The 55957-nt window shown below is 68.0% G+C and carries 51 protein-coding genes (2 of these 51 cut by a window edge); 23 read left to right on the forward strand and 28 right to left on the reverse strand.

What is annotated here, in order from left to right:
• The 5 genes from AC3WLC_RS13695 to AC3WLC_RS13715 form a co-directional block, all read right to left on the reverse strand.
• Positions 1-180, reverse strand: the 5' end (the start) of a protein-coding gene (locus tag AC3WLC_RS13695; RefSeq protein ID WP_493684444.1) for a Bug family tripartite tricarboxylate transporter substrate binding protein. It extends 795 nt beyond the left edge of the window; 180 of the gene's 975 nt are visible here — the first part of the coding sequence; it begins with the start codon at positions 178-180; its stop codon lies beyond the left edge, outside the window.
• 48 nt (positions 181-228) lie between these two features.
• Positions 229-1620: a hypothetical protein gene (locus AC3WLC_RS13700; RefSeq protein WP_493684445.1), complete on the reverse strand. Its 1392-nt coding sequence runs from the start codon at positions 1618-1620 to the stop codon at positions 229-231.
• Positions 1617-2336 (reverse strand): GntR family transcriptional regulator, encoded by a 720-nt coding sequence (locus tag AC3WLC_RS13705; protein WP_493684446.1) that lies wholly within the window; start codon positions 2334-2336, stop codon positions 1617-1619. The genes AC3WLC_RS13700 and AC3WLC_RS13705 overlap by 4 nt, the downstream gene beginning before the upstream one ends.
• Positions 2337-2451: 115 nt before the next feature.
• Positions 2452-3360: a LysR family transcriptional regulator gene (locus AC3WLC_RS13710; RefSeq protein ID WP_493684447.1), complete on the reverse strand. Its 909-nt coding sequence runs from the start codon at positions 3358-3360 to the stop codon at positions 2452-2454.
• A gap of 80 nt (positions 3361-3440) precedes the next feature.
• A complete protein-coding gene (locus tag AC3WLC_RS13715; RefSeq protein WP_493684448.1) occupies positions 3441-4415 on the reverse strand; it encodes an L-threonylcarbamoyladenylate synthase in 975 nt (324 codons plus the stop codon).
• A 215-nt stretch (positions 4416-4630) separates the two neighbouring features.
• Here AC3WLC_RS13715 and AC3WLC_RS13720 point away from each other — a divergent pair, with 215 nt between their 5' ends.
• The gene (locus tag AC3WLC_RS13720) at positions 4631-6406 is read left to right on the forward strand and encodes an acyl-CoA dehydrogenase family protein (RefSeq protein WP_493684449.1); all 1776 of its coding nucleotides are present in this window, start codon (positions 4631-4633) and stop codon (positions 6404-6406) included.
• 20 nt (positions 6407-6426) lie between these two features.
• On the opposite strand, the gene AC3WLC_RS13725 is transcribed toward AC3WLC_RS13720, so the two are convergent.
• On the reverse strand, positions 6427-7218 hold the full coding sequence (locus AC3WLC_RS13725; protein WP_493684450.1) for a class I SAM-dependent methyltransferase: 792 nt from the start codon (positions 7216-7218) through the stop codon (positions 6427-6429).
• A 79-nt stretch (positions 7219-7297) separates the two neighbouring features.
• On the opposite strand from AC3WLC_RS13725, the gene AC3WLC_RS13730 reads away from it, so the two are divergent.
• Positions 7298-8155, forward strand: a complete 858-nt coding sequence (locus tag AC3WLC_RS13730) for an SDR family NAD(P)-dependent oxidoreductase (RefSeq protein WP_493684451.1) — start codon at positions 7298-7300, stop codon at positions 8153-8155.
• A 14-nt stretch (positions 8156-8169) separates the two neighbouring features.
• A complete protein-coding gene (locus AC3WLC_RS13735; protein ID WP_493684452.1) occupies positions 8170-9030 on the forward strand; it encodes an SDR family oxidoreductase in 861 nt (286 codons plus the stop codon).
• A gap of 10 nt (positions 9031-9040) precedes the next feature.
• Here AC3WLC_RS13735 and AC3WLC_RS13740 read toward each other — a convergent pair whose 3' ends face one another.
• The gene (locus AC3WLC_RS13740; RefSeq protein ID WP_493684453.1) at positions 9041-11533 is read right to left on the reverse strand and encodes a methyl-accepting chemotaxis protein; all 2493 of its coding nucleotides are present in this window, start codon (positions 11531-11533) and stop codon (positions 9041-9043) included.
• A 219-nt stretch (positions 11534-11752) separates the two neighbouring features.
• On the opposite strand from AC3WLC_RS13740, the gene AC3WLC_RS13745 reads away from it, so the two are divergent.
• The 3 genes from AC3WLC_RS13745 to AC3WLC_RS13755 all read left to right on the forward strand — a co-directional run bounded on the left by AC3WLC_RS13745 (position 11753) and on the right by AC3WLC_RS13755 (position 16116).
• Entirely contained in the window at positions 11753-12742 is a 990-nt protein-coding gene (locus AC3WLC_RS13745; protein WP_493684454.1) for a magnesium transporter CorA family protein, read from the forward strand.
• A gap of 39 nt (positions 12743-12781) precedes the next feature.
• Entirely contained in the window at positions 12782-14560 is a 1779-nt protein-coding gene (locus AC3WLC_RS13750; protein ID WP_493684455.1) for an SLC13 family permease, read from the forward strand.
• A gap of 188 nt (positions 14561-14748) precedes the next feature.
• On the forward strand, positions 14749-16116 hold the full coding sequence (locus tag AC3WLC_RS13755) for a dicarboxylate/amino acid:cation symporter (RefSeq protein ID WP_493684456.1): 1368 nt from the start codon (positions 14749-14751) through the stop codon (positions 16114-16116).
• A 9-nt stretch (positions 16117-16125) separates the two neighbouring features.
• Here AC3WLC_RS13755 and AC3WLC_RS13760 read toward each other — a convergent pair whose 3' ends face one another.
• Positions 16126-16632, reverse strand: coding sequence for an MOSC domain-containing protein (locus AC3WLC_RS13760; protein WP_493684457.1), 507 nt, complete (start codon positions 16630-16632; stop codon positions 16126-16128).
• A 4-nt stretch (positions 16633-16636) separates the two neighbouring features.
• A complete protein-coding gene (locus AC3WLC_RS13765; RefSeq protein WP_493684458.1) occupies positions 16637-17680 on the reverse strand; it encodes a cysteine synthase A in 1044 nt (347 codons plus the stop codon).
• 79 nt (positions 17681-17759) lie between these two features.
• Between AC3WLC_RS13765 and AC3WLC_RS13770 the strand changes: the two genes are divergently transcribed.
• Genes AC3WLC_RS13770 through AC3WLC_RS13780 form a run of 3 tightly spaced genes read left to right on the forward strand, consistent with a single transcriptional unit; the run spans position 17760 to position 21078 of the window.
• Positions 17760-19016, forward strand: a complete 1257-nt coding sequence (locus AC3WLC_RS13770; protein ID WP_493684459.1) for a class I SAM-dependent RNA methyltransferase — start codon at positions 17760-17762, stop codon at positions 19014-19016.
• Between the two features lie 19 nt (positions 19017-19035).
• The gene (locus tag AC3WLC_RS13775; RefSeq protein WP_493684460.1) at positions 19036-20442 is read left to right on the forward strand and encodes an FAD-binding oxidoreductase; all 1407 of its coding nucleotides are present in this window, start codon (positions 19036-19038) and stop codon (positions 20440-20442) included.
• A 3-nt stretch (positions 20443-20445) separates the two neighbouring features.
• Positions 20446-21078, forward strand: coding sequence for a DUF4166 domain-containing protein (locus tag AC3WLC_RS13780; protein ID WP_493684461.1), 633 nt, complete (start codon positions 20446-20448; stop codon positions 21076-21078).
• Here the strand turns inward: AC3WLC_RS13780 and AC3WLC_RS13785 are convergent.
• From AC3WLC_RS13785 to AC3WLC_RS13795, 3 genes are all read right to left on the reverse strand, one after another.
• Positions 21075-22217 carry an AGE family epimerase/isomerase gene (locus AC3WLC_RS13785; RefSeq protein ID WP_493684462.1) on the reverse strand — a complete coding sequence of 381 codons (1143 nt, stop codon included), beginning with the start codon at positions 22215-22217 and terminating at the stop codon, positions 21075-21077. The two genes, AC3WLC_RS13780 and AC3WLC_RS13785, sit on opposite strands and share 4 nt — an antisense overlap.
• Positions 22218-22274: 57 nt before the next feature.
• Positions 22275-23882 (reverse strand): gamma-glutamyltransferase family protein, encoded by a 1608-nt coding sequence (locus AC3WLC_RS13790; RefSeq protein ID WP_493684463.1) that lies wholly within the window; start codon positions 23880-23882, stop codon positions 22275-22277.
• Positions 23883-23944: 62 nt separating this feature from the next.
• Positions 23945-24703, reverse strand: a complete 759-nt coding sequence (locus AC3WLC_RS13795; protein ID WP_493684464.1) for an SOS response-associated peptidase — start codon at positions 24701-24703, stop codon at positions 23945-23947.
• An 86-nt stretch (positions 24704-24789) separates the two neighbouring features.
• Between AC3WLC_RS13795 and AC3WLC_RS13800 the strand changes: the two genes are divergently transcribed.
• Entirely contained in the window at positions 24790-25275 is a 486-nt protein-coding gene (locus AC3WLC_RS13800; protein WP_493684465.1) for a hypothetical protein, read from the forward strand.
• Here the strand turns inward: AC3WLC_RS13800 and AC3WLC_RS13805 are convergent.
• The gene (locus tag AC3WLC_RS13805) at positions 25272-26018 is read right to left on the reverse strand and encodes a TlyA family RNA methyltransferase (protein WP_493684466.1); all 747 of its coding nucleotides are present in this window, start codon (positions 26016-26018) and stop codon (positions 25272-25274) included. The genes AC3WLC_RS13800 and AC3WLC_RS13805 overlap by 4 nt on opposite strands.
• 3 nt (positions 26019-26021) lie before the next feature.
• Positions 26022-27932 (reverse strand): 1-deoxy-D-xylulose-5-phosphate synthase, encoded by a 1911-nt coding sequence (gene dxs, locus AC3WLC_RS13810; RefSeq protein ID WP_493684467.1) that lies wholly within the window; start codon positions 27930-27932, stop codon positions 26022-26024.
• Positions 27933-28111: 179 nt separating this feature from the next.
• On the opposite strand from dxs, the gene AC3WLC_RS13815 reads away from it, so the two are divergent.
• Positions 28112-29341, forward strand: coding sequence for an MFS transporter (locus AC3WLC_RS13815; RefSeq protein ID WP_493684468.1), 1230 nt, complete (start codon positions 28112-28114; stop codon positions 29339-29341).
• Positions 29342-29350: 9 nt separating this feature from the next.
• Here the strand turns inward: AC3WLC_RS13815 and AC3WLC_RS13820 are convergent, their stop codons facing one another.
• Together AC3WLC_RS13820 and AC3WLC_RS13825 are read right to left on the reverse strand one after the other, a co-directional pair.
• On the reverse strand, positions 29351-30295 hold the full coding sequence (locus AC3WLC_RS13820; protein ID WP_493684469.1) for a DMT family transporter: 945 nt from the start codon (positions 30293-30295) through the stop codon (positions 29351-29353).
• 10 nt (positions 30296-30305) lie between these two features.
• Positions 30306-31226, reverse strand: a complete 921-nt coding sequence (locus AC3WLC_RS13825; protein WP_493684470.1) for a pirin family protein — start codon at positions 31224-31226, stop codon at positions 30306-30308.
• A gap of 111 nt (positions 31227-31337) precedes the next feature.
• On the opposite strand from AC3WLC_RS13825, the gene AC3WLC_RS13830 reads away from it, so the two are divergent.
• Positions 31338-32006 carry a GntR family transcriptional regulator gene (locus AC3WLC_RS13830; protein WP_493684471.1) on the forward strand — a complete coding sequence of 223 codons (669 nt, stop codon included), beginning with the start codon at positions 31338-31340 and terminating at the stop codon, positions 32004-32006.
• Between the two features lie 165 nt (positions 32007-32171).
• Positions 32172-32762: a biotin transporter BioY gene (locus AC3WLC_RS13835; RefSeq protein WP_493684472.1), complete on the forward strand. Its 591-nt coding sequence runs from the start codon at positions 32172-32174 to the stop codon at positions 32760-32762.
• Between the two features lie 21 nt (positions 32763-32783).
• Here the strand turns inward: AC3WLC_RS13835 and AC3WLC_RS13840 are convergent, their stop codons facing one another.
• From AC3WLC_RS13840 to AC3WLC_RS13855, 4 genes are all read right to left on the reverse strand, one after another.
• Positions 32784-33353 carry a hypothetical protein gene (locus AC3WLC_RS13840; protein WP_493684473.1) on the reverse strand — a complete coding sequence of 190 codons (570 nt, stop codon included), beginning with the start codon at positions 33351-33353 and terminating at the stop codon, positions 32784-32786.
• On the reverse strand, positions 33350-34603 hold the full coding sequence (locus tag AC3WLC_RS13845) for a YcxB family protein (RefSeq protein ID WP_493684474.1): 1254 nt from the start codon (positions 34601-34603) through the stop codon (positions 33350-33352). The genes AC3WLC_RS13840 and AC3WLC_RS13845 overlap by 4 nt, the downstream gene beginning before the upstream one ends.
• Before the next feature lie 23 nt (positions 34604-34626).
• On the reverse strand, positions 34627-34884 hold the full coding sequence (locus AC3WLC_RS13850; protein ID WP_057187566.1) for an exodeoxyribonuclease VII small subunit: 258 nt from the start codon (positions 34882-34884) through the stop codon (positions 34627-34629).
• Between the two features lie 74 nt (positions 34885-34958).
• Positions 34959-35423: an Lrp/AsnC family transcriptional regulator gene (locus tag AC3WLC_RS13855; RefSeq protein ID WP_291677675.1), complete on the reverse strand. Its 465-nt coding sequence runs from the start codon at positions 35421-35423 to the stop codon at positions 34959-34961.
• 291 nt (positions 35424-35714) lie between these two features.
• Between AC3WLC_RS13855 and AC3WLC_RS13860 the strand changes: the two genes are divergently transcribed.
• Entirely contained in the window at positions 35715-36290 is a 576-nt protein-coding gene (locus AC3WLC_RS13860) for a thioesterase family protein (protein ID WP_493684475.1), read from the forward strand.
• Between the two features lie 121 nt (positions 36291-36411).
• On the opposite strand, the gene AC3WLC_RS13865 is transcribed toward AC3WLC_RS13860, so the two are convergent.
• Positions 36412-39987, reverse strand: a complete 3576-nt coding sequence (locus tag AC3WLC_RS13865; RefSeq protein ID WP_493684476.1) for a PAS domain-containing hybrid sensor histidine kinase/response regulator — start codon at positions 39985-39987, stop codon at positions 36412-36414.
• Positions 39988-40065: 78 nt separating this feature from the next.
• Positions 40066-40422, reverse strand: coding sequence for a winged helix-turn-helix transcriptional regulator (locus AC3WLC_RS13870; protein WP_346363346.1), 357 nt, complete (start codon positions 40420-40422; stop codon positions 40066-40068).
• A 96-nt stretch (positions 40423-40518) separates the two neighbouring features.
• Between AC3WLC_RS13870 and AC3WLC_RS13875 the strand changes: the two genes are divergently transcribed.
• The 5 genes from AC3WLC_RS13875 to AC3WLC_RS13895 all read left to right on the forward strand — a co-directional run bounded on the left by AC3WLC_RS13875 (position 40519) and on the right by AC3WLC_RS13895 (position 45854).
• Positions 40519-41532, forward strand: coding sequence for a zinc-binding alcohol dehydrogenase family protein (locus AC3WLC_RS13875; RefSeq protein ID WP_493684477.1), 1014 nt, complete (start codon positions 40519-40521; stop codon positions 41530-41532).
• Positions 41533-41555: 23 nt separating this feature from the next.
• The gene (locus AC3WLC_RS13880; RefSeq protein WP_493684478.1) at positions 41556-42689 is read left to right on the forward strand and encodes an L-dopachrome tautomerase-related protein; all 1134 of its coding nucleotides are present in this window, start codon (positions 41556-41558) and stop codon (positions 42687-42689) included.
• A gap of 231 nt (positions 42690-42920) precedes the next feature.
• Positions 42921-43340 (forward strand): large conductance mechanosensitive channel protein MscL, encoded by a 420-nt coding sequence (mscL, locus tag AC3WLC_RS13885; RefSeq protein ID WP_493684557.1) that lies wholly within the window; start codon positions 42921-42923, stop codon positions 43338-43340.
• 153 nt (positions 43341-43493) lie between these two features.
• A complete protein-coding gene (locus AC3WLC_RS13890) occupies positions 43494-44684 on the forward strand; it encodes a pyridoxal phosphate-dependent aminotransferase (RefSeq protein ID WP_493684479.1) in 1191 nt (396 codons plus the stop codon).
• 102 nt (positions 44685-44786) lie between these two features.
• Positions 44787-45854 carry an AbrB family transcriptional regulator gene (locus AC3WLC_RS13895; protein ID WP_493684480.1) on the forward strand — a complete coding sequence of 356 codons (1068 nt, stop codon included), beginning with the start codon at positions 44787-44789 and terminating at the stop codon, positions 45852-45854.
• Positions 45855-45857: 3 nt separating this feature from the next.
• Here AC3WLC_RS13895 and AC3WLC_RS13900 read toward each other — a convergent pair whose 3' ends face one another.
• The 6 genes from AC3WLC_RS13900 to AC3WLC_RS13925 form a co-directional block, all read right to left on the reverse strand.
• Positions 45858-46787 carry an SMP-30/gluconolactonase/LRE family protein gene (locus tag AC3WLC_RS13900; RefSeq protein ID WP_493684481.1) on the reverse strand — a complete coding sequence of 310 codons (930 nt, stop codon included), beginning with the start codon at positions 46785-46787 and terminating at the stop codon, positions 45858-45860.
• A gap of 121 nt (positions 46788-46908) precedes the next feature.
• A complete protein-coding gene (gene glcF, locus AC3WLC_RS13905; protein WP_493684482.1) occupies positions 46909-48276 on the reverse strand; it encodes a glycolate oxidase subunit GlcF in 1368 nt (455 codons plus the stop codon).
• 3 nt (positions 48277-48279) lie between these two features.
• A complete protein-coding gene (locus AC3WLC_RS13910; RefSeq protein ID WP_493684483.1) occupies positions 48280-48915 on the reverse strand; it encodes a DUF2585 domain-containing protein in 636 nt (211 codons plus the stop codon).
• Positions 48915-50102 (reverse strand): FAD-binding protein, encoded by a 1188-nt coding sequence (locus AC3WLC_RS13915; RefSeq protein ID WP_493684558.1) that lies wholly within the window; start codon positions 50100-50102, stop codon positions 48915-48917. Before AC3WLC_RS13915 ends, AC3WLC_RS13910 begins: the two co-directional genes overlap by 1 nt.
• A gap of 69 nt (positions 50103-50171) precedes the next feature.
• Positions 50172-50456: a GIY-YIG nuclease family protein gene (locus tag AC3WLC_RS13920; RefSeq protein WP_493684484.1), complete on the reverse strand. Its 285-nt coding sequence runs from the start codon at positions 50454-50456 to the stop codon at positions 50172-50174.
• A 58-nt stretch (positions 50457-50514) separates the two neighbouring features.
• Positions 50515-51951 carry an FAD-binding oxidoreductase gene (locus AC3WLC_RS13925; protein WP_493684485.1) on the reverse strand — a complete coding sequence of 479 codons (1437 nt, stop codon included), beginning with the start codon at positions 51949-51951 and terminating at the stop codon, positions 50515-50517.
• 113 nt (positions 51952-52064) lie between these two features.
• Between AC3WLC_RS13925 and AC3WLC_RS13930 the strand changes: the two genes are divergently transcribed.
• The 4 genes from AC3WLC_RS13930 to AC3WLC_RS13945 all read left to right on the forward strand — a co-directional run.
• Positions 52065-52970 carry a LysR family transcriptional regulator gene (locus AC3WLC_RS13930; protein WP_493684486.1) on the forward strand — a complete coding sequence of 302 codons (906 nt, stop codon included), beginning with the start codon at positions 52065-52067 and terminating at the stop codon, positions 52968-52970.
• Between the two features lie 107 nt (positions 52971-53077).
• Positions 53078-54646, forward strand: a complete 1569-nt coding sequence (hisS, locus tag AC3WLC_RS13935; RefSeq protein WP_493684487.1) for a histidine--tRNA ligase — start codon at positions 53078-53080, stop codon at positions 54644-54646.
• Positions 54647-54705: 59 nt separating this feature from the next.
• Entirely contained in the window at positions 54706-55020 is a 315-nt protein-coding gene (locus AC3WLC_RS13940) for a GIY-YIG nuclease family protein (RefSeq protein WP_493684488.1), read from the forward strand.
• A gap of 142 nt (positions 55021-55162) precedes the next feature.
• Positions 55163-55957 carry the 5' portion of an ATP phosphoribosyltransferase regulatory subunit gene (locus AC3WLC_RS13945; protein WP_493684489.1) on the forward strand. The gene runs 312 nt beyond the window's last position, so 795 of the gene's 1107 nt are visible here — the first part of the coding sequence; the start codon lies at positions 55163-55165; its stop codon lies beyond the right edge, outside the window.

Genomic DNA, 55957 nt, shown 5'->3' on the forward strand with positions numbered 1-55957 from the left:
CTGTCCCCACAACGCCTGCAGGCGCTCGGCGACGGTGCGCGCGACGAGATCGGACGCGCCGCCGGCGGCGAAGGGCACGATGATCCTGACCGGGGCGTTCGGGTAGGGCGCCTGCGCGGCGGCCGCGACGCTGGATGCGAGCAGGGCGATGGCGGCGAACGCTGCCTTGAACGGCTTCATGATGTCCTCCCTCTGTCGCGCCGGTCTCCCGAAGCCGGCGCGCGATCGTCAGGCATGCTCCCGCCAGACCGCGCCGAGCCGGGCGATCTTCACGTTCGAGAGGTAGCCGTAGCGGTTGATGTGCAGGTGCCGGCAGGGCGCTTCGAGCACGGCTCGGAAGCGGCGCTCGACATCGCCGGTTGGCCCGTAGCCATGTGCGATCACCGAGAGGCGCGAGCGATTGATCTGGCTGGCGGCGGTCTCGACCGTTCGGCGCAAGGCGTCGTCATCGGCCGGGTGCGGCTCGTGCGGCTCGGGATAGCGCAGCGCCTCAAGCGTCGGTGCACCGCCATTGAGGCCGAGCCAGCGATGGACGGCGGCGAAGGCTGTGTCGGCGTCCATGCCGGTCACGGCGGCCAGCCGCTCGACATAGCCGCGTTCGATCATCGGCCAGTGCATGGTGTAGTGCTTGACCGCGATCTCGTCGGCGACGCCGTCCACGGCGCTGAAGTCGAGGCCGGAGAGCAGGTTGAGCGGCGGCGGGAAGGCCTGCATCACCACGCCGACCCGGCCGTAGGAGGCTTCCTTCACGATCGTCGTCAGGGCGCCGACATAGTCGGAGACGATGGCGCTGCGGAAGGCGAGGAGGTCGGTCGCCCAGCCGCCCTGCTGCAGCAGGGCGGCGATGGCGACGACCTCGCCGGCCATGTCCTTTCGTGCCTTGCGAAGCCCTTCCAACGTCCGGGCCCGGATCGCCTCGACATCATGGCCGAGCTCCTGCCCGCGCTTCACCGCCGGCGGGCTGAAATCGAAGAGCAGGCTATCCAGTGCATAGGGCGGATATTCCGGCCAGTCGAAGCGCAGCGCGTCGCAATCCGGATAGTTCGCGAGGAGGTCGGCTACGAGGCCGCGCATATAGGCGCGCAAAGCTTCGCTGGCGAGACTGACATTGGCGTCGACGCGGCCGCGCACGGGCGTGCCGAACACGGTCAGCGGCTCGTCGGCGCGGGCATCGGGACGCTGCTGCACGCGCAAGGCCGGCGGCGCCGCGGCCATCACCTGGAGCTGGGGCGTGAGGCCGGCGCGCTTGGCCTTGGCCAGCATGTCGGCGACGATGTGGCCCTCGCGCCGGGTCAGCGCATCCGGTTCCGGCGGGGCATAGGGCGTGTCGCGATAGAAGCGCGGGTTCGGCACGAAGCTCGGCGCTGTCCGCATCCACAAAGCGGTGTCGCCCCAGAGCGGTCGGTCGAGCGTGCGGGCAAGGCCGGCGCCGGCATCGGCGGGCGGCTCGCGGACGCCGAGATGCTCGGCACAGCGCTCGGCTACCGATGGCATCGTGCAGATCACGTCGCAGCCCAGCCGCTCGACGATGTTCTCCATGACGGCGTCGACGCCCTCGGACTGGGCGTAGTCGGGCATGACGGTGATGCCCAGCGAGCGCTTGGCGGCAGGCGCCGTCATGGCGTGCGTACGAAGGGGTGGGCGTGACCGGCGAGCCGGTCGAGGAAGACGCCGTTGGCCTCGATATGGACGTGCATCGCGGCATGCGCCGCGAACGCGTCCCCCCGCTCGATCGCCGAGAGGATGGCGCGGTGCTTGGCGAGCGCCTCGCCGAGCGCGCCGCGCTGGGCGACCATCAGGTGGTGCACGCGTTCGAGCTGGGCCCTTGCCCGGTCGACGCTCGCCCACATCTGCTCGAGCCCCTGATGGGCGAAGAGGGCGTGGTGGAAGCGCTCGTCGCACTGATAGGCGCGGGCGGCGTCGCCGGCTGCGACCGCCTCGGCATGGTCGGCCAGCGCTTGGCTCATCGCGGCGATCAGAGCGGGATCGCGATTGGCGGCCGCCTGCGAGACGGCTTCGCCTTCGAGCAGACGGCGGATCAGGATCGCTTCGCCGATCAGCCTGGGGTCGATCAATGAGACGAAGGTGCCGAGATTGGGGAAGACGTCGAGCAGCTTCTCCTCGGCCAGCCGGGCGAAGGCCTCGCGCACCGGCGTGCGGCTGACCGCATAGGCCGCGCCGACCTCGCCCTCCGACAGGGCGCTACCGGGCGGAATGGCGAGCGAGATGATCGCGGTGCGCAGGACGCGATAGACCTGCTCCGGCGCGCGCATCGTCCGGTCGATGGCGGCGGCTGGAAGAGGCGTCGGCTGGTGGTCGCGGGCAAGGCGGGGCATGGCGCTTTCCTAACCGGGGTACCGGTATACAGGTTTTTGAAAGGACGCAAGCGCGGCCAATTCAATCAAGGGGTGGCGCAAGGGCGACTACCGATGTGGCGCGGTATGCTGCAGCTCAGCCGGCGCCTTCAAGCAGCGCTTTTCGCTTCGCCAGCTCACCGCCGACGAAATCCATGAAGGCGCGCACCCGCGGCGCATGCCTGATGTCGGGATGGGTCAGGATCCACAGGCCGGTGGAGAAATCCGGATCCGGCGGCAGCAGGCGCACAAGGCCCGGTCGCTGATCGGCGATGAAACAGGGCAGGGGACCGATGCCCATGCCCTGCTCAACCGCCTCCGTCAGCCCGAGCACGGCCGAGGAGCGCAGTGCGATGCGCTCGGCCGGGACATGGTCGCGGACATAGCGGGCCGCCTTGACGTAGCCGAGCGGGTCGCCGAGCGCGACCCAGTCGCGCTTGAACAGCAGCTTCGGCTCATGAGCCTCGGCCTCGGTCGTCGGGGCGTCGGCGCGGGCGTAGACGGCCCAGTTGAGGTTGGCGAGGCGCCGGCCGACCAGCGTCTCGCCCGGTGAATCGCTGGCGCGGATTGCAACGTCGGCGTCGCGGCGCGAGAGGTTGAGCGTCTGGCTTGCCATGACGACGTCGAGCCGGATCAGCGGATGCGCCGCCCGGAATGCTGCGAAGATCGGCAGCAGCACATGCAGATAGAGCGTGTCGGTGGTCGTCACGCGCAAATCGCCCGACGGTGCGAGATCGCGCCCCGCCAGCCTGCGCCCGAAGGCCGTGACGTCGTCGTCGATACGCGAGGCCAGCGTCGTCATCTCCTCGCCGGCCGAGGTCGCGACATAGCCTGTCTTGCGCCGCTCGAAGAGGGCATGACCGAGCTGCTCCTCGATCTGGCCGAGCCGGCGGAAAACCGTCGAATGATTGACGTTGAGCGCCGCGGCCGCTCCGGTCAGCCCGCCGGCATCGGCGATCGCCTTGATCAGGCGGAAATCATCCCAGGCGAGCTTCGACGTCGACAATGGCCACTCTCCGGCAACTCCGCGCGCAGCATTGCCAGATCTTGCGGAATTGCAAGCGGGCCTAAGCGATGTCGCCGGCGTCAGCGCGGAGCCGCGGCGCGCCGCAAACGGTCGTTGATCGCTTCGCCGAGGCCGTGCATCGGGATCGGCGCCACCGCGATCGTCGCCGGGCGCTGGTCGTCGAGCCGGCGCATCGCGGCGAAGAGATTGGCCGCGGCCTCGGTCAGGTCGCCCGTTAGGCTGAGGTTGAAGGCAAGCGCAGGCAGGGCGCCGTTTGGCTCCGGTCCGAAGCCGAGCCAGGCCTCGCCCGGTCGCGGCGCTTCTGCGTCGAGCCGGACGGCGGCGCGCGGCGCATAATGCGAGGCGAGCAATCCCGGAGCGATCGGCGCGGCGCCGCCTTCCTCGACGATGACGAGGGGCTGCCCGATTGCCGCTTCCAGTGCGGCGCGCGGCACACCACCCGGCCGCAGCAGTCGCGGGGCGCCGCCAAGGCAGGCGACGATGCTCGATTCGACGCCGACCGCCGTCGGCCCGGCATCGAGCACGGCATCGATGCGGCCGTCGAGGTCGACGAGGACATGCTCGGCCTGGGTCGGGCTGACCCGGCCAGAACGATTGGCGGAGGGGGCGGCGATCGGCCTATCGGCCGCTTGCAGCACGGCGCGCGCCACCGGGTGCGACGGTACCCGCAGCGCGACACTGTCGAGCCCGGCGCGGGCGAGGCTGCAGACGATGCACGAGCTCGAAGCTGGCACGACCAGCGTCAGCGGGCCCGGCCAGAAGGCTTTCGCCAGCGCCAGCGCCGGCGCGTCGAACAGGCCCTGGCGCCTGGCGGCATCGACATCCGGTAGATGCGAGATCAGCGGGTTGAAGCTCGGGCGCTCCTTGGCGGCATAGATCGAGGCGACGGCGCGGTCGTCGCTGGCATCGGCGGCGAGCCCGTAGACCGTCTCGGTCGGCAGCGCGACCAGCTTGCCGGCGCGCAGCAGCTCCGCGGCGGCGGCGATGCCGGCCTCATCGGCGGAAAGGCGCTGGGTCTGGCGAGATGCTGTCACGGTCGCTCTTGAAAGTTCATATGTAAACTATAACAATGCCGGGATGGCATGTGCGAGACCGCACGGCATAGAGCACGCTCCGATCGGCTTGCAATGCAATCTGGTCGGATCCGGCTCTAGCGCGTGGGCAAGCGCATAGTTCGCGGCTAGCATCGCCGTCAACGCAACGAGACGAATGCCCAGCCATGCTGCGCGGGCGCCGAGGGAGGTAAGCGATGTCGTACCGTGCTCCGGTCGAGGATATCCTGGCGACGATGCGCCATGTCGCCGGGCTCGACGCCCTGATCAGCGAAGGGCTGGCACCGGAACTCGCGGATGGCGTCACCGAGGCGGTGCTGGAGGAAGCGGCGAAGTTCGCCGGCGATGTCCTCGCGCCCCTGAACATCGTCGGCGATCGTGTAGGCTCCAAGCTCAAGGACGGCACGGTCGTCACCCCGCCGGGCTGGAAGGAGGCCTATCACGCCTGGGCGCAGGGCGGCTGGAACGCGCTGCCCGGACCGGAGGCCTATGGCGGCCAGGCCCTGCCGACCTTGGTGCAGTCGGCCTGCACCGAGATGTGGAACTCGGCCGCCTTCGCCTTCGCGCTCGGCCCGTTGCTGACGGTCGGCGCGATCGAGGCGCTGCACGCCCATGGCTCCGACTATCTGAAGGAGACTTATCTCGCCAAGCTCGTCTCCGGCGAGTGGATGGGCACGATGAACCTGACCGAGCCGCAGGCCGGCTCCGACCTCAACGCCCTGCGTTCCAAGGCCGAGCGCGCCGGCGACGGCACCTACCGCATCAGCGGCCAGAAGATCTTCATCACCTATGGCGATCACGAGATGACGGACAATATCGTCCATCTCGTCCTCGCCCGCCTGCCCGATGCTCCTGCCGGCACGCGCGGCATCTCGCTCTTCCTCGTGCCGAAATTCCTGGTCAATGCCGACGGCTCGCTCGGCAAGCGCAACGATGTCCGCTGCACCGGCGTCGAGCACAAGCTCGGTATCCATGCCTCGCCGACCTGCGCGATGAGCTATGGCGACGAGGGCGGCGCGATCGGCTGGCTGATCGGCGAGGAGAATCGCGGCCTCGCCTGCATGTTCACGATGATGAACAATGCCCGCCTCAATGTCGCGGTGCAGGGCGTCGCCATCGCCGAGCGCGCCTATCAGCAGGCGCTTTCCTTCGCCCAGGAGCGCAAGCAGGGCACGGCGCTCGATGCGCCCAAGGGCGCGCCGATGAGCCCGATCATCGTCCACCCCGACATCCGCCGCATGCTGATGGAGATGCGCGCCAAGACGCAGGCCGCGCGCTCGCTCTCGCTGCTGCTGGCTGCCTTGCTCGACCGCTCGCATCGCGAGGCCGATGAGGGCAAGCGCAAGGCCGCGGCCGAGCGCGCTGCGATCATCACGCCGGTCGCCAAGGCCTATGCCACCGATATCGGCGTCGAAGTCGCCTCTACCGGCGTCCAGATCCATGGCGGCATGGGCTATGTCGAGGAGACCGGCGCGGCCCAGCATCTGCGCGATGCCCGCATCGCCACGATCTATGAGGGCACCAACGGCATCCAGGCGATCGACCTCGTGCTGCGCAAGCTGCCGCTCTCCAATGGCGATGCGGTCAAGGCGCTGATCGGCGAGATGCGCGGCGTCGTCGCACAGGTACGCGAGGCCAATACGCCAGGCTTCGGCCACAGCGCGGCGCGGCTCGGCGCGGCCGTCGACTCGTTGGAGCGGGCAACCGAATGGATGCTGGCGACGATGGGTATCGACCAGGCGAGCGCGCTTGCGGGGGCGACGCCCTATCTCAAGCTGTTCGCGCTCGCCCAGGGCGGCACGGGCCTGGCGAAGAAGGCGTTGGCGCTGCAGGGTGAGGATCAGGGCGCCGCGGCGCTCGCCACAGCCCGCTTCTATGCCGAGCACCATGTCGGCGAGGCCACTGCGCTGGAGCTTGCCGTGACCGAGGGCGCTGGCGCGGTCGAGGATTCGGCTGCGGTCTTCGCGGCGTGATGCTGTCCGCCGCGCCTGACTTATCGCACCGGCTTCCGCACGCGCATGTGCAGGAAGAGCGGCGCGATATAGGTGTCGGCGAGATAGGGCACGGCCTTGGCCGTCTGCGCATCGACGCCCGGCTCGTGCATGTGCTCGATCCGGAAGCCGGTGGCGACCAGCAGGTTGATCCAGTCGCTGAGCGTGCGGTGGAAGCGCGGCACCCGGAACGGCTCGACCTTGGTCTTCTCCTCGTCCGGCGCGGCGCCGAAGCGCCAGCTCTCGATCTCGCCGTCGCTGACGCGGAAATACTCGCGGACCTCGATGCCGAGCACGGTGCCGGCCTCGTCGCGCATCACTTTGCGGCCGGGCGTGGCGAAGCAGGGATGCAGGATCGAGAACTGCAGGAAGCCGCTCGGCTTCAGCACCCGCTTGGCTTCGGCGAGCACGCGGTCCTGGTGCGGCATGTCCATCAGCGACATGAAGGCGGTGGCGAAATCGAAGGAGGCGTCGGCGAAGGGCAGGGCCATGCCGTCGGCGACGTGATAGGTGATCCCGAGCGGGTTGGCGGCCTCAGCCTCCTGCGCATGGCGGATGAAGGTCGGGGCGATGTCGATCGCGGTAATGCTCGCACCGGCCTCAGCGAGCTTGCGCGTGTTCGAACCTTCGCCGCAGCCGATGTCGAGGCCGTCCAGCCCGTCGATATCGGGCAGGTTGGCGAAGAAGGCAGGGGTGTTCTGGGCGTCCCGGTAGAGATCGTAGCCGGCGCGCGCCTGCCGGGTCCAGGTTTCGGCGTTGGCCTCCCAGCAGGCCGCGACTTCACTCGCTTCCATGATCGTCCTCGCCGTTCGGGGGAGGGGCTTCTAGCGGAGCCGCTCGCATTGCGCCAGCCTGTTCGCGAGGCTTGTCGCAATGAACGATGACAGCCCGCTGAAGCCGCTCGCCGGCAAGGTCTGCCTCGTCGCCGGCGCCTCGCGCGGGCTCGGGCGCGGCATCGCCCGGGCGCTCGGCCAGGCCGGCGCCACCGTGATCGTCACCGGCCGCTCTAGCGAGGCAGGCCCACGCACCGACCAGCGCTCGGAGACCTTCGAGGACACGGCCCGCGAGGTCGAGGCGGCCGGAGGGCGCGGCGAGCCCTATCGCTGCGACCATACGAACGAGCGCGAGGTCGACCAGCTCGTCGCCTGGTCCCTGCGCCGCTTCGGCCGGCTCGACTGCGTCGTCGACGCGGTCTGGGGCGGCAATGAAGGCTATGACGGCGAGCGCTACCCGGATGGTTCGGCCTTCGGTGCGCCGTTCTGGCGCCGCCCGGTCGCGCGGCTCGGCCAGAGCTTCGAAAGCGGCGTCTATGCGCAGCTACTGTTGGCGCGTGCCGTCGCGCCCGCCATGGTGCAGATGCGCCAGGGCCTGATCGTCACGGTGAGCTTCGACACGAGCAGCGGCTATCTCGGCGACGTCTTCTACGACCTGTCCAAGGCGGCGATGAACCGGCTGACGCTGGCGATGGCGCAGGAGCTGAAGCCCTACGGCGTCACCGCGCTGGCCTTGTCCCCAGGCCATGTCCTGACCGAACGCGTGCGCGATGCCGGCATGGCCGACGAGACCACCGAGACACCGCTTTATGCCGGCCGTGCGGTCGCGGCGTTGGCGGCCGATCCGGATGTCGCCCGCCATGCCGGGCAGGCGCTGCACGTCGCTGACCTGGCGCGCGCCTATGGCTTCACCGATGCGGACGGCAGCCAGCCGGACCGGTTCAGCTTGCAGAGTTAACGAGGGAGGACACCATGTCGCTCAAGGGCAAGACGCTCTTCATCACCGGTGGATCGCGCGGCATCGGCCTCGCCATCGCCATCAAGGCGGCCCGTGACGGCGCCAATGTCACCATCGCCGCCAAGACGGCCGAGCCGCATCCGAAGCTCGAAGGGACGATCTATACCGCCGCCGCCGAGATCGAGGCGGCCGGTGGCAAGTGCCTGCCATTGATGGTCGATGTCCGCGACGAGCAGAGCGTCGCCGAGGCGATCGCGAAGACGGCAGAGACCTTCGGCGGCCTCGACATCGTCGTGAACAATGCCAGCGCGATCTCGCTGACCAACACCCAGATGACCGACATGAAGCGCTACGATCTGATGCACCAGATCAACACGCGCGGCACCTTCATGGTCTCGAAATACGCGATTCCGCATCTGGAGAAGGCGGAGAACCCGCATATCCTGATGCTGTCGCCGCCGCTCGACATGAAGATGCGCTGGTTCGCGCCGCACCTCGCCTACACCATTGCGAAATACGGCATGAGCCTGTGCGTGCTCGGCCTCGCCGGAGAGCTTGCGCCGAAGGGCATCGCGGTCAACGCGCTCTGGCCGCGCACCACGGTCGCGACCGCGGCTGTGAAGAACCTGCTCGGCGGCGACAAGATGGTGCAGGCGAGCCGCACGCCGGAGATGCTGGCCGACGCGGCCTACATGGTCTTCAACAAGCCTTCGCGCAGCTTCTCGGGCAATTTCCTGATCGACGACAACTTCATGGCCGGCGAGGGCGTCACCGACTTCACGCCCTACCGGGTCGATCCGTCGGTGCCGCTGATGCCGGACTTCTTCGTGCCCGAGGAGATCAAGCCGCCTGAGGGCGTGAAGGGCGGCGTCTGAGCCCGAAGGCTCAGAACTCCTCCCATTCGCGGTCCCGCGCTCCGCCGCCCGCAACCTTGCGGGCGAGCATCGGAGCTGCGGGGGTGGGTTGTGCCTTCCGGGCCGGCGCGCGCGGAGCCGGGCGGGTTTCCGACATGGCGGCGGCGGCGAGGTTGCGCAGTCGTTCCGGCTCGTTGGTCGCACGCGCGCTTCCGGCGATGCGGAAGGCCGCGACGAGCTGATCCAGGCTGTGGATCTGGTCGGCGAGCGAGGCGGCCGAGGCTGCGCTCTCCTCGGCGAGCGCGGCATTCGCCTGGGTCATCTCGTCCATATGCGCGACGGTCTGGCTCATTTCGTCGATGCCGTTGGCCTGTTCGCCCGCCGCGGCCGAGATCTCGACCACGGTCGCGGCGACCTGACGGGAGGCGGAGACGATCTGATCGAGCACCGCGCCGGCCGAGCGGACGAGTTTGACGCCCTCCTCGATCTCGCTGGTCGAGGACTGGATCAGAGTGGTGATGTCCTTCGAAGCCTCGCCCGAGCGCTGGGCGAGCGTGCGGACCTCCGAGGCGACGACGGCGAAGCCCTTGCCGGCATCGCCGGCCCTGGCCGCCTCGACCGCCGCGTTGAGCGCCAGCAGATTGGTCTGGAAGGCGATGCCGTCGATCACCGAGGTGATGTCGGTGATCTTGCGCGAGGCGGCCTCGATCCGCTCCATCGCAGCGACCGCATCCTGCACGATCATGCCGCCGCGCTGTGCGACGCTCATGGCCTCGTCGGAGGCCGAAGCCGCCGACTTGGAGGAACCGGCGCTCGCCTTGACCGAGGCCGCTAGCTCCTCGGTCGTGGCGGCAGTCTCTTCCAGCGAGGCAGCCTGCTCCTCCGTGCGCTTGGCGAGATCGTCGGCGCCGGCCTTGATCTCGCGGGCCGAGGCCGAGACCTGGGAGGTCGTCGCCTGGATGCCGCCGATCGTCTCCGAAAGCCGCTCGACCGTCTCGTTGACCGAGTGCTTCAGCTCGGCGAAGCGGCCCTGATAGCTGGTCGCGACCCGGCGGGTCAGGTCACCTTGCGAGACCGATGCCAGGATGTCGGCGAACTCGGTCGTCGCGCCGTCGACCACGGCGTTGATCTGGTTGATGCCGTCGACCAGCTGCTGCATCTGCGCGTCGGCGCTTTCCAGGCGCAGGCGCGCGCTGAAGTCGCCGGCAGCTGCGGCCGCGACGACGGTCCCGACATCGCTGACCACGGCGACCATGGCCTCGGTCCGCGCCGCCCGCTCGGCCGCGGCGGCGCGCTCCTGCGCCTCCAGGGCCTGGACGCGCAAACCGTTCTCCTTGAACACCCGGACGGCGGCCGCCATGCCGCCGATCTCGTCATTGCGGCCATTGTCCATGACCTCGGCGGTGAAGTCGCCTTGCGCCAGCTGCTTCATCGAGGCGGTCAGCGCGGTGATCGGGCGGGTCACGCGGCTCTGCACCAGCCAGAGGCCGATGAGCGCCAGCGCCAGCGCGGCCATGAGGAGGAGGCCATAGGCGACGAGCGAGCGCATCGCCGCATCGGCCTTGGCGTCGGCCACGTCGGACACGACGTCGATGGCGCGGCTCGCCACCGCGCCGAGGGTCTCGGATGCCGCGACGATCTGGTCGCGCCACTGATCGGGATTGATCGAGGGCTTGCGCCCGCCGGTCACGTTGGCGACGAGGTCGGCCCGCGTCGCCTTGAAGGAGCCGCCGAAATAGGTGTTCTCGGCGGTGGCGAGCGCGTCCTTGAGCGCTTGCGGGGTGCTGGCCTGGCCGATGAGCTGCCTCACCACGCCCCAGGCGAACTCCATGCGCGCATCGTTGACGAGGACGGCATTGCTCTCCTTGGCGTCGAGCGGTCGGTCCTGGGCGACGGCGTTGTTGAGGATGATGGTCGACGAGCCGCTGAGCGAACGCGCCGCCCAGGCCATCGAACGGACGGAGGTCAGGTTGGCGAAGCTGGCGTCGAGCGCGAGGATGCGTTCCTCCAGCGTCGCCGAGGCGGCCTCGAGCGCGGTCAGGAACTTGCCGGTCTGGGCCATGCTGGCCCCGGCCAGCTCCTTCTCCCGCGCCTCCAACGGCAGCTTCCAGTTGGCGTCGACCTTCGCCCGCAAGGGCTTCAGCGCCGCGACATGGCTGTCGATCTCGGTCGAGACGGTCTTGGCGACCTCGTAGCCGTTGTCCCGGACGATCGCCTGCGCCGTGGCGATGGCGTCGTCCAGGCGCTTGCGCCGCGTCAGCACGTCCTCGATCATCCCGCCGTTCTTGTCGGTCGGCATGGTCAGCGCGCTCGCGCCATTGCCGCGCTCGTAGCGCAGGTTCTGGAGTGCCGTGAAATAGGCCTTGTTCAGGTCGGCTAGAGCGGACACCTCGACGGCCGTGCTGTGGCGCGTCCAGGCCTGCCAAAGCGCCTGCGAGGAGAGCGCGACGATCGCCGCGCTGGCAAGGCCGAGCACGGCCAGGAGCATGGTCTTGATGCTGAGATTCTTCGCGGCGTCGAACATGGCGTACTCTGAAGGGAAACCGATCTGCCCGGTATCCCATACGGCGATTGATTTTATGCTAACCACGCCGCCGCTCCCGGGAACGCCCTCGCCAGAGCAGGCCAACCTTGCCGGATCGGCTATCGCCTGGAGTGCGTCATCGGTTTGACACTGCAGGGCGTTTGGAGTTGGTGCAGTGCAAATCCTCGCCTCGTGGCGCCCGATTCCGGATGACCGGCCATGCTCCTGATCCACGGCATCTGCCAGACGAGCGGCGACAAGCTCGCGCATCGGACGCTCGTCGCCGATGAGGAGATTCCGCCGGGCTCTATCTGGATCGACCTGCTCAATCCGACGCCGGCCGAGGATGCCAAGGTCGAGCAGCACCTCGGCATCTCGATCCCGACCAAGGAGGAGATGCACGATCTCGAGCCGTCCGAGATCATCTATGCCGAGGACGGGGCGCACTACATGACGGCCCGGGTCATCTGCCAGTCCGAGACCAACGTTCCCAAGCTCGCGGACATCACCTTCATCCTGACCGAGAAGGCGCTCGTGACGGTGCGCTATGATGAGCCGGGCGCCTTCAACATCTTCCTGAACCGTGTCACCAAGCCCGGCGGCTGCGAGCTCGAGCCGGCCGGCGTGATCGAGGGGCTGATCGAGGCGATCGTCGACCGCGCCGCCGAGGTGCTGCGCGGCGTCGGCGACCGCATCGATCTGCGCTCGCGCCAGATCTTCGATGGCGACAGCGCCCATGTCGAACATGGGCGCGCCTATCAGGCGGTCGTGCGCAAGATCGGCCAGTACGAGCACATCATCTCGAATGTGCGTGAGAGCATGGTCTCGGTCGAGCGCGTGCTGCTCTACCTGTCGGCCAATTTCAAGCGCACCAAGAAGGCGGCGGGCGGCTTCAATCCGGAGTGGCGCTCGGCCTTGCGCGACGTGCAGGCAATCGAGGAGCACGCCACCTCCCTGTCGAACAAGCTGCAATTCATGCTCGACGCGACGCTCGGCCTCGTCAGCATCGAGCAGAACAAGATCATCAAGCTGTTCTCGGTCGTTTCGGTCGCGCTGATGCCGCCAACGCTGATCGCCTCGATCTATGGAATGAACTTCAAGACGATGCCGGAGTTGGAGTGGCAGCTCGGCTACCCCATGGCAGTCGGCATGATGGTTCTCTTCGCCGTGCTGCCCTACATGTTCTTCCGCTGGAAAAAATGGCTTTGACCGTGCCGGGGCGGCGCGCCTTCGGATAGCTTGCCGTACATGACGCTGCCTCAGATTCTGTCTTGTTCGCTGGTCGCCGCGATGATGGCGGCCTTTGTCTGGGGCAAATTGCGCTATGACGTGGTCGCGCTCCTGGCGCTGCTCGCCGGCGTTGCGCTCGGCGTCGTGCCGGCGAAAGAGGCGTTCAAGGGCTTTTCCGACGACATCGTCATCATTGTCGCCAGCGCTTTGATCGTCAGTGCTGCGGTGGCGCGTTCGGGACTGGTCGAGACCGCGCTGGCGCGTATCTCCCCGGCCTTGCGCACGACGCAGACGCAGGTCGCCGTGCTCGTCTTCGTCGTCGCCGCGATGTCGGCGATCATCAAGAACATCGGCGCGCTCGCGATGATGCTGCCAATCGCCTATCAGCTCGCCCGCAAGGACGGGAAGTCGCCCTCGGTCTTCCTGATGCCGATGGCCTTCGCCTCGCTGCTCGGCGGCATCGTCACCCTTGTCGGCACCTCGCCCAACGTCATCGTCTCGCGCGTGCGCCAGGAACTCGGCGGCGAACCCTTCGCCATGTTCGACTTCACCCCGGTCGGCATCGGCATCGCGCTCGCCGGCTGCGCCTTCCTCAGCGTCGCTTATCGGCTGCTGCCGAAGGATCGCCAAGGCTCGCGCTCGCTCGACCAGGCCGTGGACATAAAGGACTACCTGACCGAGGCACGCCTGCCGGAGAAGGGGCCGCTCGCCGGCAAGACCGTCGCCGATCTCCGGAAACCCGGCGATGGCGAGGTCGAGGTCGTCGCGATCCTGCGCGACGGCGAGCGCCGCCGGGCGCCGCTGCCCGATGCCAGCCTGCGGGCCGGCGACATCCTGCTGTTGCGCGGCGAGCCCAAGGCATTGGAGCGCGTCGTCGCCGAGGGCGGGCTGGAGCTCGTCGGCCAGCATCGCTCGACGCAGCGCGAGGGCTCGCTCGATCCCGCCCGCACCGGCGAGGCGATCGTCACGCAAGGCTCGCTGCTGGAAGGGCTGAGCGCCGCCGAGATCGATCTGCACGCCCGCTTCCACATCAACCTGCTCGGCATCAGCCGGGCCGGCGAGCGCTTCACCGAGCGCCTGCGCGACATCCGCCTGCGCGCCGGCGACGTCGTGCTGCTGCAGGGCGACGAGGACCTGTTGCCCGAGCGCCTGCGCGAACTCGGCCTGTTGCCGTTGGCGGCGCGTAGCCTCGCGCTTGGCAGCACGCGCCGCCGCTTCGTCACCGGATCGATCGTCGCCGCGACGGTCATCATCGTGGCGCTCGGCCTGCTGCCGGTGGCGATCGCCTTCTTCGCCGCCGCCGTGGCGCTGCTGGCATTGCGGGCACTGACCCTGCGCGATGCCTATGAGTCGGTCGAAGCGCCGATCCTGGTGATGCTGGCGGCGCTGATCCCGGTCAGCGACAGCCTGCGCGTCACCGGCGCGACCGATGTCTTCGCCGGCTTGCTGGCGCAGGTCGGCGCCGGCCTGCCCGGCTGGGGCGCGGTCGGGCTGATGCTGATCGCGGCCATGGCGGTGACGCCCTTCCTCAACAACGCCGCGACCGTGCTGGTGATGGCGCCGATCGGAGCCGGCTTCGCCAAGACGCTCGGCTACAATCCCGACGCCTTCCTGATGGCGGTCGCGATCGGCGCGGCCTGCGACTTCCTCACCCCGATCGGCCACCAGTGCAACACGCTGGTGATGGGGCCGGGCGGCTATCGCTTCGGCGACTATGCCAGGCTCGGCGCGCCGCTCTCGGCCCTGGTGATCCTGCTCGCCGTGCCGCTGATCCTGTTCTTCTGGCCGCTGCGCTGAACGGAGGCATTCGCGGATATCGAAACGGGCCAGGAGAAAATAATTCTCCTCGGAGTGTTTCCATGGAGAACAGTCATGCTGCGCTGGTGGCGCAATATGGACGTGTTTGGCTTCCCGCAAGTTGCCGCGGTGCTTATATAAGTGGCAGATATGTTCAGCCGCACTCCGGCGATTGACGAGTTTCCATCATGACCACAGTGACGTCCCGAGCCGGCGCGGCCACCGCCGGCGCCAAGCCATTCTATGCGAATTTCGGCTTCCAGGTCCTGGCGGCCATGGTGATCGGGCTCGTGCTCGGCTGGATAGCCCGCAATATCGGCCCGGATGCGGCCGGCCAGCCGAACGCATTGACGACGACGCTGGCCACAACCGGCTCGATCTTCGTGCAATTGCTGCAGGCGCTGGTGCCGCCGCTGATCTTCACCGCGATCGTCGCCTCGATCAGCAATCTCCGCCAGCTCTCCAATGCAGCGGCGCTGGTCTGGCAGACCCTGCTCTGGTTCGCGCTCACCGCTTTCATCGCCGTCCTGATCGGCATCGCGCTCGGCCTGATCATCCAGCCCGGCATCAATTCCGGCGTGCTTGCCGCCAGCGCCAAGGCGCCGGGCTCGGTCGGTTCCTGGCTCGACTTCCTCAAGGGCCTCGTCCCCGCCAACATGCTCGGCCTGCAGGCATCGACCCGGATCGATGGCGGTGCGGCGACGACCCGGCTCGGCTTCAACGTCCTGCAGCTGCTGGTGATCTCGATCGTCGTCGGCGTCGCGGCTTTGAAGGTCGGCGAGCGCGCCAATGCCTTCCTGTCCTTCAACGAATCGCTGCTGGCGATCACCCGCAAGATCTTGTGGTGGGTGATCCGCCTGACCCCGATCGGCACCATCGGCCTGCTCGGCAATGCCGTGGCGCAATATGGCTGGCAGACCCTGCAGCAGCTCTCCTGGTACGCCTTCGCGATCTATCTCGGCCTCGCGATCGTGCTGCTGATCGTCTACCCGGTCCTGCTCGTCCTGCACGGGCTCTCGCCGCTGCGCTTCTTCGCCGGCGCCTGGCCGGCGATCCAGCTCGCCTTCGTCTCGCGCTCCTCGGTCGGCACCTTGCCGGTGACCGAGGCCGTGACCGAGAAGAGCCTCGGCGTGCCCCGCGAATACGCCGCCTTCGCCGTGCCGCTCGGCGCGACCACCAAGATGGACGGCTGCGCTGCGATCTACCCGGCGATCTCGGCGATCTTCGTCGCGCAGTTCTACGGCGTCCCGCTCGGCATCCAGGAATATGTGCTGATCGCCTTCGTCTCGGTGATCGGCTCGGCCGCGACCGCGGGCCTGACCGGCGCGACGGTAATGCTGACGCTGACCCTGTCGACGCTCGGCCTGCCGCTCGCGGGCGTCGGCCTGCTGCTGGCGATCGACCCGATCCTCGACATGGGCCGCACGGCGGTGAACGTCGCCGGGCAGGCGCTGGTGCCGACCATCGTCGCCAAGCGGCAGGGCATGCTCGACCAAGCGCAGTACGACCGCGCCGGCGATATCGAGGCGATCGAGGCCGGCGCGCAGACGGCTTGACGTCGCCCGTTACAGGCTGGTTGCGGGGAGCCGCTCCAGCCTGTCGCCGACCGCGATGGTTCCGCTTTCGATGACCCGCGCCGTGATGCCGCCATGGCCGCGCACGGCGTTGTAGCCGCCCTGGCCGAGAACCTCCTCCATCCGTGAGCAGGGATGGCATTCGCCGGTCCAGGCGAGGACGGCCGTGCCGAGGCGGAAGCAATGATCCTTCAAGGCCGCGAGGTTGATGCCGTCGACGACGATGTTGCGGCGAAGCTGCTCAGGCACGACGTGGTCCAGCCCGAGATGGCTGGCGATCGCGGCAAGATGTTCGCGTTGGATCAGCGTGACCTGCCGCGAACCACTTCGACCGCTATAGCGATCGCCGACGAGGCCTTCCGCAGCACTGGCCACGGCCACCTCGACGCTGGTCATCGCCGCGCGCCGTGCCGGTCGCAGCCCGAGCCAGACGACGCGCCCGGGCCGGATCGGTGAGTTCAGCAACGCGGCGAGGAGCGACCCGGCCTGCGGCTGCATGGCGTCAGGCCATTACCTTCGCCAGCACGTCCTCCAGCCCGCCATCGCGCTCCAGCCAGCCGGGCACCGGCAGGTTCTTCGAGCGCAGGAACTCCGGGTTGAACAGCTTCGACTGATAGCGCGTGCCGTAGTCGCAGAGGATGGTCACGATGGTGTGGCCGGGGCCCATCTCCTTCGCCAGCCGGATCGCGCCGGCGATGTTGATGCCCGACGACCCGCCGAGGCAGAGGCCTTCCTCCTCCAGCAGCTGGAAGCAGAGCGGGATCGCCTCCTCGTCCGGGATCTGGAAGGCGACATCGATCGGCGCGCCCTCGATATTCTTGGTGATCCGGCCCTGGCCGATGCCCTCGGTGATCGAGGAGCCTTCGGCCTTCAGTTCGCCGGTGGTGTAGTAAGCGTAGAGCGCTGCGCCCATCGGATCGGCAAGGGCGATGCGGATTTTCGGGTTGAAGTTCTTGAGCGCGATCGCGACGCCGGCGAGCGTGCCGCCGGTACCGACGGCGCTGACGAAGCCGTCGACCTTGCCGTCGGTCTGCTGCCAGATTTCCGGGCCGGTCGTCTCGATATGGCCCTGGCGATTGGCGACGTTGTCGAACTGGTTGGCCCAGATCGCGCCATTCGGTTCGGTCTTCGCCAGCTCCTCGGCAAGGCGGCCGGAGACCTTCACGTAGTTGTTCGGGTTGACGTAGCCGACGGCCGGTACCTCGACCAGGGTCGCGCCGGCGAGCCGCAGCATGTCCTTCTTTTCCTGGCTCTGCGTCTCCGGAATGACGATCACCGAGCGATAACCCAGCGCATTGCCGACCAGCGCCAGGCCGATGCCGGTATTGCCGGCCGTGCCCTCGACGATGACGCCGCCGGGGCGCAACGCCCCGCTCTTCTCGGCGTCGCGGATGATGGCGAGCGCGGCGCGATCCTTGACCGACTGGCCGGGGTTCATGAACTCGGCCTTGCCGAGGATTTCGCAGCCGGTTTCCTGCGAGGCTCGCTTCAATTTGATCAGGGGGGTGTTGCCGATCGCTTCGACGACGCCGTTGCGGATAGTCATGTCAGGCAACTCCAGCCATTTCCCTGTCGCTCGGCACCTGATAGGCCAAACCCGCAATCACGTCACGATCCGGAAGCACATGTCCGCCCTCGCCATGAATGAAACGCTCGCGATCGCGCGGCTCGGCCAGCGCGGCGACGGCGTTGCCGAGACCGCGGACGGCCAGGTCTTCGTGCCATTCGCCCTGCCGGGTGAGACCGTACGAGCGGTGCGCGACGGCGACCGGGCGCAACTCGTCGAGATCCTGACGCCCTCCGCCTCGCGCATCGCCGCGATCTGCCCGCTCTTCACCCGCTGCGGCGGCTGCGCCGCGCAGCATATGGGGGAGGGGCTCTATGCCGAGTGGAAGCGCCAGCAGGTGGTGACGGCGCTCGCCCATGCCCGGTTGGAAACCGAAGTCGCGCCGCTGGTCGATGCCCATGGCATCGGTCGACGTCGTGTGACCTTCCATGCTCGCCGCGGCGAGGACGACATGCGCGTCGGCTTCATGGCGGCGAGGAGCCACGATCTGATCGAGGTCGAGGCTTGCCCGGTGCTGGCTCCTGGCCTGGTGCGGGCGCCGGCCGTGGCGCAGCTTCTCGCCAACCGCCTGCGCGCCTCGAACAAGCCGCTCGATATCCAATTGACCGCTTCTGAAGCTGGCCTCGACGTCGACATTCGCGGCCATGGCCCGGCCGGCGACAGCCTGCGCCGGCAGCTCACCGAGGCGGCCGAGCGGCTCGACCTCGCCCGGCTCTCCATGCATGGCGAGGTCATCGTCGAGCGGCGCGCGCCCTTCCAGTTGATGGGCAAGGCGGCGGTGACGCCGGCGCCCGGCGGCTTCCTGCAGGCGACGGCCGAGGGCGAGGCGACCCTGTCGCGCCTCGTGCTCGAGGCGATCCCGAAGGCGAAGCGTGTCGCCGATCTCTTCGCCGGCTGCGGCCCGTTCAGCGTCCGGCTCGCCGAGAAGGCGCAGGTCTCCGCCTTCGAGAGCGACAAGGCGGCGATCCAGGCGCTGAGCCGCGCCGCCAACCATACGCAAGGGCTGAAGCCGGTCACGGCCGAGGCGCGCGATCTCTTCCGCCGGCCGCTGCTGGAGCATGAGCTCAATGTGTTCGATGCCGTGGTGCTCGATCCGCCGCGGGCTGGCGCGGAGGCGCAGGTCAAGCGCCTCGCTGCCTCGAAGGTGCCTGTTGTCGCCTATGTCTCCTGCGATGCTGGCAGTTTCGCCCGCGACGCGGCGCTTCTGGTCGCGGGCGGCTATGCGCTGGAGCGCGTGACGCCGGTCGACCAGTTCCGCTATTCCGCCCATATCGAACTCGTCGGCGTCTTCCGCAAGGCCGCCGGCCGCAAGTGATCATGTCTCCGGAGGCAGGATGAGCGCGTCCGTTATCGAAGCTCTGGCCGGCATCGTCGGCGCCAGGAACATCATCACCGACTCTGAGGCGATGGTGCCTTACCTCAAGGAGCCGCGCGGTCTGTTCCACGGCAAGGCGCAGGCGGTGGTCCGGCCGGGTTCCGTCGCCGAGGTTTCGGCGGTGATGACATGGGCGAGCGAGACCGGCGCGGCAGTCGTGCCGCAAGGCGGCAATACCGGCATGGTTGGCGGTCAGGTCCCGGTCGCCGACGGCCGGGAGATCATCCTGTCGCTGCAACGGCTCGACAGGATCCGTTCGGTCGATGTCGACGGCGACACCATGATCGTCGAGGCCGGAGTCATTCTGCAGAAGGCGCAGGAGGCGGCCGAGGCCGCCGGGCGGCTCTTCCCGCTCTCGCTCGCCTCGGAAGGCTCCTGTACGGTCGGCGGCAATCTCTCGTCCAATGCCGGCGGCACAGCGGTGATCGCCTATGGCAACGCCCGCGAGCTCTGCCTCGGCCTCGAAGTGGTTCTAGCCGACGGCCGAATCTGGAACGGCCTGCGCCAATTGCGCAAGGACAACACCGGCTACGACCTCAAGAACCTCTTCATCGGCTCGGAAGGCACGCTCGGCATCATCACCGCCGCGGTGCTGAAGCTCTTCCCCTTGCCGTCGGCGCGCGCCACCGCCTTCCTCGCCGTGCCTGATCCGGAAGCGGCGCTCGCCTTGCTCAACAAGGCCAAGGCTAGCGCCGGCGGCACGCTCACCACCTTCGAGATCATGCCGCGCATCGGCCTCGATTTCGTCGTCCGCCATGCCAGCGGCGCCCGTGATCCGCTGTCGGAACCGTCGCCCTGGTATGTGCTGATGGAGGTCTGCGCCCAGGCCGAGACCGGGCTCAGCGAGGCGGTCGAGGCCTTCCTCGGCGAAGCCCTGGAGGACGGGCTCGTCACCGACGCCGTGCTCGCCGGCTCGCTCGGCCAGCGCGCGGATCTCTGGAAGCTGCGCGAGATGCTCTCGGAGGTGCAGACCCATGAGGGCGGCTCGATCAAGCACGACGTCTCCGTGCCGATCCATGCGACGCCGGAGTTCCTGAAGCGCGCCATCGCCACGGTCGAGGCACTGGTGCCGGGCTGCAGGCCGGTGCCCTTCGGCCATCTCGGCGACGGCAACATCCACTTCAACGTCAGCCAGCCGGTCGGCGCCGACAAGGCCGCCTATCTCGCCGGCTGGGGCGCGATGAACGAGGCGGTGCACGCCATCGTCACCGAGCTGAAAGGCTCGATCTCGGCCGAGCACGGCATCGGCCGCCTGAAGCGCTCGCTACTGCCGGGCGTCAAGGACCCGGTCGAGCTCGACCTGATGCGGACGGTGAAGGCGGCGCTCGATCCGAAGGGCGTGCTCAATCCCGGGTCCACGCTGTAGCGCATGAGCGAGCACCGGCCAGTCTTCCAGGAGGTGCTTGGCGAGGGCTGGCACCAACTCGGCGAGGTCATCCGGCGCCACTATTTCCTGCGCCCGTTCAGCGACGACTTCACCTGCGTCAAAGGGACGATGCAGGAGGTCGAGCACAGCGCCTTCGCCAAGGTGTTGTTGCCCTTCGCCCGGATCGTTGGAGCGCTGGTGCCCTATCGTGGCCGCGACGTGCCGATCGAAGTGCACTACACCGCGCGGCCCAATGACCGCACGCTGCACTGGAACCGCGTGTTCCATTTTGCCGGTCGCAGTCCGTTCCACTTCCGCTCGCACATGCAGCAGGTGGGCCCCAATCAGGTCATCGAGTTCGTCCGCTTCGGCGTCGGCATGCGCCTCAAGGTGACGGCCGAGGAGGGCGCGCTGGTCTTCCGTGACGAGGGCTATGTCTGGCGGCTCTTCGGCTACGATCTGCCGCTGCCCGTCGGCCTGCTCCTCGGCACGGGCTATATCGAGGAGCGGCCGATAGACGTGCGCAGCTTCAGCATGCGGATGACACTGCAGCACCCGCTGTTCGGCGAGCTGTTCCGCTATAGCGGTGTCTTTGCGCTGCCGGACGAGGACGTGACCCTGGGCGGGAGTGCCTAGGAGGCAGAGCCGCGCTTGGTACCGCGGCAGACTTCGGCGAGCGCCAGCACGAGGTGATAGAGCACCCGGACCGGCACCCGCTCACTGATCGGCCGCCCCTTGTCGTCGAGCTGGTTGACCCAGATTCCGCTCTTGGCGTCGACGAAGTGCCGGAACATCAGGCGCAGATGCTGTTCGAGCCGTGCCGCAGCGTCGGCGTCGCCTTCGAACTCGATCCGGGCGACGAGCGCCTTCAGATATTCGGTCTGCGGCCAGAGCAGGGCGGCGCCGTTCAGGACACATCCGGCCGGGTCGACCTCGTTCACGACGAGCCGCGATGAGTTGGCGGGAGCGTCGACCTGACGCTGCCCGAACGCATGGAGCTTGCGGGCCGTTTCGCGAGCCTCGCTCGAAGCGGTCAGCCGCTCGTGGTGATAGAGCAGCCACGTCCACTCGAAATGATGACCAGGCTCCCGGATCAGCCCGCGCGGGCCCGGGAAGGACGCCCAGTCCTCGCCGAAAAACTCACCGAGCGTGCCATGGCTATCCAGCATCCGCTCCCGCATCAGCCGCACGAGCCTGTCGGCCGTCGTAAGCCAGCGCGGGTCGGGCGACACCGCTGCGAGGGCGTGGCAGGCCTCGAGCAGATGCATATGCGGATTCTGCCGCCGTGGCTGGGTGCCCAGCGTATCCTCGAGAAAGCCGCCGGCCGGATGGGCCAGCTCGCCGTCGAGGAAATCCATCACCTCGCCGGCGATTGCCAGCACGTCGGTCTCGCCGGTCGCCTTGGCGAACCAGCAGAGCGCGAACAGGACGAAGGCGAGATCGTAGAAATCGGTCTTGCCGTCGACGGCCTCGCCATGCGCCGTGCAGGAATGGACGAAACGCCCATCGGCGCCCCGGCAGACGCTGGTCAGGAAGGCGAGGCCGTGGCGCGCGGCGGCAAGCGCTCCCGGGACCCCCAGCAGATGCGCGTGGCTGAAGACATAGGTCAGCCGGGCGGTGACCAGGGTCGTGCGCAGGTCGCCGGCTTCAGCTACCCCGTCCGGCCCGAGATATTCGACGAAGCCGGGCCGCGCGGGATCGAAGGCACGCTCGATCCAGCCCGGCAGCAACGTGGTGGTCAGCCAAGCATGCAGATCATCTGGGGCGGAGCTCAAAATGCTTCCATCCTTGGGGCTGCGTATGAGGCAGGCTCGATCCAGCGCAAAGGCCGTTCAGGGCGTCGCGACATAGCCGTCGCGGCGCGGATCGCAGGCGCCGGTGAGCCGGCTCGTCGCCGGATCGCGCGACACTGCCTGCATGCCACCGACGCGCATCGTCCAGCCGCCGTCATTGGCGAAGATGCCGTGCCCGCGCTCGGCCAGTGCCGCGATCGTCGCCGGCGCCACGCGGTTCTCGACCTCGACTTCGCGGCCGTCCCAGAGCCGGGCCCGCGGCGCCTCGATTGCCTCCTGCAGGGCCAAGCCGAAATCGACATGCTGGACCATGGCCTGCACCTGCGTCTGCATGATGCCGTAGCTGCCGGGTGTGCCGAGCGCGAGCACCGGTGAGCCGTCTTTGGTCGAGAGCGTCGGCGACATGCACATCGGCAGCTCAGACCCGGGCAGCGAGCGGTTCGGGCTGCCAGGCTGGACGTCGGCCCAATAGAGGAAGTTGTTGAGGCAGATCCCGGTGCCCGGCACCACGACGCCACTGCCGAACGGGCTGCCGATGCTCTGCGTCACGCAGATCAGGTTGCCATCGCGATCGGCGATCGAGAAGGAGGTGGTGTGGCCGGGGTCTTCGCCTGCCGGCGCCTGCGGCATCCATTGCTCGGTCGGGCCGTCGATCGGCTTGCCATCCCGCACCCGCGCCCGCAGCTGCTCGACGAAGGTGTCGGACAGGATCTCAGCGAGCTTCTCGGGCTTCGGATTGTTATGGGCGATCCGGACGCCGGCGGCGAGGCGGATGGCGCGGTAGACGAGGTCGAGATGCTCGGTGCCGTTGCGCTCGAGCTTGCTGAGATCGAAGCCGTCGAGGATGCGCAGGGTCAAAAGGAACTGGAAGCCCTCGCAAGCCGGCGGCGGCACATGCACCTGCCGGCCGCGATAGGCGGCGGCGAGCGGCTCGCGCCAGCGTGGGGCGACCTGGGCGAGGTCGGCCATGGTCAGCGTGCCGCCCTGCGACTTGAGGTGCGCGGTGACCGCCTCGCCGAGCGCGCCCTCGTAGAGATGGCCAGGCCCTTTCGCGGCGATGTCGCGCAGGGTGGTCGCCAGCTCCGGCTGGCGCAGGATGTGGCCCAGCGTGACGCTCGTCCCGCCATCGCGCAGATAGTTCCGAGCCCAGTTTTCGTAGAGCTCAGGCCGCTCGCGCAGCAAGGGTACCTGCTCGTTGAACTCGATCACGCCGAATTCGGCGATCGGGAAGCCGTCCTGCGCCAGCGCGATCGCGGGCGCGAAAATCTGCTCCAGTGACAGCCGTCCATAGGCGCGGTTGAGTTCGCACCAGCCGGCGAGGTTGCCCGGCGGTGCGACCGCAAGCGCCCCGCGCTCCAGCTCGGAGCGCTGCGTGAAGCGTTCGAGCGGGAAGCTCTCCGGCACGGGCGGCACGAAATCGAGCACGCGCACGCGCTTCTCGGCCGCGACCCACATGATCGCCGAACCCATGCCGGCAAGGCTCGACATGAACGGCTCGACCACGTTGAGTGCGGACGCGACCGCGCCGACTGCGTCGAAGACATTGCCGCCCTGGCTGAGGATGCGCGCGCCGGCCTGTGCCGCCAGCGGGTGGGCGGCGGCGACCATGCCGTGCAGGGAGCTCATCGTCGGGCGGCGGCCATCCATCTCGTGCGTTCCCTCTATTGGTCTCGTTTGGGACCAGAGTAAGCGCGCCGCCATGGCTAGCGCTAGAACAGGCTGCCCTGTGCATCGTCGGGGCCGCCCCGACGGGAACGCATGGCGGGCTTTGGAGCGGGGACCGGTTCCGAAGCCGGATCGAACGGCTCCTGTACCTTCGGCCCATCATTGGCGACCTTGTTCACGCTCGCGCCCAGCCGGAACATCTCGAAGAAATCGTCGGGTGGCGGACGCATCAGCCTCTGCACGGTGGCCGACTCGGCCATGGGATCGAGCCAGGCGTCGAACGCCTCGGGTGGCACGACGACCGGCGAGCGATGGTGGATCGCCGCCATCTGCCCGTTCGCCGGGCCGGTGACGATCGCGACCGTGTCGATCTCGGAGCCGTCCTGACCGTGCCAGGTTTCCCACAAGGCCGCGAAGGCAAAGAAGCCCTGATCCGGCTTGCGGAAGAGATAGGGTCGGTTCTCCTGCTGGCGGCCTTCGCCGAGGCGATGCCATTCGTAGAAGCCGTCCGCCGGCATCAGGCAGCGCCGGCGGGTGAGGGCGGCGCGGAAGGACGGCTTCTCGCTGGCGCTCTCGCTGCGGACATTGATGACCAAAGGATAGTCCTTGGGATCCTTGACCCAGCCGGGGATGAAGCCCCAGCGCATCAGGATGAACTGGCGTCGGCCCTCGTCGATGCGCACCACCGGCACCGGCTGCGTCGGCGCGATATTGTAGCGCGGCGGGAAATTCGGCTGCTCGCGATAGGCGAAGGCTTCGCGCATCGCCTCAGGCGGCAAGGTAATGGCATAGCGACCACACATCGTCGGATGTCTTCCGTCTTATCGTGACCGGATCAAGACTTTGTTTGCGGTTGGCACAGCATAGTCGCAGCGCTTCGGGGCCTTTCATGTCTGCTTCCGCGACCGAGACATCACCGACCGCGGCGGGCTGGACAGCTCCGCAGCTTTCGACCGACTACCTCAACCGGCACAGCGAGGCGCTGATGCTGCTGGAGATGGTGCCGGTCGACCGCGAGATCGTCGGCGACCTCAAGGCTTGGCGCGCCGTCGGCTATTTCGAGCATTTCGCGGGCTCGCCGTTGCGTTGCGCCGGCGAGGCGATGGCAGCCTATCGCGGGCTCGGTCAGCGCGAGGCCCAGAGCTTCGATGCACTCTGCGCCGCCATGGACCGCCTGATCTATACGGCGACGGCGCTGCTCGACGAGATGCCGGCCGAGGAAGACCCGGGACTGATCGTCGATGTCGCCAGCCTGTCGCTGCGTCGCCTGATCGCCCGCGCCACCGCCTTTATCAACGCAAATGGCCAGGGTGAGGCGGCTTATATCGACCCCGGTGCCGTGCAGGCCGATATCGATGCCGTGATGGCGAGCTAGGCTGTTCGCTCGCCGCCGAGCAGGAATTCGCGATTGCCGTCGCCGCCCTCGATCGGGGAGGGGATGAGCCCGCTAACGGCAAAGCCGAGGCCGGCGGCGACGTCCGATATCTCCGCGCAGATCTGCTGCTGCAGCGCCTCGTCGCGCAGCACGCCCTTCTTCAACGCCGAGCGCTTGGTCTCGAATTGCGGCTTGACCAGCGCGACCAGCCGCGCTTTCGGAGCGAGCAGCGTAGCCACCGCCGGCAGCACCAGCTTCAGCGAGATGAAGCTGACATCGATCACGGCAAGCGCCGGCACCTCCCCGAACAGGCCAGCGTCGAGCGTGCGGATGTCCTGGCTCTCCAGGCTGGTCAGGCGCGGATTCCCGTGCAGGCTCTCATGCAGTTGCGCTTGGCCGACATCGACCGCGTAGACATGTGTCGCGCCACGCCGGAGCAGCACGTCGCTGAAGCCGCCTGTCGAGGCGCCGACATCGAGGCAGGTCAGCCCGGCCGGATCGAAGCCGAAGGCATCGAGGGCCGCGGCGAGCTTCACCCCGCCGCGCGAGACGTAGGGATGCGCCGCCTGCGCCTCGATTGCCGCCGTATCCGGAACGGTCTCCGAGGCCTTGCGCAGCACGACGCCGTCGGCGCGAACGAGACCGGCAGCGATCGCGGCCTGCGCCCGCGCCCGACTCTCGAACAGGCCGCGCTCGACCAGCAGTAGGTCGGCGCGGACCCGGCGCGGCAGGCCGGCGGTCATATGTCAGGCGCGGCGGGCGGCGCTGGCCGGCCCGAGCGCCTTTTCGACGGTGCGCACGATCCCGGCGGCGTCGAGCCCGGCCTGCGCGTACATCACCTCGGGCTTGTTATGGTCCTGGAAGATGTCGGGCAGCACGAGGCTGCGGATCTTCAGCCCGCGATCGAGCGCGCCCTCGCGCGCCAGCAATTGCAGCGCATGGCTGCCGAAGCCGCCGACCGAGCCTTCCTCGACCGTGACCAGCACCTCATGCTCCCTGGCGAGGCGCAGGATCATCTCTTCGTCGAGCGGCTTGGCGAAACGGGCATCGGCGACGGTGGTCGAAAGCCCGCGCTGGCCGAGCTGCTCGGCGGCGGCAAGGCATTCGGCGAGGCGCGTGCCAAGCGAGAGCAGGGCGACCTGCGTGCCCTGCTTGACGATGCGGCCCTTGCCGATCTCGAGCGGCACGCCATGCTGGGGCATCTCGACCCCGACGCCTTCGCCGCGCGGATAGCGGAAGGCGATCGGGCCGGCATCATAGGCGGCTGCGGTCGCGACCATATGGGTGAGCTCGGCCTCGTCGGCGGCGGCCATCACCACCATGTCGGGCAGGCAGGCGAGATAGGCGATGTCGAAGGCCCCGGCATGGGTCGCGCCATCGGCGCCGACCAGCCCGGCCCGGTCGAGCGCGAAGCGCACCGGCAACTTCTGGATGGCGACGTCGTGCACGACCTGGTCATAGGCGCGCTGCAGGAAGGTCGAGTAGATCGCGCAGAATGGTTTGAAGCCTTCGGTGGCGAGACCTGCGGCGAAAGTCACCGCATGCTGCTCGGCGATGCCGACATCGAAGGTTCGGCCCGGGAACTCCTTGCCGAAGGCGTCGAGTCCGGTGCCCGACGGCATGGCGGCGGTGACGGCGACGATCTTCTCGTCTTCGCGCGCCGCCTTGATCAGGGCGTTGGCGAAGACATTGGTGTAGCTCGGCGCATTCGCCGGCGCCTTGGCCTGCTGGCCGGTGACGGGGTCGAACTTGACGACGCCGTGGTACTTGTCGGCGCTGGCCTCGGCCGGGGCGTAGCCCTTGCCCTTCTGCGTCACAACATGGACCAGGATCGGCCCGGTCTCGGCGTCGCGCACATTGCGCAGTACCGGCAGCAGATGGTCGAGATTGTGCCCATCGATCGGGCCGACATAGTAGAAGCCGAGCTCCTCGAAGAGCGTGCCGCCGGTCCAGAAGCCGCGGGCATATTCCTCGGTGCGCTTCGCCTTCTCATGGAAGAAACGCGGCAGCCTCTCGGCGAGATACTTCGCGACCTCGCGCAGCGAGCGATAGGTCCGGCCGGAGACGAGGCGGGCGAGATAGGCCGACATCGCGCCGACCGGCGGCGCGATCGACATGTCGTTGTCGTTGAGGATGACGATCAGCCGCGAGCCGGTCGCGCCGGCATTGTTCATCGCTTCATAGGCCATGCCGGCCGACATGGCGCCGTCGCCGATCACTGCAATGACGTTATTCTTGCCGCCGGCGAGATCGCGACCGACCGCCATGCCGAGCCCGGCCGAGATCGAGGTCGAGGAATGGGCGGCGCCGAACGGGTCGTATTCGCTTTCCGCGCGCCTGGTGAAGCCGGAAAGCCCGCCCGGCTGGCGCAGCGTGCGGATTTCCGAGCGGCGGCCGGTCAAGATCTTGTGCGGATAGGCCTGGTGGCCGACATCCCAGATCACCCGGTCGCGCGGCGTGTCGAAGACATGGTGCAGGGCGACGGTGAGCTCAACCACGCCAAGGCCCGCGCCGAGATGGCCGCCGGTGACCGAGACGGCGTCGATCGTCTCGGCCCGAAGCTCGTCGGCGAGCTGGCGCAGCTGCGCATCGTCGAGCCGGCGCAGAGCGGCCGGATCGGGAACCTTGTCGAGGAGCGGAGTGTTGGGGCGAGGCACGAGGCTGTCGGATCCTTCGCTGGGACGATCTGGAAATAGAGCCTGCGTGGCGCGCTGGCAAACCGGAGTTGGAAGTCGCGCGCCATCGCGGCGAGCGTAATGCTTCCCACGAAACGGGTGGTTCCCATGCCGGCGGGGCTTTTTAGTGTCCTCTCCACTGCTTCCGAGGACTTGAGGTCATGCAACCGGCCGATACCACCCCCTTGCCGACGGCATTTCGCCGCATCGGCTGGTCCAATCTCCTTGCCCAGTTCTCGGAGCAGATCGCCTTGGCCGCGGCGCCGTTGGCCGCCGTTCTGCTGCTGGCGGCGGGGCCGGCCGAGACCGGCTGGCTGCAGACGGCGCAGACCTTGCCCTTTCTCCTGCTCTCGATTCCGGCGGGCCTGATGGTCGACCGCGCCTCGCGGCGCCGGCTCATGGTCGGCACGGAAGTGCTGCGCGCGGTGTCGCTGCTGGCGATCCCGCTGCTGCTCGCTCTGGGCAGCCTCAACCTGACCTGGCTGGGCCTTCTCGGTGCGCTCGGCGCCGTCGGCACGGTCTGCTACAGCGTCGCCGCCCCGGCCTTCGTGCCGTCGGTGGTACCGCGCGCGCGGCTCGCGGACGCCAATCGCTGGCTGGAGCTGGCGCGCAGCGCCGCCTATGCCGGCGGGCCGGCGCTCGGTGGGGCGCTCGTCGGCTGGATCGGCATCTCGACGGCCTATGGCCTGGCTGCCGGGCTCTCGATTTTCGCCGCGCTCCTGCTCGCCGGCCTGCCGAAGGATGAGGCGCCGTCCGGCCCGCGGCGCGATCTGCTGCATGATCTCAAGGAAGGCGCGCGTTTCGTCGCCGGCCACGATCTGCTCAGGCCGATCCTGATGACGGCGGTCTTCTTCAACGTCTCCTGGTTCGTCTTCCAGGCGATCTATGTCGCCTACGCCGTCCAGAATCTCGGCCTCACCGCGACGCAGGTCGGCATCACCCTGGGCATCTACGGCGCGGGGATGATCGTCGGCGCCGCTCTCGCGTCCCATGTCGCCCGGCGGGTCTCGTTCGGGACCCTGATCCTGCTCGGGCCGTTTGCCGGCCTCTGTGCAGCCGGCGTGATGCTCGCGACGCTCTGGTTTCCCTCCATCTATCTGGTCGCAGCGAGCTTCTTCCTGTTCGGCGTCGGGCCGATCATCTGGTCGATCTCGACGATGACATTGCGCCAGGCGGTTACGCCCAATGCGATGCTCGGCCGCGTCTCTGCCCTGATCATGACGGCGACCTTCGGCGCACGTCCGGTGGGGGCCGCGATCGGCGCCACCGTGGCGGCCCATCTCGGCATCGCCGCCTGCCTGCAGCTCGCGACGGCAGGCTTCCTGATCCAGTTGCTCGTCATCGGCTTCTCACGGGTGCCGCGCCTGCGCGACCTCTCCGAGCTCGCCTGAGAAGGGAGTTCAACCGCGGCCAGAGGCCGGCGCCGGCCGCGTCGCCAGCAGCACGCCGGCGACGATGAACGCTATCGAGATACCCTCCGCCACCGTCGGAACTTCGCTGAGGAAGGCGATGGCGAGCAGCGAGGCGATGACCGGCACCAGCGCGATCATCGCCGCGGCAGCCGAGGCGCCGAGCAGCGTCACGGCGCGGTTGAAGCTGATCAGCGCGACGATGCTCATCAGCACGCCCTGATAGAAGCCCTGGACTGCGATCTCGGCTATCGGAGCCTGCCCGAGATTGCCGATGCCGAGGACGAGATAGAGGGGAACGAAGATCACGCCCGACCAGAAGCAGATCAGCGCCGCCGACTGCATCGGGTTGAGGCCGCTGCCGCGCAGGAGCAGCGTGTAGCCCGCCCACATTGCCGCTGCCAGCGCCAGGAAGCCGAGCCCGAGCAGGCTCGGCGCAGCCCCGACGCTGGAGGCCGTAGCGATCAGCCCGCAGAGCCCCGCGGCGATGGCGGCATATCCGACGAGCCGGATCTTGCCGGGCGGCTGGCGCAGCAGCAGCCAGCCGAGCAGTCCGGCGAAGACCGGCATCAGGGTCGGCGTCACCGAGGCCGCGCGCCCGGCCGAGGTCATCTGCACGCCGAGCGCGACCAGGGCCGCGAAGGGCGCGCCCCAGAGGACGCTGAAGACGAAGCCGTTGCGCCAGGCGCGCGGCGGCAGGCCGCGCAGCAGGACCGATGCCAGCAGGATCGCGCCGATGCCGTAGCGCAGCGCGGTCAGGTCCCAGACATTGAGCATGCGGGTGACGCTGAAGCGCGTGACCACGAACCAGCCGGCGAAGATCGAGACCGTCAGCGCCGCCCAGAGAAAGCCGATCAGCCGCTTGCGCGAGGAGCGCGCGCCATCCGTCGCATCCGGCGTGGTGCCGGAGGGGCTATCGGGAGATTCGGCGGGCATGTCGGTGCGCTCAGCGCTCCGGCAGCGGGATGAACTCCTCCTCGTCACCGGGGACGGTGTCGAAGCGGCCGGTCTTCCACTCCTGTTTGGCCTGGTCGATCCGTTCCTTCGAGGACGACACGAAATTCCACCAGATATGGCGCGGCCCGTCCATCGGCTCGCCGCCGATCAGCATCAGCCGGCTCTGGTCGATGCCGAGGATCGAGATCCGGTCGCCCGGCTTGAAGATCAGCAGCTGGCCGGCGCCGAACTCGTCGCCGGCGATGTCGATCTTGCCGGAGACGATGTAGACGGCGCGCTCGTGATAGTCGGGATCGAGCGGCAGGATCGCACCCGGCGCCAGCACCGCCTCGGCATAGAGCGTGTCCCAGGGGAATTTCACCGGCGAGGTCTCGCCGAAGACCGAGCCCATGATCAGGCTGACGCGCTTGCCCTCGCCGACGATGCGCGGCAGCTCGGGCGCTGCATGGTGGATGAATTCCGGCGCGACTTCCTCGTGCGTCTTCGGCAAGGCGAGCCAGGTCTGGATGCCGTAGAGCTTGGGCGCCTTCATCCGCTCTTCCGGCGCGGTCCGCTCGGAATGGACGATGCCGCGCCCGGCCGTCATCAGGTTGACCGCGCCGGGGCGGATCGGCAGCGCCGTGCCGAGCGAATCGCGATGCATGATCTCGCCGTCGAAGAGATAGGTGACGGTGGACAGCCCGATATGCGGATGCGGGCGCACATCGATACCCTCGCCGAGCAGGAACTCGGCCGGGCCCATCTGGTCGAAGAAGATGAAGGGGCCGACCATCTTGCGGCCGATCGACGGCAGGGCCCGGCGGACCGAGAAGCCGCCGAGATCATGCGCGCGCGGCACGATAACCTGTTCGAGCGCTTCGCAGGAGCGGGTATCGCCCGCGACCGGGTCATGATCGGGCAGTTGCGACATGCGATGTCCTCCTGTGAGGAGGCGAGACTGGCCCCGGATGCTGTGTACGGCAAGAGCACGACCGGCCGCAGCGGCCTCGACGCGACGCATGGAAGAAATTATCGATAATTCATGGCCAGCGAAAAATCAGAGACCTTGCCGGTCCGCATCAGCCGCGTCCTTGCCGAGCGGATCATCTCCGGGCAGATCGAGCCGGGGGCCCGGCTGCGGCAGGACCATGTCGCGGCCGAGTTCGGCGCCAGCCATGTTCCGGTGCGCGAGGCCTTCCAGCGGCTGGAGGCGCAGGGACTTGCGGTCAGCGAGCCGCGCCGCGGCGTGCGCGTCGCCGCCTTCGACCTGCGCGAGGTCCGCGAGGTCGCCGAGATGCGCGCGGCGCTGGAGGTGCTGGCGCTGCGCCATGCCGGCCCGCATTTGACGCGCGCGATCCTCGACGAGGCCGAGGAAGCCACCCGCGCCGGTGACAATTCGCCGGATGTCCGCGCCTGGGAGGAGGCGAATCGGCGCTTCCATCGCCTGATCGTCACGCCCTGCGCCATGCCGCGTTTGCTCGCGGCGATCGATGATCTCCACGCCGCCAGCGCCCGCTTCCTGTTCTCGGCCTGGCGCTCGGACTGGGAGGCGCGCACCGATCACGACCATCGCGCCATCCTCTCGGCGCTGCGCGCCGGCCAGGTCGACGAGGCTGCGGCGATCCTCGCCCGCCATGTCCAGTGGATCGGCTCCAAGCCGGTACGCACGGCTGCCGGCGGCATGCGGGACGTGTTCGCGATCCAGGGCTGAACCCAAGGCCAGTTGGTCAGCGAGCATGGTTCCGGCGCATCTGTGCGGCGATGCGCTCACGCGTGATCGTGCAGGGCGCACTTGCAATCCCGGCGTGCCTGTGGACTCTAAGATAGATCAAGTCTCAAAATTATCTATAATTCTGGAACCGACGGAGACAGAACCATGAGCGACCTCAGCTACGCCACGCCGACCCGATTCAGCCCGCTCGGCCTGCAGGCGCGCCCGGCCCATATCAAGGCTGCCGCCGTCCTGCTCGGCACACTGGTGCTGGCGATCGCCTCGCAGATCAGCGTGCCGATGCTGCCGGTGCCGATGACGATGCAGACGCTCGCGGTGATGCTGATCGGTGCGCTCTATGGCTGGCGGCTCGGCGCGCTCACCGTTCTCGCCTGGCTCGGTGAGGCGGCGCTCGGCCTGCCGGTGCTCGCCAACGGAAGCGGCGGCTTGGCGCCCTTCATGGGCCCGACTGCTGGCTATCTCGCCTCCTTCCCGTTCGTCGCTGTCCTGGTCGGCTGGCTGGCCGAGCGCGGCTGGAACGGCAGCCGGCCGGCTTTCGCCTTCACCGCGATGCTGCTCGGCCACGCGCTCTGCCTGGCCCTCGGTGGCCTCTGGCTCGCGAAGCTGATCGGGCCGGAGAAGGCGATGCTCGCCGGCGTCGTGCCGTTCCTGCTTGGCTCGCTGGTCAAGTCGGGCCTGGGGGCAGCGATCCTGACGGCGCTCGCGCGCCGCACGAACAAGACCGAGCAGGCGTGATTTGGAGCAGGCTGGCGGCGCTCAGTCCGCCGGCCTGACGCTCGCCATGATGGCACGGCCGGCCTGATGGCGCTCGCTGCCGGTCTCGCAGGTCTTGCAGATCATGCCGAGATAGCGCCCGTCGATCACGGTCTCGGCGAACAGCCCGGATTTGTAGTTGTGGCGGGCGTCGGTCTCGATCATCCACCAGTCGCGCGTCCCTAGTGATACGCGCTCCAGTGGCTGCAGCACCTGCGCGTCCTTGCTGGTGCTGCGTAAGACCGCGCGGATGCGGAAATAGCGGTCCATCGGTGCAGTATAGAGCGAGGTGAGCCGGGCGGCGTCATCTGCGCCGGCGACGGGCTGAGGCCGCATCAGGATCGTGCAGGTCTCCTGCGTCCGCTTGCAGGCCGGCGTTTCGCAGACGAGTTGAATGCGGGTGCGCCCATCTTTTCCGGTTTCGCCCTCGACGGCGCCGTCGACCCGCCAGCCCTGCGGCAGGTCGAGCATGAGGCCATCCGGCAGTGGCAGGGGCTCGGCGCCCGCGGGGCCGGCCAGCAACGCGCCGCCGAGCAGGGCGATGCAAAGCGCGATATCGCGGCGTCCGGTCATGCGGTCTCTCCGGAGCGGCCGATATGCGTTGCCGCCAGCCGATCGAAGAGCTGCATCTGGTCGGAATTGAGGACGCGCGCCGGCAGCAGCAGTGGATCGCCGCGGCGCAGGATGGCGAAGATGTGCCCGCCGCGCCGCTCGATGCCAGTGAACGCCGCCCAGTCATAGCTGTTCTCGAGGCCGTGCTGCCGCCCCGTGACGCCCCCGGCCGAGATCAGGACCCGGACCTCGTCGTCGCTCACCCGCTGGTGCAGGGTCTTGGCGATGCTTCTGGCGTTGAGGCGCATGAACAGCGGCGCCGCGACGTGGCCGAGCAGAATGAGGCCGCAGAGCCCGGTTGTGATCGGCCAGAATGTCTTGACTGCCATCTCGGCGAAGAGCGGCAGGGCGAATTCGAACGGCACGCGATCGGGATCGATGCTCCACAGGATCAGCATCACCACCGGCACCAGCAGCACGGCGAAAAACAGACCGAACGCCGTCCGGCGCAGCAGGCGGCTCCGCGGCCAGAACCGCTCCTGCTGGCGAATGATCGCGGCCGTGCGATCCTCGGGTGTCAGATGGAAGCGCAGATCGAGATGGACTCCGTCAGCCGGGAGCGCCGCCAATTGCTCCGATGGGGTGGCGTCCGACAGCTTGGGCTGGCCGACACAAAACCGCGCCCAATCCTGCAGCTGCGCCTGCTGTTCGGACGAGAGATCGCGCTTCGGCAGGGCGATGAGCTCGTCGGCGCCGTCGATCTCGATGAAGAGGTGCTCGGGGCCCTCGGCTAGCCGGCGCAGGCGCCAGGCCGGGATATGGCTTCGATGGTGGGGCTCGCTGCTGTCGAGCCCCGCTTCATGCAGGCGATGGCTGCATGGCGTCGGAGCGTCCAGGCCCTCGTTCCGATACCAGCGTCGCAGGCGATGGCGCGTGGAGGCGCCGAAGAAGGCGCAGGCGATGCCGCCCGCCAGAGCGAAGGTTGCCAGCAGAATGCCGGTCGGGCCGGCGAGCGAGTCGAGAAAATTGCGCCCCATCAGGGCGAAGTCGCCGCGGCCGCGGCCGCCCCAGGAGGTCGAGAGCTGTCCGACCACGATCAGCAGCAGCGCGATGCCGGTGAAGATCAGGACGTTGCGCCGCCGCGTCGCGATCAGGTCGCGATAGAGATGCATCGCGCCGGCGACGCGGTCCTCGCCGGTGAGCGAGATCGCAAGGTCGAGCGGCGGCGGGGGTGTGAGCGGCCGGCTCGCTATGGAAGGCGTGGTCCGCATCCCGCGGCGCGCCGGCTGCGCTCCTAGTTCCCGACGTCGAGCGGCTGGGTGCCGGTCGGCTTGCCGTCGGCGCCGAGGGTGATCTTCTCGATGCGCGCCTCGGCCTGCTTCAGCAGCGCATCGCAGCGCGCCTTCAACGCTTCGCCGCGGGTGTAGATGTCGATCGATTCTTCGAGCGCGACATCGCCGCGTTCGAGCCGGGCGACGATGCCTTCCAGCTCCTTCAGGGCCGCCTCGAAGGGCAGGCCGGCGACATCGGCATTGGTCTTGGCGTCGGTCACGGGAGTGATTCCTGTTCGGCGGCCGTTATCGGCTCTGAGGCCGGCTCTCGCAACCCCGGCGCTCACATCGCGGATCACATCGGCAGTGACGACGTCTTCTTGATGGTGCGCAGCGTCAGCGTCGACTGCACCCGGGTGACGCCTGGCAATTGCGTGATGATGTCGGTGTGGATGCGCTCGAAATCGGCGCTGTCGCGGTAGATCACCCGCATCAGGTAGTCGTGTGCGCCCGCGAGCAGATGGCATTCGAGGATCTCGGGCAGGTCCTGCACTGCCTTCTCGAAGCTCTCCAGCGAGGCGCGGCCCTGCTGGTCGAGCGTGACGAAGACGAAGGCGGTGCCGGGGAAGCCGGCGATGCGCTCATCGAGCATCATCACATAGCCGCGGATCAGCCCGCTCTCCTCGAGCTGGCGCACGCGGCGCAGGCAGGCCGAGGGCGAGAGGTGGACCTTGTCGGCCAGGTCCGAATTGGTGATCCGGCCATCCTTCTGGAGGATGCGCAGGATCGTCCTGTCGCGGGAATCGAGTTCGATCTGCATCGCTGGAGCGTCGTCCCGTGGGCCGGCGCGGCCTCAAGGCTGCCGCCGGAGAGCGCAGATGCTTCTGCGCAAAAAGCGCGTTTGGCAAGCATGATCTTGCGCGCAGGTCCGCTTCGCCCGCATGGCGGCGCTGCCGCGGCGCCCTGGGCCGCAGGATCGTGCAGCGCAGCATCCGGATTTTTCCAGTCGTGATCGACGCGTAGAGGCTTGCGGTCGAGGGCGTCCGCCAAGCGGCTCTGGTCGCACGCGCAAAAATGTTTACAACTAAACTATCTTCTTCGGGACACTGCCATGAATCTCTGGTTCCGCCTGATCTGGCTGTTGCTGACGCGGCCCTTCCAGCCGAAGCTGAAGCCGCCTTTCGAGGCCTCGGTCCTGCCCTTCCGGGTCTGGTTCCACGATCTCGACACCAGCCTGCACATGAACAATGCGCGCTATTGGGGGCTGATGGATCTCGGCCGCGCCGACCTGATGCTGCGCAGCGGCCTGTGGCGGGCGATCCTGCGTCATGGCTGGGTGCCGGTGGTCAATTGCGGCACGATCCGCTTTCGCCGCGAGCTCCGCCTGTTCCGGGCGCTCAGGTTGGAGACGCGGCTGCTGTGCTGGAGCGAGGGCTGGGTCGTGATCCAGCACCGCATTCTCGCTGATGGACGTGACGGACAGGAGATCGTCGCTGCGGTCGCGCTGGTGCGGGCGGCGCTCTACGACCGCAAGGGCAAGGCCTATGTGCCGGCGGCGCGGCTGTTCGCCGAGATGGGCGTCATCGCGGAAAGCCCGGAGCCGAGTTCTGAGGTCGCGGCTTTCCTTGCTGCCGAGGATGCGCTGCGGCAGGCCGGGGCGGCGGGGCAGGGGGCTGCAGAGCCGTAAAGCCAGCGTCATTCTCGGGCGGAGCGAAGCGCAGGCCCGAGAATCTCATGACCAGGAGGCGCTGGCCGGGGCCTCCTCCGGCTCGAGATGCTCGGGTCAAGCCCGAGCATGACGCGTCTCCCTACTCCGCCGCCAGCCTGGTCGCGCGCCATTGCGCCAGCAGCGCCCGTAGCGCCCCCGGTTTCAGTGGCTTGTTCAGCACATGGATGTCGAGCGCCCCGGCCTCTTCGCGCACTTCGGGCGAGCGGTCCGCCGTCAAGAGGATCGCCGGCAGGCCGCCGACCTGCTGCCGCAGCGCCGAGATCAGCGCGATGCCGTTCTCGCCATGGTCGAGATGATAGTCGGCGATCAGCACGTCCGGCGCGCCGCCGGCGGCGATGATGGAGGACGCCTCATCGAGGTCGGCCGCGGTCTCGACCTTGCAGCCCCAGCCGCCCAGCAGGAGCCGCATCCCGTCGAGGATCGCCGGCTCATTGTCGATGGCGAGCAGTTTCAAGCCCGCGAGCTGGCTGCTGGAGGGAGTGCTGCGTGCCGCCGCCGTCGTCGCCATCGCCGGCAGGGGGGCGGCGCGCGGCACCAGGATCGAGAAGCGCGTGCCGCGTCCCGGAGTCGAGGCGAGGGCGAGCTTGTGGTCGAGCGTGCGCGCGATCCGCTCGACGATGGAGAGGCCGAGGCCGAGGCCGCGCGCCACCTTGGCGCCCTGGTCGAGCCGCTGGAATTCGCGGAACACCGTCTTCTGCTTGCTCGCGGGGATGCCGAGCCCGGTGTCGAGCACCTCGATCGCGACCTGCCCGTCGCGCCGACGGCAGCCGACCAGCACCTTGCCGTTCGGGGTGTACTTGATCGCGTTCGAGACGAGGTTCTGGAGCAGGCGGCGCAGCAGGCGCCGGTCGGAGCGGACGGTCACTGCCGTCGTAACGAAGATGAGCTGGAGCCCCTTTTCCTGGGCGCTCGGCTCGAATTCGCGCTGGAGCTGGCGCATCAACTCGTCGAGCCGGAAGGCGCTGATCTCCGGCTTGAGCGCGCCGCCGTCGAGCCTGGAGATTTCGAGCAGGGCGGTCAGGATCTCCTCGACCGCGTCGAGCGAGGCGTCGATGTTCTCGGCGAGGTCGGGCTGCGCGCCGGCGCGATCGCGCTCGACCAGGGCCGATGCGTAAAGCCGAGCGGCGTTCAGCGGCTGCAGGATGTCGTGGCTGGCGGCGGCGAGGAAGCGCGTCTTCGAGGCGTTGGCCTCGTCGGCCTCGGCCTTCGCGCGCTGCAGTTCGGTGTTGACGTGCCTGATCTCCTCGGTGCGCTCGGCGACGCGCTTTTCCAGCGTCTCGTTGGTGCGCTCAAGCTCCTCCTCGGCCGCGACCGCATCGGTGATGTCGGTATACGTGGTGACGATGCCGCCATCGGGCAGCGGGTTCGAGCGGATCTCGATCACGTTCTTCGAGGGGTAGAGCTTGAGCCGGACCGGCTCGCGGTCATTGACGAAGCTCTCCAGCCGCGCCGCCATCAACTCGTCGTGCCGGCCGGCGCCGTAGGCGCCGCGCTGGGCGTTGTAGCGCACGATCTCGTCGAGCCCGGTGCCGAAGCGCACTAGCGAGGGCGGCAGGTCGTAGAGCTGGATGAAGGCCTTGTTCCAGGCGAGCAGCCTGAGGTCGCGGTCGAGCACGGTGATGCCCTGGCCGGCATGGTCGAGGCCGTTCTGAAGGATGTCGCGATTGTATTGCAGCGCCGCCGAGGCGTCGTCGAGCAGCTTGAAGGCGGCCTCGGTCGAGAGGTTGCGGCGCTTCAGCAGCAGCGACAGCACGAGCCGGGAGGAGGCGGCGCCGATCGCGGAGGAGAGCAGGTGCTCGCCGAAGCGCAGCATGTGGATGTCGGCCTCGCGCGTCCCGTTCAACACTTCGCCGCGCGAATGGGCGAAGCCCTCGAAGGCGCGCTGCGTCCGTTCCTGGCCGAGATAGCGGCCGATCGTCGATTGCAGCTCCGCTTCGGTGACGCTCGAGCGCCAGAGCGAGAAGGACTGGGCCATGGTCGCCCGGTCCGATTCAACGAAGGCATTGGCCTGCAGCCGCTCCATCGCGCTCGCCGGCCGCAGCATGGAGAAGCCGAGATAGCAGGCGAGGTTGATGCCGAGGCTCCAGAGCACGCCATGCGGCAGGGCCGGCAGCGACAGACCGAACAGCGCCTCCGGCCGCAGGGCGCTGATGCCGAGTGGACCGTGCTCCACGATCTCGGCCCAATAGCCGCCCGGCAGCGCAAGGCTCGGTATCAGCAAGGTGTAGAGCCAGGTCAGCAGGCCCGCCGACAGGCCGGCTGCCGCGCCGAGCGATGTCCCGCGCCGCCAGATCAGCCCGCCGAAGAAGGCCGGCGCGATCTGCGCCGTCGCGGCGAAGGAGAGCAGGCCGATCGAGACCAGCGCGGCCTCACCTGCGGCGCGGTAATAGGCGTAGCCGAGCAGGATCACCGCGACGATGGCGAGCCGCCTGATGTGCACCACCTGCGAGCCGAGATCGCCGCCGGTTGGACCACTGCGGCCTTCGCCGCCCTCGATCAATGCCGCGGCGCGCTCGGGATCGACGCTGACGCCGCGCCCGCGCAGCAACAGCGGCGTGACGAGATGGTTCGAGATCATGATCGCCAGGGCGACCGAGGCGACGATCACCATCGCGGTGCCGGCCGAGAGCCCGCCGATGAAGACGAAGAGGGCGATCAGGCCGGCCTGCTTCTCCAGCGGTAGCAGCAGCACGGTCATGTCGCGGTCGATCGCCGTGCCGGGCAGCAGGACCTCGCCCGCCGCCGCCAGCGGCAGCACGAACAGGTTGATCAGCACGAGATAGAGCGGGAACATCCAGGCGGCGCGGCGCACATCGCGGACGTCGCGGTTCTCGACGATCGCCATGTGGAACTGCCGCGCCAGCAGGAGCGCGGCGCAGGAGGACAGCGCCGTCAGCGTCAGGAACATCGGCCAGCTCGATGTCCGCTCCCAGATCGGCGGCATATCGCCGGCGGCCCGCGCCGCCTGGGCGAAGAGGTCGCCGGCGCCGTCGAACAGGCCGTAGACGACGAAGACGCCGAGCGCCAGGAAGGCGACGAGCTTGACGAGCGACTCGGCCGCGATCGCCAGCACCAGCCCGTCCTGGTGCTCTGTCGCGTCGATATGGCGGGTGCCGAAGGCGCAGGCGAAGCCGGCGAGCACCAGCGCGACCAGGAAGGCAAGGTCGCTCAGCACGGGTATGTCGGTCATCGGCGGCGGTCCGCCGGCCGCGGCGAAGAACACCGAGAGCGAGTTCGCCACCGCCTTCAACTGCAGGGCGATATAGGGCAGGGCGCCGACCACCGCGACGATGCAGACCAGCGCCGCGACGCGCTCGCTCTTGCCGTAGCGCGCCCCGACGAAGTCGGCGATCGAGGTGATATTCTGCGACTTGGCGATGGCGACGATGCGGGCGACGAAGCGGTGCCCGAGCCCGATCACCAGCGCCGGGCCGACATAGATGCCGAGGAAGTCGAAGCCCGCCCGGTTGGCGAAGCCGACCGAGCCGTAGAAGGTCCAGGAGGTGCAGTAGACCCCGAGCGCCAGCGCATAGATCGTCGTGCGCGCCCGCCCGCTCATCAGGCGACGCCCGGCGGTGTCCGCGAGATGGGCGATCGCGAACAGCACGCAGAGATAGCCGAGCGCGCTCAGGACGACGGACCAGGCTGGGAGCATCCCACCTCCTTGCAACGGCGATCGCCGGCAAATCTATCGCCGCAGCGCCGCCGCCGCCATCGGCCTTTCGGCCTGTCCTCAGGCGGCTGCCTGAACCTGCTTCAGCCGCTCCAGCCGGCGCTCGCCCCAGGCATGCATGGCGCGGACGATCGCTTCGAGCGAGCGGCCTTCCTCGGTGAGCGCGTAATCCACGCGTGGCGGAACCTGCGCATAGACCGTGCGCAGGACGAGCCCGCTTTCCTCCAGCTCGCGCAATTGCCGGGTCAGCATGCGCTGCGTCGCACTCGGCAGCTTCCGGCGGATCTCATTGAAGCGCAGCGTGCCGGAGAGCAGGTGGTAGATGATCACGCCCTTCCACTTGCCGTCGATCAGGTCGAGCGTCGCCTCCACCGGGCAGCCGGCGGCACAGTCATAGCGCTTCTTGGTCTTCAGCATCCGACAGTATCCATTGTGATACTACTGGTCCGATTTGTGCGTATTGCAGCTTACGAGCATAACTGTATTTCCTGGCCTTCAACAGGAGATATTCCGATGAAGGCCGTTGGCTTCCGCGCATCCCACCCGATCGAGCACCCCGAGGCGCTGCTCGATCTCACGCTCGACAAGCCGACTGCCTCCGGCCGCGACCTGCTCGTCAGGGTCGAGGCGGTCTCGGTCAATCCGGTCGACACCAAGATGCGCCTGCGCTCGCAACCCGAGCCGGGCGGCGTGAAGGTCCTTGGCTGGGACGCGGCGGGCGTCGTCGAGGCGGTCGGTTCCGACGCCACGCTGTTCAAGTCCGGCGATAAGGTCTTCTACGCCGGCGCCATCGGCCGCTCCGGAACGAACGCTGAGTACCACCTTGTCGACGAGCGCATCGTCGGGCGCCGGCCGGCTTCGCTCTCGGTCGCGGAGGCGGCGGCGCTGCCGCTGACCGCGATCACCGCCTGGGAGGCGCTGTTCGATCGGATAGACATCCGCAGGCCGGTGCCGGGCGCGGCGAATGCGCTGCTGATCGTCGGTGGCGCCGGTGGCGTCGGCTCGATCGCGATCCAACTCGCCAAACGGCTCAGTGGCGTCACGGTGATCGCGACCGCCTCGCGGCCGGAGACGGAAGGCTGGGTCAGGGAGCTCGGCGCCGACCATGTCGTCGATCACACCAAGCCGCTCGCCGCCCAGGTCGCCGCGCTCGGCATCGGCGCGCCGGCCTTCGTCTTTTCGACCACGCAGACCGACCGGCATTTCGACGAGATCGTCGAGCTGATCGCGCCGCAAGGCCGCTTCGGCCTGATCGACGATCCCGCGCCGATCGACGTGACGAAGCTGAAGCGCAAGAGCGTCTCGCTGCATTGGGAGCTGATGTTCACACGCTCGCTCTTTGGCACAGCGGACATGATCAAGCAGCACGAATTGCTGAACGAGGTCAGCGCCATGGTCGACGCCGGCAAGCTCCGGACCACGCTCGGCGAGCATTTCGGCCGGATCGACGCGGCCAATCTCCGGCGCGCCCATGCCTTGCTCGAAAGCGGCAAGGCCAAGGGCAAGATCGTTCTCGAAGGCTTCTGACAACCAAAAGGGGAGGGTGAACCATGCGCATCATCGTCACGGCCGCAATCGCGGCCGGATTCCTCGCGGCTCCTCACGGCGCGCGAGCCCAGAAGGCCGCCGAGCCGGTGAAGGCGGAGATCTTCGCCGAGCTGCCCCAGGCGGTCGGCAACATCACCTTCACGCCGGACAAGCGGGTGATCTTCAGCCACCATCCGTTCTTTTCGCCGGATATCCGGGTGGCCGAGCTCAACCCGGACCGCAAATCCTTCAAGCCGTTCCCGGATGCGAGCTGGAACACGCCGCGGCCGGGCACCGACCGCTATCTCGACAGCGTGCTCGGCCTGCGCGGCGACGAGAACGGCATCATCTGGCTGATGGACATGGGGCAACGCACGCCGCTGATGCCAAAGCTCGTCGGCTGGGACAGCAAGCGCAACCGGCTGCACCGGATCTACTATATCCCGGCCCCGGCCTCGCTGCCGGAATCGCAGCACAACGACTTCGTCGTCGATCTCAAGAACCGCAAGTTCTACATCGCCGACGAGGGCGTCGGCCCGGGCGGCGACGGCAGCAAGGCGGCGCTGGTGATCGTCGACATGGACACCGGCGCGGCCCGCCGCGTGCTGCAGGGGCATGCCACCACCAGGCCGGAAGACCGGCCGATCACGGTCGACGGCAAGGACCTGACCGTGCCGGGCAAGGACGGCAAGCCGGCCGTGATCAAGGTCGGTGCCGACGGCATCGCCGCGGACAAGGACTTCCGCTGGCTCTATTACGCTCCGCTCAGCGGCACCAGCGTCTATCGCCTGCGCATCGCCGATCTGATCGACGAGAGGCTTGGCGATGCCGAGCTCGGCGCCAAGGTCGAGCGCTATGCTGCCAAGCCGAACAATGGCGGCTTCTCGCTCGACGCCAGGGGCAATCTCTATCTGACCGAGGTCGAGGCGAAGGCGGTCGGCGTCATCCCCGCCGATGGTCGCCAGTACCGGCGCTTCGCGACGCATGAGGGGCTGAGCTGGCCCGACGGCGTCAGCTATTCGCCTGACGGTTTCATGTATGTTTCGGCCGCGCAGCTTCCGCAGGCCGCCCTGTTCAACGACGGCAAGGCCCTGAACAAGGCGCCGTATTACATCTTCCGTTTCAAGCCTCTGGCGCCCGGCCGGATCGGGCACTGAACGGGGGCGGGTGCTGCGGCAGGGCCAGGACTGTTGCCGCAGCGTTCGCCGTCGCCTGATCTTCGCAAACTGGATGATCCGGGGGCGGAATCCGCCTTTTCCGTGGGAAAGACCGAGGAAAGCGGCCGGAAAGCTGTTTCCACTGCTGGTGCGGCTGGTCTAGCCTGCGCGCGGGGGCGGCATTGCGCAGCGCGGTGCCGAAGACTGGTCAAGCATTCGGAAAGGCGCTCCATGCTCAAGGAATTCAAGGAATTCGCACTGAAGGGTAACGTCGTCGATCTCGCCATCGGCGTGATCATCGGCGCAGCCTTCGGCAGAATCGTCGAATCGCTCGTCGGCGACATCATCATGCCGCTGATCGGCGCGATCGGCAGTGTCGACTTCTCCAACTATTTCCTCGGCCTCAACAAGGCCGTCAATTCGCCGGTCCTCGTCGATGCCAAGAAGCAGGGCGCCGTCCTCGCTTATGGCAACTTCCTCACTATTGCGGTCAACTTCCTGATCATCGCCTTCGTGCTGTTCCTGGTCGTCAAGGGCATCAACACCCTCCGCCGCAAGGAAGCTGCCAAGCCGGCCGAGCCGGTCGCTCCGCCGCAGGACATCGCCCTGCTCAGCGAAATCCGCGACCTGCTGAAGCAGCGCCAGGCCTGACCGGCTTCGCGGGACGCACCGAGCCTTCGGACGCGCCCCGCGATCCATCACCGCGACCGATCGGGTCGATCTCGTCATTTCATGCCGCCGCGACGCTTTCTGCATTAGATTGGCGTGCATGTTTTCCGTGACGGAACGCCCGAAGGATCGCCCATGAACATGCACGCACCGGCCGGCACCAGCCTGATCGCCGACCTGCGCCCCGAGGCGCGCAACGCCCCCGAGAGCGGTATCGTCGAGGTCGTCAACCACGGCCGGCTCAAGCCCGGGCTGATCCCGCTCTGGGTTGGCGAGGGCGATCTGCCGACGCCGGAGTTCATCGTCCGCGCTGCCAACAAGTCGCTGGCCGAGGGCGAGACCTTCTACACCTGGCAGCGCGGCATCCCTGAGCTGCGCGAGGCGCTGGCGCGCTATCACACCGCGCTCTATGGCCGCCCCTTCAACATGGACCGCTTCTATGTCACCGGCTCCGGCATGCAGTCGGTCCAGATCGCGGTCAGGCTGATCGCGGGCGTCGGCGACGAACTGATCATCCCGACCCCCGCCTGGCCGAATTTCGCCGCCGCCATGGGCGTCGCCGGCGCCAATCCGGTCTGCGTGCCGATGGAGTTCAAGGACGGGCGCTTCACGCTCGACCTTCAGAAGCTCGAAGCGGCGATCTCGCCGCGCACCCGCGCCTTCGTCATCAACTCGCCGGCGAACCCGACCGGCTGGACCGCGACGCGCGACGAGCTTGCCGCGATCCTGGCGATCGCCCGCAAATACGGCATCTGGATCATCGCCGACGAGATCTATGCCCGTTTCGTCTATGACGGCTCAGCCCGCGCCGCCTCCTTCCACGACGTGATGGAGCAGGAGGACCGTGTCCTCTTCGTCCAGACCTTCTCGAAGAACTGGGCGATGACCGGCTGGCGCGTCGGCTGGATCGAGGTGCCGCCGGCCTTCGGCCAGATCATCGAGAACCTGATCCAGTATTCGACCTCAGGCTCGCCGGTCTTCGTGCAGCGCGCCGCCATCGCGGCGCTGGAGGACGGTGAGCCCTTCGTCGCCGAGCAGATCGCCCGCGCCACCGAAGGACGCCGCATCGTCGCCGAGGGCTTGAAGGCGACCAACCGCGTCAATCTGCAGGCGCCGGACGGCGCCTTCTACCAGTTCTTCAGCGTCGACGGCTGGACCGATTCCCGCAAACTGGCGATCGAGCTGGTCGACACGGCGAATGTCGGACTGGCGCCCGGCACCGCCTTCGGACCCGGCGGCGAGACCGGCCTGCGCTTCTGCTTCGCCCGCAAGGCGTCAGACTTGCATGAGGCCGTGGCGCGGCTCCAGAAGGCACTGGCGGGCTGACATCGCCGGGGGTCATAGCCCGCTTGCACACGGGGCGTTTGACCTGAGCGTCAGCCGCCTTCATTGATGCCCGATGCGTCCTGACGGCGCATCGCGAGCCTCATGCCTGTCCCGAGCTACGTCCCCTATCATCTGCGCACCTTGTCGCGTGAAGCGGCGGTGATCGCCTGCGCGGCGGTCGGCGGCACGCTTTTCACGCTGCTTGGTGTCCCGGCGGCCTGGCTCTCCGGTTCTATGCTGGTGGTCTCGATCCTCGGCATCACCCGGCCGCTGCCGGATCTGCGCCGCCCCTGGTTCGACTCGACCATGGTGATGTCCGGCGCGCTGATCGGCTCGGCTGCGACGCCCGAGGCGCTCGCGGCGACGGCGCGCTATCCCGGCTCGCTGCTGATCCTCGTGGTCGGCCTCCTCGCGATCATGCTGGCGACGGGGGCCTATCTGCGTTTCGTCGCGCGCTGGAGCTGGATCGATTCGCTGCTCGCGGCCGCGCCCGGCGCGCTCTCGGCGGTGATCTCGGTGGCGCAGGACAAAGGCGCCAATATCGGCCGCATCGCCGCGATCCAGCTCTTCCGCATCCTCGTCCTGGTCGCGGTGCTGCCCAGCATCATGAAGCTGAGCAGCGGTGGACCGCTCGGCCTGCCGCCGCCTGTCGTGATCGCGAGCGTCGGCGACATGGCGCTGCTGCTCGGCAGCGGACTGGTCACCGGGCTGATCTTCGAGCGGATCGGGATCACCGCGCCCTTCATCCTCGGCGCGACCCTGGCGAGCGCCGTGCTGCACGGCACCGGCCTCGTCCACGGCACCATGCCGCCGGAGATCGCGATCGCGGTGATGATCATGCTCGGCGCCGCCATGGGCGGGCGCGTCTCGAACCTGAAGCGGGGCGAGATCGCGGCGCTGTTTCCGCTGGCGATCGGCGGCTTCGTCGTCTCGATGGCGGTCGCCTTCGCCTTCGCCTGGCCGGCGGCCTGGCTTGCCGGCGTGCCCTATGCCAGTGCCATGGCCGCCTTCGCGCCGGGCGGGCTCGAGGCGATGGCGATGCTCGCCTTCGCCATGGGGCTCGACCCGCTCTATGTCGGAGCGCACCATCTGGTGCGCTTCATGCTGCTCGGGCTGCTGATGCCCTTCCTCGTCGGCTGGGTGAAGCCGGAGAAGCCGCTCGGCGACTGACGCTCAGCCGACGCCGTTGGTGTGGGTCATCAGCGAATAAAGCGAGGTGGTCCCGCAGATGAACAGCCGGTTCCGCTTCGGTCCGCCGAAGCAGAGATTGGCGACCACCTCCGGCACCAGCACCTTGCCGATCAGCGTGCCGTCCGGGTCGTAGACATGGATACCGTCGGCGGCGCTGCTCCAGAGTCGGCCGGCGACATCGAAGCGGAAGCCGTCGAAGAGCCCGGCCGTGCAGGTCGCGAAGACCGACGAGGCGCCGAGCTTGCCGCCGTCGCCGGTCACCGCGAATTTGCGGATATGGCGCGGTCCGTTCTCCGGATCATGGCTCGCACCGGTGTCGGCGATATAGAGCGCGCTTTCGTCTGGCGAGAAGGCGAGCCCGTTCGGCTTGACGAAATCGTCGGCGACGATCGTCACCGCGCCGCTCTGCGGATCGATGCGATAGACATTGCAGCGCCCGATCTCGCTCTCGGCCTTGTCGCCCTCGTAATCGGTCAGGATGCCGTAATCGGGGTCGGTGAACCAGATCGAGTCGTCAGACTTCACCACCACGTCGTTGGGCGAGTTCAGGCGCTTGCCCTGATAGTGGCTCGCCAGCACGGTGACCGAGCCGTCATGCTCGGTCCGCGTCACCTGCCGCCCGCCATGCTCGCAGGTGACGAGCCGGCCTTGCCGATCGACCGTGTTGCCGTTCGAATTACGCGCCGGCTGGCGGAAGGTGCCGACCTGGCCGGTGAGGGCGTCGTAGCGCAGCATGCGGTTGTTCGGGATGTCCGACCAGACCAGCGTCTGGTGCGCCGGGAACCAGGCCGGTCCTTCCGACCAGCGCGCTCCGGTCCATAGCCGCTCCATCCGGGCCGAACCGGGCACGATCCGGTGGAAGCGCGGGTCGAGCACCTCGACGCGAAAACCCTCGATGAAGCCGAACGTCATGCCTGTCCTCCCTGGCGGAGCGGGAGGATCGGCGATCATGGCTGTGGAGGCAATCGCACGAGGCACAGGGGCCGCATGCCCGGGCGTCATCCTCGGATCGGGCCGAGCATGACGCTGTTGGTCATTCGGCCGCGACGACGCCGGCCGGAATAGCCTCCTCGATCCCGGCCTTCGCCAGCCTTCCAGGCAGCGGGCCGCCGGTCGCCCAGTCGAGCAGTTCGGCCGTGTGCAGGATCGGCGTCGTCGCGCCGCGATCGGCGAAGCCTTTCGCGATCTGGGTGATGCAGCCGATATTGCCGGTGGCGACGAGGTCGGGCTTGGTCCTCTGGATGTTGCCGACCTTGCGCTCGCGCAACTGCCCTGCGATCTCCGGCTGGAGGATGTTGTAGACGCCAGCCGAGCCGCAGCAGATATGACCCTCCGGCACCTCCTTCACCCGGAAGCCGGCGCGCGCCAGCAGGCGCTTGGGTCCGTCCTTGAGCTGCTGGCCGTGCTGCATCGAGCAGGCCGAGTGATAGGCGACGGTGAGATCGAAACTCCGGACCGGCGCGATCTCCAGCGTCTCGATGAACTCGGTCACGTCCTTGGCGAGATCCGCGACCTTCGCCGCCTTCTGCGCATAGGCCGCATCGTCGCGGAACATGAAGCCGTAGTCCTTGATCGTGGTGCCGCAGCCCGACGCCGTGATCAGGATGGCGTCGAGCCCTTCTCCCTCGATCTCGGCCATCCAGGCGTCGATATTGGCGCGGGCGAAAGCGAGCGCGTCATGCTCGCGGCCCATATGGTGGACGAGCGCGCCGCAGCAGCCCTCGCCCTTGGGCAGCACCACCTCGACGCCATGGCGGGTGAGCAGGCGGATCGTCGCCTCGTTGATGCCGGGGTCGAGCACCGGCTGGGCGCAGCCGGAGAGGATGGCGACGCGCCTGCGCCGCTCTCCTTCAGCCGGGAAGGAGGCCGGCCCCTCCATCGAAGAGCGATCGGGCAGGCTCCAGGGCGCCAGCGACAGCATCGCTTTGAGGCGCGCGCCAACGACAGGCAGCGCGCCGAGCGCTCCGGCCAATGGTTTGCCGAGGCGGGCCGCCAGCATGGCCAGGCGGAAGCGGCCGGGATAGGGCAAGATCGCCGAGAGGATACGCCGCAGCGTCCGGTCGGCGACGGGCCGCTCATAGGTCTCCTCGATATGGGCGCGGGCATGGTCGACCAGGTGCATGTAGTGCACGCCGGAGGGGCAGGTCGTCATGCAGGACAGGCAGGACAGGCAGCGGTCGACATGCTTGACCACGTCCGGCGTCGCCGGCTTGCCGCTCTCCAGCATGTCCTTGATCTGGTAGATGCGCCCGCGCGGCGAATCGAGCTCGTCGCCGAGCAGCAGATAGGTCGGGCAGGTCGCGGTGCAGAAGCCGCAATGCACGCAGGTGCGCAGGATCTTCTCGGAGGCCGGAAGACGCGGGTCGGAGGCGAGGAGTTCGGGTGTGAAATTGGTCTGCATCGCTCAGGCTCCGCCCTGCCAGGCTTTGATCCAGTCCATCGGCCAGAGCAGCATGATGACGTTGAGGGTGAGGTTGTCGCGGATCAGCCAGCCGACGATGAGTTCCATCGCCAGCGCCGCTGTCACGGTGATCCAGACCGGCGCGAACCGGGCGAACAGGAAACCGAGCGCCATGGCGAGGATGTCGCTGACCGAGTTCAGGACGCTGTCGCCGTAATAGTCGAGCGAGATCGTAGCCGAGCGATAGTGGTTGATGACTGCGTCGGTGTTCTCGGTGATCTCCCAGGCACTCTCCATGATGATGGCGAGCAGCAGCGCGAGACCGATGGAGATCGGCAGGCCGGTAACGCGCCTGATCAGCCAGAACAGGCCGTAGAACAGGAAGCCGTGGATGATGTGGGAGAAGGTGTACCAGTCGGCAATGTGCTGGGAGTTCTCGGAGGACATTACCGTGCCCTGCCAGAGCTTGATCGTGCCGCATTTGCAGATCGGCTCACGACCCATCCAGAGCAGGATCGCGGCCGCGCCCGCCGTCAGCAGCGCAGCCAGCACGGCGATGGCGACGGGACCAAGGCGACCAGGTGCCCAGTTCGCGCGCGCCGGGGACGCGCCGGAGGAATGCGGTTCAGCGAGCGCCATCAGATCCCCGCATACATCCGGCCGGGCTCGAACACCCCCTCCGGATCGAAGCTCTTCTTGATGCCCGCCGTCACCCGCATCAGCGGCTCGGAGAGCGGCTCGAAGACGGGAATGGCCGCCCGCACCGCATCGGGCGCTCGCACCAGCGTCGCGTGGCCACCGAGCGGCTTCAGCGCCGCGCGGATCGCCCTGGCACCGGCATCGCCCTCGGCCGGCACAGCGAGCCAGATGAGGCCGCCGCCCCAATCATAGAACCAGCGCGCGCCGGGCACAGCGCGCGCGATCGCGGCGGTCGCCTTCGGCCCGTTCGTCGGCGCGAGCGAGAGCCGCCAGACGGCTTCCCGGGTACCGGCGAAGAAGGCAGCATCGCGCACCTCGCGCCAGAGTGCGTCCGAGGCGCGGCCCTCGATCAGCTCGGGCCGGCCGTAGCCCTTGAGCAGGCGCGCTAGCTCGGCGGCGCGATAGCTGATCGAAGCGGAAAAGTTCTCCAGCCTGAGCAAAGTGCGCGCCTGTTCCGCGCCAACCCCCGCCGGCAGATGCGCCGCCGCCATCGGTTCGAAGGGCGAGCCGAGCGCCCCCGAAAGCAGCGCCACCGCCGCCTCGTCGGCGAGATCCTCCCAGATCAGCGTGACGATGCGCTCCGGCCGCGGCAGCACGCGGAAGGTCACCTCGGTCAGGAAGCCGAGCGTGCCGAAGCTGCCGGAAACGAGCTTGACCAGGTCGAGACCGGTGACGTTCTTCATCACGCGTCCACCCGACTTCACCAGCTCGCCGCGGCCATTGATCAGTTTGATGCCGATCAGCGAGTCGCGGGCGGCGCCGGCATTGATCCGGCGCGGGCCGGAGATGTTGCCGGCCGCGATCGCGCCGATCGTCGGCTCGCCCTCGCTGCCGAACAAGGCGCGATGGTCCATCGGCTCGAAGGGCAGCATCTGGCCGCGGTTCGCCAGCGTCTCCTCGATCAGCTTCAGCGGCGTGCCGGCCTTGGCGCCGATCACCATCTCGGAGGGCTCGTAGAGGGTGATGCCGGCGAGGCCGGCGCTGGAGATGGTGCTGACGGCATTGTCCGGCCGGCCGAGGCCGGAGCGGGTGCCACCGCCGCGGATGGCAAGCGGAACGCGCGCTTCGATGATCGAGGCGACGACGGCGCAGGCCTGCGCCTCTGTGGTGGGGGTGTGGAGCATCAGGCGCCCCCCGCTGTCATTCCGGGGCTTCGCATCGCGAAGAACCCGGAACCCACGACTGGGTATCGCCGGTCAGGACAGCCCTTCATAGAAATCCTTCCATTCCGGATTCATGTCTTCGATGAGCTTGATCTTCCAGGCTCTGCGCCACTTCTTCAGGACCTTCTCCCGGTCGATCGCATCCCTGACATCCTCGAACTCTTCGTACCAGACCAGCCTGTCTACCCCGTAGCGGCTCGTGAATCCGATGTTCCGTTTCGATTTGTGCTCATGGGCACGCCTCGCCAGATCGTTGGTGATGCCGAGGTAAAGCGTACCGCTTCGTTTGCTGGCCATGAGGTAGACGAAATACGCCATCCGCTCACCCGGTCGTGGGTTCCGGGTTCTCGCTGCGCGAGCCCCGGAATGACAAAGCTCACGCCGCCACACGCCCTTCCAGCGGGAACACCTTGGCCGGGTTCATCAGCCAGCGTGGATCGAACACCGCCCTGACCCGCTGCTGCTGGTGCAGATCGGCCTCGTTGAACTGCACGGTCATCAGGTCGCGCTTCTCGATGCCGACGCCGTGTTCTCCGGTCAGGCAGCCACCGACCTCGACGCAGAGCTTGAGGATGTCGTTGCCGGCATCCTCCGCCTTCTGCGCCTCGACCGGGTCGTTGCAGTTGTAGAGGATCAGCGGGTGGAGGTTGCCGTCGCCGGCATGGAAGACATTGGCGACGCGCAGGCCATAGCCCTTGATGATCTCGTCCATGCGCTCGAGCACGAATGGAAGCTGGCCGGTCGGGATCGTCCCATCCATGCAGATATAGTCGGCGATGCGGCCGGTCGCGCCGAAGGCGGACTTGCGGCCCTTCCAGATCGCCGCCGTCTCCATCGCCGACTTGCTCTCCTTGACCGTGCCGACGCCGTGCTCCCGGGCGATCGCGACGATGCGGGCGAGCTGCGCGTCCATCTCGGCCTCCGAGCCCTCGACCTCGATGATCAGCAGCGCGCCGCAATCCATCGGATAGCCGGCATGGGCGAAGGCCTCGCAGATCTCGATCGCCGGCTTGTCCATGAACTCCATCGCCACCGGAATGATGCCTGCGCCGATGATCGCGGCGACGGCTGCGCCGGCCTCGACGCTGGTCGGGAAGCCGAACAGGACGGGGCGTGCGCCCTCGGCCTGGCGCAGAATACGCACCGTCGCCTCGGTGACGATGCCGAGCTGGCCCTCGGAGCCGTTGATCAGGCCGAGCAGGTCGTAGCCGGGCGTGTCGAGATGGGAACCACCGATCTCGACGATGCTGCCGTCAAGCATGACCAGGGTGACGCCGAGGACGTTGTTGGTGGTGACGCCGTATTTCAGGCAATGGGCGCCACCCGAGTTCATACCGATATTGCCGCCGATCGAGCAGGCGAGCTGCGAGGACGGGTCGGGAGCGTAGAAGAAGCCGTCGGCCGAGACGGCGCCGCTGACGGCGAGGTTGGTGACGCCAGCCTGCACCTTTGCCACCCGGTTGGCGTAGTCGATCTCCAGGATGCGGTTCATCTTGGAGACGCCGATCACCACTGCATCCTCCTGCGGAATCGCGCCGCCGGCGAGCGAGGTGCCGGCGCCGCGCGGCACCACCGGCACGCCGGCTTCGGAGCAATAGCGCAGCACCGCCGCGACCTCCTGCGTGGTCGAGGGCAGCACGACGGCGAGCGGCATGCGGCGATAGGCAGTCAGAGCGTCGGTCTCATAGGGGCGCCGCTCATCCTCGGAGGTGATCAGCGCATCGGGCGCGACCAGCCGGCTGAGGCCGGCGATGATGGCGTCGCGGCGGGCGAGGATGCCGGCATCCGGCACTGGAAAGGCGATCGCACTCATGAAATTCAGTCCTTGCCCTCTCCGATCCCGTCGCGACTCTAGAATACTTCCACAGGGGACGCAGCGCGAGTAACGTGCATGATTGTTTCCAAAAGAGAAAAGGCGGGTAACGCATGGACCGGTTCGGCGACCTCGACGTCTTCGCCCATGTCGTCACCGCCAGGAGCATGTCCGCGGCGGCGCGCGAGCTCAATCTCTCGCCGGCGGTCATCTCCAAGCGCATCCGCCGCCTGGAGGATCGGCTCGGCGTGCGCCTGCTCCAGCGCACGACGCGCCAGCTCTCGCTGACCGAGGCGGGGCAGGGCTTCTACGAGCGGGTCGTCTCGATCCTCGGCTCGATCGAGGAGGCGGAGGCCTGGGTCGCCAGCGGCGCCGGCCAGGCGCGCGGGACCTTGCGCGTCTCGGCGCCGACCTCGTTCGGGCGGATGCATGTCGCGCCGCATCTCAAGCCCTTCCTCGACCGCAACCCAGCGGTGAATGTCGAACTGATCCTGAGCGATACCTTCGTCGACATCGTCGCCGACGGTTTCGATCTGGCTATCCGGATCGCCGACCTGCGCGATTCCAGCCTGGTCGCCAAGCGGCTGGCGCCAAACCATCGCGTGCTCTGCGCGACGCCGGGCTATCTCTCCGCCCATGGCATCCCTGAGACGATCGAGGACCTGTCGCGCCATACGCTCATCGCCCACAATGCCGACCAGTGGCGCCTCGACGGGCCGGAGGGCCAGGTGACGGTCAAGATCAATGGCCAGTTGCGGACCAATTCCAGCGAGGTGGTGCGCGAGGCGCTGCTGGCGGGCGTCGGTATCGCCTTGCGCTCGACCTGGGATGTCGGGCCGGAGCTGAAATCGGGAGCCCTAGCCCGGGTGCTGCCGGCCTATTCGGTCGGCAAGCGCGTTGCGGTCTACGCGGTCTATCCGAGCCGCCGGCACATGGAGCACAAGGTGCGCGCCTTCGTCGACTATCTCGCCGAGCTTTATGGAGCGACTCCGTACTGGGATGAGGGATTGGCGCTCTAGTCGCCCGCGTCTAGCCGGATTGCGCTGCCGTGCTTGCCCCTGACGGCTCAGCGGGCTAACCCGCTGTCCAACGATTTCCAGCGTTTCCAGCATCCGAGCATCTAGCCATGTCCGCCCCTGCCAAGCTGAAGGCCCGCCAGCCGCGCGGTTTCGTCGATCGCGGCCCGGCCGATGTCGCCGCCACCGAGCGCATGCTCGCGGTGATCCGCGAGAGCTTCTCGCTCTACGGCTTCGACCCCGTCGAGACGCCCTTCGTCGAGTATACCGACGCGCTCGGCAAATTCCTGCCCGACCAGGATCGGCCGAACGAGGGCGTCTTCTCCTTCCAGGACGATGACGAGCAATGGCTCTCGCTGCGCTATGACCTGACCGCGCCGCTCGCCCGCTATGTCGCCGAGAATTTCGACGCGCTGCCGAAACCCTATCGCAGCTATCGCGTCGGCTACGTCTTCCGCAACGAGAAGCCGGGCCCGGGCCGCTTCCGCCAGTTCATGCAGTTCGACGCCGACATCGTCGGGAGTGGCACGGTCGCCGGCGATGCCGAGATCTGCATGCTCGCCGCCGACACCATGGAGAAGCTCGGCATCAAGCGCGGCGACTATGTCGTCAAGGTCAACAACCGCAAGGTGCTCGACGGGGTGATGGACGCCGCCGGCATCGAGCAGGGCACGCGCCTGACGGTGCTGCGTGCGATCGACAAGGCCGACAAGTTCCCGCTCGACGAGATCCGCAAGCTGCTTCGTGACGGCCGCAAGGACGAGAGCGGCGACTTCACCAGGGGCGCCGGCCTGTCCGAGACGCAGGCCGACACCATTCTGCGATATCTCGCCGTTGGCCAGCGCCTGGCCGATCTCGGCAAGTCGACCGCTTCCGACAGCGCCAAATCTGCCCAGCTTTCTGCCGAGGCCGTCGCGGAACTGCGCAAGCTGGTCGAAGGCGCCGAGAACGGCGTGGCTGGGATCGAAGAGCTCGAACAGATCAGGGAACTGGTGACGGCGGCGGGTTATCTCGGCCGGGTCATCATCGACCCGTCGATCGTCCGCGGCCTCGAATACTACACCGGCCCGGTCTACGAGGTGGAGCTGACCTTCCCGGTCACCAACGAGGATGGCCAAGTCGTGCGCTTTGGCTCGGTCGCGGGCGGCGGGCGCTATGATGGCCTCGTCGGCCGCTTCCGGCCCGAGCCCGTGCCGGCGACCGGTTTCTCGATCGGTGTCTCCCGGCTGTATTCGGCGCTCAAGGCGGTGAAGTCGCCGATCGTCGACCAGAAGAACGAATTGCCGCTCGTCGTCGTCACGGCGATGGACAACAAGTCGCCGGAATTCATGCCGGCCTATCAGGCTTTCGTCGCGCAGCTTCGGCAGGCGAAAGATGAGGAGGGCAGGGCGCTGTGCCGCGCTGATCTCTATCTCGGCTCGTCCGGCTTCAACGCCCAGATGAAATACGCTGACCGCCGTGGCGCCGCCTGCGCTGTCATTCAAGGTTCTTCGGAACGAGATGCCGGCTCGGTGGTGATCAAGGACCTGATCCTCGGCGCCGAACTCGCTGCGGCGGGCCGTGACGTAAAGGACTCGGCCGAGCACAAGGAACGGCAGGCGCAGGCGCAGTTCTCCGTGCCGGTGGGCGAGCTTGTGGAGGGGGTGAGGCGGGTCATAGCGCGTCATGCTCGGGCTTGACCCGAGCATCTCAGGACGAGAAGGCTCCCCTTCCACGCTGACTGCCGTGGGGAGAGCCGATGCACCAGTCCTCGTTCGTCTACATCATGACGAACAAGCCACGCGGCACATTGTACATCGTTATAACAGCGGAGCTTGCTCGTCGCGTGTCGGAGCATCGGCTGCTTCAAGGGCGCAGCTTCACCGCTCGATATAACCTCGACAAGCTCGTCTGGTATGAGCCACACGAGACAATCGAGTTGGCGATCCAGCGCGAGACGAGCCTGGAAGATCGAGCTGATCGAGAAGGACAACCCTGGATTGGAACGATCTGTTCGAGTTTATTCTCTGATCGGCGTGCCTTCATCGCGCGCGGGGAGCCTTTTTCGGCCTGAGATTCTCGGGTCTGCGCTTCGCTCCGCCCGAGAATGACGAGGCTTCCAGATTCCCGTTCACCCAATTCCCTAAAAACCGTCGAAAATCATGCGCGCCCCTGCTAGGACGGCGCCGCAACAGGGTTTTTGTAAAGTGCCGGCCATGCGCTCAAAGCTCGAGACCGTGATCGCGCCGTTCGAGCGCGAGGGCTATCGGCGCGCCGAGCCGGCGATTCTGCAGCCCGTCGAGCCCTTCCTCGACCTCTCCGGCGAGGATATCCGCCGCCGCATCTTCCTGACGCAGGACGATGACGGGCGCGAATGGTGCCTGCGGCCTGAATACACCATCCCCGTCGCGCTGGCGCATATCGCCGCCCATGCCGGCGAACCGGCGTCCTACGCCTATGCCGGCCCGGTCTTCCGGATGCGCGGCGCGAACGAGCCGAGCGAATTCGCCCAGGCCGGCCTTGAATCCTTCGGTCGCAGCGATTTCGCCGCCGCCGATGCCGAGATCATGGCGCTCACAGTCGAAGCCGCCGCCGCGCTCGGCCTGACCCGGCCGCGCCTGCTGATGGGCGATGTCGCGCTGCTCACCGCGCTGCTCGATCGGCTCGGCGTGCCCCAGGCCGCTCGCCGCCGGCTGATGCGCGCCGTCGCCCAGGGCAAGGGTGCCGATGCCGTCGCCGCGCTCGAGCCGCCGGTCAACGAGGTCGAACACGCTCATGCTGGCCTGCTCAAGGCGCTGGAAGGGCAGGATCCCAAGGCGGCGCGCGCCTTCGTCCAGGACGTGCTCTCGATCGCCGGCATCTCGACCGTCGGCGGCCGCTCGGCCGGCGACATCGCCGAGCGCTTCCTGGCGCGGGCCGCCGAGCGCGACAATCCCGTCAATGGCGAGGCGAGCGGCGTGATCGCGCATGCGCTGGCGATCGGCGGCGATCCCGACGGCGCCTCCGCCGCC

The organism is Allobosea sp. GW821-FHT03A12, assembly GCF_058986765.1.

Coding starts and splice junctions, on each gene's coding strand:
- AC3WLC_RS13700 (WP_493684445.1), bottom strand. CDS start 1,620: ATGACGGCGCCTGCCGCCAAGCGCTCGCTGGGCATCACCGTCATGCCC.
- AC3WLC_RS13705 (WP_493684446.1), bottom strand. CDS start 2,336: ATGCCCCGCCTTGCCCGCGACCACCAGCCGACGCCTCTTCCAGCCGCC.
- AC3WLC_RS13720 (WP_493684449.1), top strand. CDS start 4,631: ATGTCGTACCGTGCTCCGGTCGAGGATATCCTGGCGACGATGCGCCAT.
- AC3WLC_RS13725 (WP_493684450.1), bottom strand. CDS start 7,218: ATGGAAGCGAGTGAAGTCGCGGCCTGCTGGGAGGCCAACGCCGAAACC.
- AC3WLC_RS13730 (WP_493684451.1), top strand. CDS start 7,298: ATGAACGATGACAGCCCGCTGAAGCCGCTCGCCGGCAAGGTCTGCCTC.
- AC3WLC_RS13735 (WP_493684452.1), top strand. CDS start 8,170: ATGTCGCTCAAGGGCAAGACGCTCTTCATCACCGGTGGATCGCGCGGC.
- AC3WLC_RS13740 (WP_493684453.1), bottom strand. CDS start 11,533: ATGTTCGACGCCGCGAAGAATCTCAGCATCAAGACCATGCTCCTGGCC.
- AC3WLC_RS13745 (WP_493684454.1), top strand. CDS start 11,753: ATGCTCCTGATCCACGGCATCTGCCAGACGAGCGGCGACAAGCTCGCG.
- AC3WLC_RS13750 (WP_493684455.1), top strand. CDS start 12,782: ATGACGCTGCCTCAGATTCTGTCTTGTTCGCTGGTCGCCGCGATGATG.
- AC3WLC_RS13755 (WP_493684456.1), top strand. CDS start 14,749: ATGACCACAGTGACGTCCCGAGCCGGCGCGGCCACCGCCGGCGCCAAG.
- AC3WLC_RS13760 (WP_493684457.1), bottom strand. CDS start 16,632: ATGCAGCCGCAGGCCGGGTCGCTCCTCGCCGCGTTGCTGAACTCACCG.
- AC3WLC_RS13765 (WP_493684458.1), bottom strand. CDS start 17,680: ATGACTATCCGCAACGGCGTCGTCGAAGCGATCGGCAACACCCCCCTG.
- AC3WLC_RS13770 (WP_493684459.1), top strand. CDS start 17,760: ATGTCCGCCCTCGCCATGAATGAAACGCTCGCGATCGCGCGGCTCGGC.
- AC3WLC_RS13775 (WP_493684460.1), top strand. CDS start 19,036: ATGAGCGCGTCCGTTATCGAAGCTCTGGCCGGCATCGTCGGCGCCAGG.
- AC3WLC_RS13780 (WP_493684461.1), top strand. CDS start 20,446: ATGAGCGAGCACCGGCCAGTCTTCCAGGAGGTGCTTGGCGAGGGCTGG.
- AC3WLC_RS13790 (WP_493684463.1), bottom strand. CDS start 23,882: ATGGATGGCCGCCGCCCGACGATGAGCTCCCTGCACGGCATGGTCGCC.
- AC3WLC_RS13795 (WP_493684464.1), bottom strand. CDS start 24,703: ATGTGTGGTCGCTATGCCATTACCTTGCCGCCTGAGGCGATGCGCGAA.
- AC3WLC_RS13800 (WP_493684465.1), top strand. CDS start 24,790: ATGTCTGCTTCCGCGACCGAGACATCACCGACCGCGGCGGGCTGGACA.
- AC3WLC_RS13805 (WP_493684466.1), bottom strand. CDS start 26,018: ATGACCGCCGGCCTGCCGCGCCGGGTCCGCGCCGACCTACTGCTGGTC.
- AC3WLC_RS13815 (WP_493684468.1), top strand. CDS start 28,112: ATGCAACCGGCCGATACCACCCCCTTGCCGACGGCATTTCGCCGCATC.
- AC3WLC_RS13820 (WP_493684469.1), bottom strand. CDS start 30,295: ATGCCCGCCGAATCTCCCGATAGCCCCTCCGGCACCACGCCGGATGCG.
- AC3WLC_RS13825 (WP_493684470.1), bottom strand. CDS start 31,226: ATGTCGCAACTGCCCGATCATGACCCGGTCGCGGGCGATACCCGCTCC.
- AC3WLC_RS13830 (WP_493684471.1), top strand. CDS start 31,338: ATGGCCAGCGAAAAATCAGAGACCTTGCCGGTCCGCATCAGCCGCGTC.
- AC3WLC_RS13835 (WP_493684472.1), top strand. CDS start 32,172: ATGAGCGACCTCAGCTACGCCACGCCGACCCGATTCAGCCCGCTCGGC.
- AC3WLC_RS13840 (WP_493684473.1), bottom strand. CDS start 33,353: ATGACCGGACGCCGCGATATCGCGCTTTGCATCGCCCTGCTCGGCGGC.
- AC3WLC_RS13845 (WP_493684474.1), bottom strand. CDS start 34,603: ATGCGGACCACGCCTTCCATAGCGAGCCGGCCGCTCACACCCCCGCCG.
- AC3WLC_RS13855 (WP_291677675.1), bottom strand. CDS start 35,423: ATGCAGATCGAACTCGATTCCCGCGACAGGACGATCCTGCGCATCCTC.
- AC3WLC_RS13860 (WP_493684475.1), top strand. CDS start 35,715: ATGAATCTCTGGTTCCGCCTGATCTGGCTGTTGCTGACGCGGCCCTTC.
- AC3WLC_RS13865 (WP_493684476.1), bottom strand. CDS start 39,987: ATGCTCCCAGCCTGGTCCGTCGTCCTGAGCGCGCTCGGCTATCTCTGC.
- AC3WLC_RS13870 (WP_346363346.1), bottom strand. CDS start 40,422: ATGCTGAAGACCAAGAAGCGCTATGACTGTGCCGCCGGCTGCCCGGTG.
- AC3WLC_RS13875 (WP_493684477.1), top strand. CDS start 40,519: ATGAAGGCCGTTGGCTTCCGCGCATCCCACCCGATCGAGCACCCCGAG.
- AC3WLC_RS13880 (WP_493684478.1), top strand. CDS start 41,556: ATGCGCATCATCGTCACGGCCGCAATCGCGGCCGGATTCCTCGCGGCT.
- mscL (WP_493684557.1), top strand. CDS start 42,921: ATGCTCAAGGAATTCAAGGAATTCGCACTGAAGGGTAACGTCGTCGAT.
- AC3WLC_RS13890 (WP_493684479.1), top strand. CDS start 43,494: ATGAACATGCACGCACCGGCCGGCACCAGCCTGATCGCCGACCTGCGC.
- AC3WLC_RS13895 (WP_493684480.1), top strand. CDS start 44,787: ATGCCTGTCCCGAGCTACGTCCCCTATCATCTGCGCACCTTGTCGCGT.
- AC3WLC_RS13900 (WP_493684481.1), bottom strand. CDS start 46,787: ATGACGTTCGGCTTCATCGAGGGTTTTCGCGTCGAGGTGCTCGACCCG.
- glcF (WP_493684482.1), bottom strand. CDS start 48,276: ATGCAGACCAATTTCACACCCGAACTCCTCGCCTCCGACCCGCGTCTT.
- AC3WLC_RS13910 (WP_493684483.1), bottom strand. CDS start 48,915: ATGGCGCTCGCTGAACCGCATTCCTCCGGCGCGTCCCCGGCGCGCGCG.
- AC3WLC_RS13920 (WP_493684484.1), bottom strand. CDS start 50,456: ATGGCGTATTTCGTCTACCTCATGGCCAGCAAACGAAGCGGTACGCTT.
- AC3WLC_RS13925 (WP_493684485.1), bottom strand. CDS start 51,951: ATGAGTGCGATCGCCTTTCCAGTGCCGGATGCCGGCATCCTCGCCCGC.
- AC3WLC_RS13930 (WP_493684486.1), top strand. CDS start 52,065: ATGGACCGGTTCGGCGACCTCGACGTCTTCGCCCATGTCGTCACCGCC.
- hisS (WP_493684487.1), top strand. CDS start 53,078: ATGTCCGCCCCTGCCAAGCTGAAGGCCCGCCAGCCGCGCGGTTTCGTC.
- AC3WLC_RS13940 (WP_493684488.1), top strand. CDS start 54,706: ATGCACCAGTCCTCGTTCGTCTACATCATGACGAACAAGCCACGCGGC.